This window comes from Mariprofundus ferrooxydans PV-1 (assembly GCF_000153765.1).
Lineage (GTDB): Bacteria > Pseudomonadota > Zetaproteobacteria > Mariprofundales > Mariprofundaceae > Mariprofundus > Mariprofundus ferrooxydans.
Window position 1 is genome coordinate 371,821 of sequence record NZ_DS022294.1, and the last position, 57,671, is coordinate 429,491.

General features: G+C 54.3%; 56 protein-coding genes and 1 pseudogene (2 of these 57 only partly in view). 37 read left to right on the forward strand and 20 right to left on the reverse strand.

The annotated features are described in order from the left end of the window. The 4 genes from SPV1_RS01650 to SPV1_RS01660 all read left to right on the forward strand — a co-directional run. Nucleotides 1–3 carry the final stretch of a hypothetical protein gene (locus SPV1_RS01650; protein ID WP_040881384.1) on the forward strand. Its footprint begins 963 nt before the window's first position, so 3 of the gene's 966 nt are visible here — the last part of the coding sequence; its start codon lies off the left edge, out of view; it ends in the stop codon at nucleotides 1–3. Nucleotides 4–201: 198 nt separating this feature from the next. Next, nucleotides 202–324 carry a hypothetical protein gene (locus SPV1_RS14695; RefSeq protein WP_268766536.1) on the forward strand — a complete coding sequence of 41 codons (123 nt, stop codon included), beginning with the start codon at nucleotides 202–204 and terminating at the stop codon, nucleotides 322–324. After that, on the forward strand, nucleotides 321–2,654 hold the full coding sequence (locus SPV1_RS01655; RefSeq protein ID WP_009849344.1) for a glycoside hydrolase family 15 protein: 2,334 nt from the start codon (nucleotides 321–323) through the stop codon (nucleotides 2,652–2,654). The genes SPV1_RS14695 and SPV1_RS01655 overlap by 4 nt, the downstream gene beginning before the upstream one ends. Nucleotides 2,655–2,678: 24 nt before the next feature. Further along, complete coding sequence (locus tag SPV1_RS01660; protein WP_009849345.1) at nucleotides 2,679–3,470, forward strand: SDR family oxidoreductase; 792 nt, start codon at nucleotides 2,679–2,681, stop codon at nucleotides 3,468–3,470. Between the two features lie 113 nt (nucleotides 3,471–3,583). Here SPV1_RS01660 and SPV1_RS01665 read toward each other — a convergent pair whose 3' ends face one another. Further along, entirely contained in the window at nucleotides 3,584–4,549 is a 966-nt protein-coding gene (locus SPV1_RS01665; RefSeq protein ID WP_009849346.1) for an ion transporter, read from the reverse strand. A gap of 138 nt (nucleotides 4,550–4,687) precedes the next feature. Between SPV1_RS01665 and SPV1_RS01670 the strand changes: the two genes are divergently transcribed. Further along, complete coding sequence (locus SPV1_RS01670) at nucleotides 4,688–5,392, forward strand: glycerophosphodiester phosphodiesterase family protein (protein WP_009849347.1); 705 nt, start codon at nucleotides 4,688–4,690, stop codon at nucleotides 5,390–5,392. Between the two features lie 186 nt (nucleotides 5,393–5,578). Here the strand turns inward: SPV1_RS01670 and SPV1_RS01675 are convergent, their stop codons facing one another. The 5 genes from SPV1_RS01675 to SPV1_RS01695 all read right to left on the reverse strand — a co-directional run bounded on the left by SPV1_RS01675 (nucleotide 5,579) and on the right by SPV1_RS01695 (nucleotide 9,695). Next, nucleotides 5,579–5,839, reverse strand: coding sequence for a hypothetical protein (locus tag SPV1_RS01675; RefSeq protein ID WP_009849349.1), 261 nt, complete (start codon nucleotides 5,837–5,839; stop codon nucleotides 5,579–5,581). A gap of 633 nt (nucleotides 5,840–6,472) precedes the next feature. After that, entirely contained in the window at nucleotides 6,473–7,585 is a 1,113-nt protein-coding gene (locus SPV1_RS01680) for a tetratricopeptide repeat protein (protein ID WP_009849350.1), read from the reverse strand. A 190-nt stretch (nucleotides 7,586–7,775) separates the two neighbouring features. Continuing rightward, the gene (locus tag SPV1_RS14440; RefSeq protein WP_009849351.1) at nucleotides 7,776–8,429 is read right to left on the reverse strand and encodes a hypothetical protein; all 654 of its coding nucleotides are present in this window, start codon (nucleotides 8,427–8,429) and stop codon (nucleotides 7,776–7,778) included. A 135-nt stretch (nucleotides 8,430–8,564) separates the two neighbouring features. Further along, nucleotides 8,565–9,353: a DUF2145 domain-containing protein gene (locus tag SPV1_RS01690; RefSeq protein ID WP_040881388.1), complete on the reverse strand. Its 789-nt coding sequence runs from the start codon at nucleotides 9,351–9,353 to the stop codon at nucleotides 8,565–8,567. Nucleotides 9,354–9,362: 9 nt separating this feature from the next. Next, nucleotides 9,363–9,695, reverse strand: a complete 333-nt coding sequence (locus tag SPV1_RS01695; RefSeq protein ID WP_081441953.1) for a hypothetical protein — start codon at nucleotides 9,693–9,695, stop codon at nucleotides 9,363–9,365. A gap of 146 nt (nucleotides 9,696–9,841) precedes the next feature. Here SPV1_RS01695 and SPV1_RS01700 point away from each other — a divergent pair, with 146 nt between their 5' ends. Continuing rightward, a complete protein-coding gene (locus tag SPV1_RS01700; protein ID WP_009849354.1) occupies nucleotides 9,842–10,582 on the forward strand; it encodes a helix-turn-helix domain-containing protein in 741 nt (246 codons plus the stop codon). Between the two features lie 126 nt (nucleotides 10,583–10,708). Further along, the gene (locus SPV1_RS01705) at nucleotides 10,709–12,316 is read left to right on the forward strand and encodes a YiiX/YebB-like N1pC/P60 family cysteine hydrolase (RefSeq protein WP_152909351.1); all 1,608 of its coding nucleotides are present in this window, start codon (nucleotides 10,709–10,711) and stop codon (nucleotides 12,314–12,316) included. 1 nt (nucleotide 12,317) lies between these two features. Here SPV1_RS01705 and SPV1_RS01710 read toward each other — a convergent pair whose 3' ends face one another. The 4 genes from SPV1_RS01710 to speB all read right to left on the reverse strand — a co-directional run bounded on the left by SPV1_RS01710 (nucleotide 12,318) and on the right by speB (nucleotide 18,018). Continuing rightward, nucleotides 12,318–12,551: a thioredoxin domain-containing protein gene (locus SPV1_RS01710; RefSeq protein ID WP_040881390.1), complete on the reverse strand. Its 234-nt coding sequence runs from the start codon at nucleotides 12,549–12,551 to the stop codon at nucleotides 12,318–12,320. Nucleotide 12,552: 1 nt separating this feature from the next. After that, nucleotides 12,553–13,833, reverse strand: coding sequence for a DEAD/DEAH box helicase (locus tag SPV1_RS01715; RefSeq protein ID WP_009849357.1), 1,281 nt, complete (start codon nucleotides 13,831–13,833; stop codon nucleotides 12,553–12,555). Between the two features lie 253 nt (nucleotides 13,834–14,086). After that, nucleotides 14,087–17,068 (reverse strand): PAS domain S-box protein, encoded by a 2,982-nt coding sequence (locus SPV1_RS01720; protein ID WP_009849358.1) that lies wholly within the window; start codon nucleotides 17,066–17,068, stop codon nucleotides 14,087–14,089. Nucleotides 17,069–17,181: 113 nt separating this feature from the next. Continuing rightward, nucleotides 17,182–18,018, reverse strand: coding sequence for an agmatinase (gene speB, locus SPV1_RS01725; RefSeq protein ID WP_009849359.1), 837 nt, complete (start codon nucleotides 18,016–18,018; stop codon nucleotides 17,182–17,184). Between the two features lie 132 nt (nucleotides 18,019–18,150). On the opposite strand from speB, the gene SPV1_RS01730 reads away from it, so the two are divergent. From SPV1_RS01730 to SPV1_RS01770, 9 genes and pseudogenes are all read left to right on the forward strand, one after another. Next, nucleotides 18,151–19,365, forward strand: coding sequence for a saccharopine dehydrogenase family protein (locus SPV1_RS01730; protein ID WP_009849360.1), 1,215 nt, complete (start codon nucleotides 18,151–18,153; stop codon nucleotides 19,363–19,365). Nucleotides 19,366–19,513: 148 nt separating this feature from the next. Further along, on the forward strand, nucleotides 19,514–20,647 hold the full coding sequence (nspC, locus tag SPV1_RS01735) for a carboxynorspermidine decarboxylase (RefSeq protein ID WP_009849361.1): 1,134 nt from the start codon (nucleotides 19,514–19,516) through the stop codon (nucleotides 20,645–20,647). A gap of 261 nt (nucleotides 20,648–20,908) precedes the next feature. Beyond that, nucleotides 20,909–21,835 carry a DMT family transporter gene (locus tag SPV1_RS01740; RefSeq protein ID WP_009849363.1) on the forward strand — a complete coding sequence of 309 codons (927 nt, stop codon included), beginning with the start codon at nucleotides 20,909–20,911 and terminating at the stop codon, nucleotides 21,833–21,835. 60 nt (nucleotides 21,836–21,895) lie between these two features. Beyond that, nucleotides 21,896–22,686 (forward strand): annotated as a pseudogene (locus SPV1_RS01745) (PhzF family phenazine biosynthesis protein). Nucleotides 22,687–22,839: 153 nt separating this feature from the next. Beyond that, nucleotides 22,840–23,424, forward strand: a complete 585-nt coding sequence (locus tag SPV1_RS01750; protein WP_152909350.1) for a GAF domain-containing protein — start codon at nucleotides 22,840–22,842, stop codon at nucleotides 23,422–23,424. Nucleotides 23,425–23,534: 110 nt separating this feature from the next. Further along, nucleotides 23,535–24,032, forward strand: a complete 498-nt coding sequence (locus SPV1_RS01755; RefSeq protein WP_009849366.1) for a DUF992 domain-containing protein — start codon at nucleotides 23,535–23,537, stop codon at nucleotides 24,030–24,032. Between the two features lie 56 nt (nucleotides 24,033–24,088). Beyond that, on the forward strand, nucleotides 24,089–25,006 hold the full coding sequence (locus tag SPV1_RS01760) for an ATP-binding cassette domain-containing protein (protein WP_009849367.1): 918 nt from the start codon (nucleotides 24,089–24,091) through the stop codon (nucleotides 25,004–25,006). Beyond that, nucleotides 25,003–25,779, forward strand: coding sequence for an ABC transporter permease (locus SPV1_RS01765; RefSeq protein WP_009849368.1), 777 nt, complete (start codon nucleotides 25,003–25,005; stop codon nucleotides 25,777–25,779). The genes SPV1_RS01760 and SPV1_RS01765 overlap by 4 nt, the downstream gene beginning before the upstream one ends. Nucleotides 25,780–25,891: 112 nt before the next feature. Continuing rightward, a complete protein-coding gene (locus tag SPV1_RS01770; protein ID WP_009849369.1) occupies nucleotides 25,892–26,281 on the forward strand; it encodes a hypothetical protein in 390 nt (129 codons plus the stop codon). Nucleotides 26,282–26,554: 273 nt separating this feature from the next. Here the strand turns inward: SPV1_RS01770 and SPV1_RS01775 are convergent, their stop codons facing one another. The 4 genes from SPV1_RS01775 to SPV1_RS01790 form a co-directional block, all read right to left on the reverse strand. Next, entirely contained in the window at nucleotides 26,555–27,061 is a 507-nt protein-coding gene (locus SPV1_RS01775; protein ID WP_009849371.1) for an O-acetyl-ADP-ribose deacetylase, read from the reverse strand. Between the two features lie 151 nt (nucleotides 27,062–27,212). Beyond that, the gene (locus SPV1_RS01780; protein WP_009849372.1) at nucleotides 27,213–27,392 is read right to left on the reverse strand and encodes a hypothetical protein; all 180 of its coding nucleotides are present in this window, start codon (nucleotides 27,390–27,392) and stop codon (nucleotides 27,213–27,215) included. A 221-nt stretch (nucleotides 27,393–27,613) separates the two neighbouring features. Next, a complete protein-coding gene (locus SPV1_RS01785; RefSeq protein ID WP_009849374.1) occupies nucleotides 27,614–28,198 on the reverse strand; it encodes a hypothetical protein in 585 nt (194 codons plus the stop codon). A gap of 84 nt (nucleotides 28,199–28,282) precedes the next feature. Next, nucleotides 28,283–28,945 carry a class I SAM-dependent methyltransferase gene (locus tag SPV1_RS01790; RefSeq protein ID WP_009849375.1) on the reverse strand — a complete coding sequence of 221 codons (663 nt, stop codon included), beginning with the start codon at nucleotides 28,943–28,945 and terminating at the stop codon, nucleotides 28,283–28,285. Nucleotides 28,946–29,429: 484 nt separating this feature from the next. On the opposite strand from SPV1_RS01790, the gene SPV1_RS14700 reads away from it, so the two are divergent. From SPV1_RS14700 to SPV1_RS01800, 3 genes are read left to right on the forward strand one after another with little or no spacing between them, the layout of a single operon-like run. Then, nucleotides 29,430–30,083, forward strand: coding sequence for an IS4 family transposase (locus SPV1_RS14700; RefSeq protein WP_009849376.1), 654 nt, complete (start codon nucleotides 29,430–29,432; stop codon nucleotides 30,081–30,083). Next, nucleotides 30,083–30,580, forward strand: a complete 498-nt coding sequence (locus SPV1_RS14705; RefSeq protein ID WP_009849377.1) for a transposase — start codon at nucleotides 30,083–30,085, stop codon at nucleotides 30,578–30,580. The genes SPV1_RS14700 and SPV1_RS14705 overlap by 1 nt, the downstream gene beginning before the upstream one ends. Before the next feature lie 20 nt (nucleotides 30,581–30,600). Further along, nucleotides 30,601–33,570: a CHASE domain-containing protein gene (locus SPV1_RS01800; protein ID WP_009849378.1), complete on the forward strand. Its 2,970-nt coding sequence runs from the start codon at nucleotides 30,601–30,603 to the stop codon at nucleotides 33,568–33,570. Between the two features lie 236 nt (nucleotides 33,571–33,806). On the opposite strand, the gene SPV1_RS01805 is transcribed toward SPV1_RS01800, so the two are convergent. The 4 genes from SPV1_RS01805 to SPV1_RS14455 form a co-directional block, all read right to left on the reverse strand. Then, on the reverse strand, nucleotides 33,807–33,992 hold the full coding sequence (locus SPV1_RS01805) for a hypothetical protein (RefSeq protein WP_009849379.1): 186 nt from the start codon (nucleotides 33,990–33,992) through the stop codon (nucleotides 33,807–33,809). A 126-nt stretch (nucleotides 33,993–34,118) separates the two neighbouring features. Then, nucleotides 34,119–36,014, reverse strand: a complete 1,896-nt coding sequence (gene speA / locus SPV1_RS01810; RefSeq protein WP_231288240.1) for a biosynthetic arginine decarboxylase — start codon at nucleotides 36,012–36,014, stop codon at nucleotides 34,119–34,121. 192 nt (nucleotides 36,015–36,206) lie between these two features. Continuing rightward, nucleotides 36,207–36,488, reverse strand: coding sequence for a hypothetical protein (locus SPV1_RS01815; RefSeq protein ID WP_009849381.1), 282 nt, complete (start codon nucleotides 36,486–36,488; stop codon nucleotides 36,207–36,209). A gap of 6 nt (nucleotides 36,489–36,494) precedes the next feature. Further along, entirely contained in the window at nucleotides 36,495–36,671 is a 177-nt protein-coding gene (locus tag SPV1_RS14455) for a hypothetical protein (protein ID WP_196795089.1), read from the reverse strand. Nucleotides 36,672–36,785: 114 nt separating this feature from the next. Here SPV1_RS14455 and SPV1_RS01825 point away from each other — a divergent pair, with 114 nt between their 5' ends. Then, on the forward strand, nucleotides 36,786–37,637 hold the full coding sequence (locus SPV1_RS01825; protein WP_231288241.1) for a LysR family transcriptional regulator: 852 nt from the start codon (nucleotides 36,786–36,788) through the stop codon (nucleotides 37,635–37,637). Nucleotides 37,638–37,656: 19 nt separating this feature from the next. On the opposite strand, the gene SPV1_RS01830 is transcribed toward SPV1_RS01825, so the two are convergent. Further along, the gene (locus SPV1_RS01830) at nucleotides 37,657–38,937 is read right to left on the reverse strand and encodes a citrate synthase (protein WP_009849384.1); all 1,281 of its coding nucleotides are present in this window, start codon (nucleotides 38,935–38,937) and stop codon (nucleotides 37,657–37,659) included. Nucleotides 38,938–39,145: 208 nt separating this feature from the next. Between SPV1_RS01830 and SPV1_RS13885 the strand changes: the two genes are divergently transcribed. The 7 genes from SPV1_RS13885 to SPV1_RS01860 all read left to right on the forward strand — a co-directional run bounded on the left by SPV1_RS13885 (nucleotide 39,146) and on the right by SPV1_RS01860 (nucleotide 45,940). Then, on the forward strand, nucleotides 39,146–39,340 hold the full coding sequence (locus tag SPV1_RS13885; protein WP_009849386.1) for a hypothetical protein: 195 nt from the start codon (nucleotides 39,146–39,148) through the stop codon (nucleotides 39,338–39,340). A gap of 216 nt (nucleotides 39,341–39,556) precedes the next feature. Continuing rightward, nucleotides 39,557–40,246 (forward strand): TrkA C-terminal domain-containing protein, encoded by a 690-nt coding sequence (locus SPV1_RS01835; protein ID WP_040881393.1) that lies wholly within the window; start codon nucleotides 39,557–39,559, stop codon nucleotides 40,244–40,246. A gap of 143 nt (nucleotides 40,247–40,389) precedes the next feature. Continuing rightward, nucleotides 40,390–42,102: an alpha-glucan family phosphorylase gene (gene glgP / locus SPV1_RS01840; protein WP_009849388.1), complete on the forward strand. Its 1,713-nt coding sequence runs from the start codon at nucleotides 40,390–40,392 to the stop codon at nucleotides 42,100–42,102. A gap of 121 nt (nucleotides 42,103–42,223) precedes the next feature. Further along, nucleotides 42,224–43,327, forward strand: coding sequence for a magnesium/cobalt transporter CorA (corA, locus tag SPV1_RS01845; RefSeq protein ID WP_050754700.1), 1,104 nt, complete (start codon nucleotides 42,224–42,226; stop codon nucleotides 43,325–43,327). A gap of 221 nt (nucleotides 43,328–43,548) precedes the next feature. Next, nucleotides 43,549–43,995 (forward strand): ATP-dependent zinc protease family protein, encoded by a 447-nt coding sequence (locus SPV1_RS01850; protein ID WP_196795090.1) that lies wholly within the window; start codon nucleotides 43,549–43,551, stop codon nucleotides 43,993–43,995. Beyond that, nucleotides 43,992–44,897 carry a 30S ribosomal protein S6--L-glutamate ligase gene (rimK, locus tag SPV1_RS01855; protein WP_009849391.1) on the forward strand — a complete coding sequence of 302 codons (906 nt, stop codon included), beginning with the start codon at nucleotides 43,992–43,994 and terminating at the stop codon, nucleotides 44,895–44,897. The genes SPV1_RS01850 and rimK overlap by 4 nt, the downstream gene beginning before the upstream one ends. Next, a complete protein-coding gene (locus SPV1_RS01860; RefSeq protein ID WP_009849392.1) occupies nucleotides 44,894–45,940 on the forward strand; it encodes a succinylglutamate desuccinylase/aspartoacylase family protein in 1,047 nt (348 codons plus the stop codon). The genes rimK and SPV1_RS01860 overlap by 4 nt, the downstream gene beginning before the upstream one ends. Nucleotides 45,941–45,976: 36 nt before the next feature. On the opposite strand, the gene SPV1_RS01865 is transcribed toward SPV1_RS01860, so the two are convergent. Continuing rightward, complete coding sequence (locus SPV1_RS01865) at nucleotides 45,977–46,858, reverse strand: LysR family transcriptional regulator (RefSeq protein ID WP_009849393.1); 882 nt, start codon at nucleotides 46,856–46,858, stop codon at nucleotides 45,977–45,979. A 124-nt stretch (nucleotides 46,859–46,982) separates the two neighbouring features. Between SPV1_RS01865 and SPV1_RS01870 the strand changes: the two genes are divergently transcribed. The 10 genes from SPV1_RS01870 to SPV1_RS01915 all read left to right on the forward strand — a co-directional run. After that, nucleotides 46,983–47,555, forward strand: coding sequence for a cytochrome b (locus SPV1_RS01870; RefSeq protein ID WP_040881395.1), 573 nt, complete (start codon nucleotides 46,983–46,985; stop codon nucleotides 47,553–47,555). Beyond that, entirely contained in the window at nucleotides 47,552–48,136 is a 585-nt protein-coding gene (locus SPV1_RS01875; protein ID WP_009849395.1) for a YceI family protein, read from the forward strand. The genes SPV1_RS01870 and SPV1_RS01875 overlap by 4 nt, the downstream gene beginning before the upstream one ends. Before the next feature lie 108 nt (nucleotides 48,137–48,244). Continuing rightward, nucleotides 48,245–48,481, forward strand: coding sequence for a CDGSH iron-sulfur domain-containing protein (locus SPV1_RS01880; RefSeq protein ID WP_018293909.1), 237 nt, complete (start codon nucleotides 48,245–48,247; stop codon nucleotides 48,479–48,481). Between the two features lie 30 nt (nucleotides 48,482–48,511). Beyond that, a complete protein-coding gene (locus SPV1_RS01885) occupies nucleotides 48,512–49,735 on the forward strand; it encodes a nitroreductase family protein (protein ID WP_081441954.1) in 1,224 nt (407 codons plus the stop codon). Beyond that, nucleotides 49,732–50,808: an alkene reductase gene (locus SPV1_RS01890; protein ID WP_009849398.1), complete on the forward strand. Its 1,077-nt coding sequence runs from the start codon at nucleotides 49,732–49,734 to the stop codon at nucleotides 50,806–50,808. Before SPV1_RS01885 ends, SPV1_RS01890 begins: the two co-directional genes overlap by 4 nt. Beyond that, on the forward strand, nucleotides 50,805–51,578 hold the full coding sequence (locus SPV1_RS01895) for a DODA-type extradiol aromatic ring-opening family dioxygenase (protein ID WP_009849399.1): 774 nt from the start codon (nucleotides 50,805–50,807) through the stop codon (nucleotides 51,576–51,578). Before SPV1_RS01890 ends, SPV1_RS01895 begins: the two co-directional genes overlap by 4 nt. Continuing rightward, a complete protein-coding gene (locus tag SPV1_RS01900) occupies nucleotides 51,575–53,107 on the forward strand; it encodes an efflux transporter outer membrane subunit (RefSeq protein ID WP_231288243.1) in 1,533 nt (510 codons plus the stop codon). Before SPV1_RS01895 ends, SPV1_RS01900 begins: the two co-directional genes overlap by 4 nt. 40 nt (nucleotides 53,108–53,147) lie before the next feature. Beyond that, nucleotides 53,148–54,278, forward strand: a complete 1,131-nt coding sequence (locus SPV1_RS01905; protein WP_152909349.1) for an efflux RND transporter periplasmic adaptor subunit — start codon at nucleotides 53,148–53,150, stop codon at nucleotides 54,276–54,278. Between the two features lie 15 nt (nucleotides 54,279–54,293). Beyond that, nucleotides 54,294–57,377, forward strand: coding sequence for an efflux RND transporter permease subunit (locus SPV1_RS01910; protein WP_009849402.1), 3,084 nt, complete (start codon nucleotides 54,294–54,296; stop codon nucleotides 57,375–57,377). Between the two features lie 27 nt (nucleotides 57,378–57,404). Next, on the forward strand, nucleotides 57,405–57,671 hold the start of the coding sequence (locus SPV1_RS01915; protein WP_009849403.1) for a glutathione S-transferase family protein. It continues 675 nt past the right edge of the window; 267 of the gene's 942 nt are visible here — the first part of the coding sequence; its start codon is at nucleotides 57,405–57,407; its stop codon lies off the right edge, out of view.

Consider the following 57,671-nt stretch of genomic DNA (forward strand, 5'->3'; position numbering starts at 1 on the left):
TGATATGTGTGGTAAGCCGGCACTAACGGATTAGTGCCGGCTTACACTTCGATACTGGCGCACAATCAATATTGTATGCTTTGAACATCAGTCGGGACACCCTCCACAGGATCTCTCCCTGTCATACTACTGGTTGTGCGCAAAGGGACACCTTGCTCCCTGTCAGCTTGCGAGAAATGGTTCTCTAACAAGGAGAAGTACATGAACAGCAACCACCCGACCATCAGCCTGAGATCAAAAATACCTTTACCGGTCAGTGAAGACTATACCACCGCGGGAGCAATGCCTGACCCGCTTCCACTTGCTCTGGCAGCCACGGCATGAAGGCCCCGCAGGCAGCCTCACCGCACCCTACATGGGCTTATGCCGGTAAGGATATCGTGGGCACCGGTCTCGGCTCTTCACGTCTGTGGTTTACTGTCGCACGGGGTATCGTCACGGAAGTGTACTATCCGCGCATTGATATCCCGCAAATCAGGGACCTCGGTTTCATTATTGCTGACGATCAGGGGTTCTGGGTCGAACTGAGCCGACTGGGCTGCTACGAAGTAAGCCTGCCCGCTCCGGGAGTACCCGCCGTTACAATCATTCACCGGCATCCGCGTTTTACCTTCACGCTACAAATCTGCCCTTCACAACAGCGCGATACGCTGCTGCTGCGTTACAGACTCGAAGGCGACAAAAACCTGCGACCCTACGCTCTTCTGGCTGCCCGTCTGGGCGGGGATGCGGAAAACAACCGGGCATTCGTCGGCAAACACAACGGACGCACCACCCTATGGGCTGAGCAGGGACCTTTCGGCCTGGCACTGGTGGCGGCGAATGAAACAGGCGCCTCCGACGCCTGGGGACGCTGCTCCGCAGGCTGTCTCGAAGCCAGCGACGGATGGCAGGATTTTAACAGGAACGGGCGCATGACGTGGCAGCACGACAGCGCAGGACCTGGCGCAGTCTGCCTTTTGGGCGAACTGCCGGCGCATCAGACCACCCTCGCCCTCGGTCTGGGAACCAGTAAGGAGTCGGCGGCGACGCTGGCCGTGGCAAGTCTGATGGAAGATTTTTCAACGACATGGGACAAACAATGCCGAGCATGGAAAGAGTGGATGAAAGGGTGCCAATTTCCCGATTTACCCGCCCCTCTGCGCGAGATACTGGCGCTCTCCGGCATGGTGCTCAAAACACATCAGGATCGCACCTATGCCGGCGCTACGGTGGCAAGCCTCGCTATCCCCTGGGGCGAATCCAGCCAGAGTCGTGGCGGTTATCATCTGGTGTGGTGTCGCGATCTGGTGGAGACCGCCGGCGCGATGGTGGCGATGGGGGCGCTCGAGGATGCCCGCGACGTACTGCGTTATCTGATTGCCACGCAGCAGGAGGACGGGCACTGGTTACAGAACCAGTGGCTGGGAGGCACCCCGTTCTGGCAGGGCATCCAGCTTGATGAGGCGGCATTCCCTGTGCTGCTGGCATCCGCTTTGCGTGAGCAGGGTGCACTGGACGGCATTCCGATTACCGACATGGTGCGAAGGGCGCTTACCTTCATTGCCCGCGAGGGCCCTGCCACCGGCCAGGACCGATGGGAGGAGGACCCCGGCGTCAACACCTTCACCGTCGCCATCGCTATTGCGGCGCTGGTGGAGGGCAGTACATTTCTCGATGGCGAGGCGCGGCAATTTGCACTCCTGCTTGCCGACAACTGGAATGCCAGACTCGATGACTGGACGGTAGTAACGGACACACCTCTGGCGCGACGTCTCGGGGTCTCGGGCTATTATATCCGGACAGCGCCAGCAGATGTGCTGGTACATGACGGTGCCAAGTCGGAGCATATTCTGATCAAGAACCGTGCTATTGACCCGGATTTACCCGCCAATGAACAGATTGGAACGGACTTCCTGCAACTGGTGCGCTACGGATTGAGACAACCTGACGACCCGGTCATTGTCGACAGCCTGAAAGTCGTCGATCAATTACTCAAAACAGAAACACCCAACGGCCCCGTCTGGCACCGCTACAACGGTGATGGCTACGGTGAACACAATGACGGCAGCGCTTTCGACGGCAGCGGTCGCGGTCGTGGCTGGCCGCTATTGAGCGGCGAGCGCGGTCATTATGCTCTGCTGGCAGGAGAAGACCCCCTGCCCTATCTCAAATCCATGGCAGCCATGACCGGTTCTGCAGGTTTGTTGCCGGAACAGGTATGGGACTGGGTAGCGATGCCCGAGCATCATCTGGAAACGGGCAAACCCAGCGGTTCCGCTATGCCGCTGGTTTGGGCGCACGCCGAATTTATCAAGCTGTGCTACAGTCGTGCGACGGGCTACCCTGTGGATCGGCCTGTTGCCACATGGAACCGTTATCAGGGAAGGCGGCCGGAAATTTCTCATACAATCTGGGGTCCGCGCTATCGCCCCCGCCGTATAGAGGCGGGTAGTCAATTCACCATTGCACTCAGGGCGCCAGCTCGTGTGCACTGGGGCACGAACGGCTGGCAACATATTCAGGACATTGATACACGGGATACCGGGATTGGCGTGCATGTGGTGGATCTTCCTCTCACCGAACTCGACGCCGGGGAGAGCGTTCAATTCACCTTCTACTGGCCGGACCGGAAAGAGTGGGAAGGCCGGGATTACACAATGCAGATTATCTGAAACCGGGACAAACAGGAGAGCAATGTGATTGCAATCGAACTCAATGGCCGCAAGGCACTGATAACCGGCGGGGATTCGGGGCTGGGCGCGGCGACGGCAAAATCTCTTGCCCAGGCTGGCGCCGATGTCGCCATCACCTATCGCTACCAATCCGCCGCCGCAGAAAAAGTGGCTGCTCAAGCGGAATCATTCGGCGTTAAGGCCCACACGTTTCAACTGGATAACATTGCAAGCAAGGAGGATGTAGACGCACTCTTCCGACAAGTGGATGAAAAGCTCGGCGGCCTGGATATTCTCGTCAATAATGCCGGCACGGACGGCCCGCGTGCGCTTTGCGCCGACAGCGACATTGAGGCCTGGCGTCAAGTCGTCGAGATCGACCTCTTCGGCCCCTACTACTGCGCCCGCAAGGCTGTGCAACTGATGCGTAGTAAACAGGATCGCGGGGTGATTATTAATACCAGCTCCGTCCACGAGTATATCCCCTGGGCCGGGTACAGTGCATACACCAGCGCCAAGGCCGGATTGAGCATGTTCAGCAAGACACTGGCGCAAGAAGTGGCACCTGTTGGTATCCGGGTTATTGCGATCGCCCCCGGCGCGATAAAAACCCCGATCAATGCCAACGTCTGGCAAGACCCCAAAGGGCTGGCGGACCTCGATGATAAAATACCGATGGGCCGGGTAGGCGAGCCCGACGAGATCGGTCATGCGATTGCTTTCCTGTGCAGTGATCTCGCCAGCTACATCACCGGAGTCACGATTCCGGTCGATGGCGGCATGTTACTTTATCCGGATTTCCGTCAGGGCGGCTGATTCATCATGCAGCCTATCCATGCTATGTTGCTACCGCAGCCTTTGACGCCATGCCCATGGCATCAAAGTATTTGCTCCTGCCCGCTACAGTCACCCAAAGTCCGACTAGGCTTCTAGGAGCCGGACAGCTTCTTGCCGCAATGCGGACAATGGCTGCTCTCCAGCTCACACATCAACGCAAATTCTGCACGGGTGACGGCCTGCGCATCTTCAGGGTCAAGACCAAGGCGCTTACGCATATCTTCCAGATGTTTCTGCTCCTCAGGTGTGATAAACCCGTCCTCCAGCGCTTCACGCACGCTGTTCTGGAACATGTCCCGCCGTTTTTGCAGCTCACGTGTGAAACCCGAGGCGATAATACCCGCAGGCATGGCGGCCATGCCAACACCGAGAATAGTGATGGCAACAGCAAACATTTTGCCGGCAACCGTAATCGGGATGGTATCGCCGTAGCCGACCGTGGTCAGCGTAACAGCCGCCCACCACATGGCGTGGGGAATGCTCCCGAATGCTTCCGGCTGGACATCGTGCTCAACCACGTACATGCCGCCTGCAGCCAGCACAATCAGCACCATTAAAATAAACATGGCGGAAGCCAGCACCGGGCCCTCCTGGCGAATAACCTGAATCAGCACTTCCAGCGAACGAAAGTGCCGCGTCAGCTTGAATACCCGCAGCAAGCGCAGCACGCGCAAGAAACGCGTATCCAGCGCCGTAAACATGGACAGATAAAAGGGCAGAATTGCAGCGAGATCCACAACAGCCATAAAACTGACCATGTAGCGCAGACGACCGCGCACAGGCCGATAATAGCGCGTTTCCTCGACGCACACCCACAAACGCAGCAGGTATTCCAGCGTGAACACCAATACTGAAAAGGTTTCAAATCTATCGAAAAACAGGCGGTGGGCGGCATACACAGATTCAACCGACTCCAGAACAATGGCAATGACATTACCGACAATCAGCAGAAGAATAAAACCGTTGAATATTCTCCCCGACAGCGAGTGTTCGCCCTCCACCAATGTGTAGACCTGCTGACGCAGGTTATGCAGTACAGGTGAGGTCATATGTGCCATATATCAACCCTATGTGCGTCCGTATTCATTGCAAGAGGAGCCCTGTGCAAGCATCTCATCGCCCTGCGGCCACCCTGCAGGTAAGAATACACCCTCAGCTGCTTGCCATTATTTTCAAGGCAGGCAGCTTTGTTAGCGATGGGTCATATGGCGAATAATCCTGCGACATACTTGGTTGCCCACCGCGGCGATCGGGCTGGCGGCGTGGAGAACACGCTTGCCGCTTTCGTCCATGCCGCTCGTGCCGGAGCGCGCTTTGCCGAATGTGATATTCAGTTCACCTGCGAACTGATACCTGTCGTGCTGCATGACAACACTCTCGGACGCCTGTGCGACCGGGAAGATCTGTGTGTCGGCGACACCGATCTCTCCGCATTGACGGTGGCATGCAGCCCCCGCTTTGAATTACTCACACTAAAAGCCTTGCTACAGTGGCTGCGCAAGCAGCCGCAGCTGACGCTGTTTGTCGAAGTCAAACCGGACATTCTTCACAGGCTCAGCCCCACCGTCGTGGCCGACCTGTTGGCCGAAGCCCTCCCGGCAGATCAGCTGCAGCAGCTGGTAGTGATCAGCGAATCCGGTCCCATCATTGATGCCTGCAAAACGCAGCTTGGCTGCCGCACCGGCTGGGTATCGGAAACGGCTCATCAGCCTGAGAGTGTCATCGATTACGTGTTCATGCCGTACAGCCGCACAGCCGAAATAGAGGCATGGCATGCAAGAGGCGTCAAAGTCGGCCTGTATACGATCAACAGCCCGGATCTGGCCAGCGCGCTGTTGGCACAGCACGCCGACCTGGTTGAAACCGACCATTTTACGCACATGTCGGCTTTACTTGCCTGATGAAGCACAGGCGAAGGCAAGCTCACCACTGACCGGAAAGAGGCAGAGAAGGTGCTGCAGCTGACCGGCAAAACGATACCGCCACCGCACAAGGCCGATACCAGCCGGATCGCATTAACCCCTGCCGCCAAAGCCTGATTTAATCATAAGCCGCTTGTACGACCAACCAAACCCAATCAGTCAGGTTTATTGGGTAGCGTATTGTTTGTCTCGTTTTAAATCTTCAACCCAAATAACGTCTGCTGGCCCAATCACGCCATCGTACAACCATTTCTTCTTGTGCTCTTTCATATCATAGGCATACAAAGAGCCACCATAACCAAATGAGGTGCGGTTTTTTCTCACAAACAGGACATCCGTTTCTGGAGCATAAAATACTGGGACCTCACATACCGCCCCATCCATTTTTAATATGCTCATCGTTCCACAGACTTTGATGCTTGCCATCAAGGCTAGTCAGGACATACGGGTTCTCAGACTTTCGAACAGTAAAGAAAATATAATTATTGTATTTCCCTCTCCAGCACAACAACTCTTTTCGAGAAACGAACCACATTCGCGGAATACATTCACCAATCGGAGATGGCTTATACTCAAGGGTATTCAAATCAATCTCGTAGGTTTCATTTTCATACCCTTCCGGACCTGCAGCAACGACCCTGTCTTTTGAAACCGGAACGGGAAGGAAAGTTCCATTGTGGGCTCTGACAGATCGTTCAAGCACCTTCGTTACGGATATACAGGATGCACATCCAAATTCGCGATGCATAAAAACTCACGTGAATCCTTATCTGGTTTGGAAACAAAGAGCAATTTATTTTGCCCCCTAGAGCTATAGGGTATGTTCCCTGCACAAGTCTTGTTGCTTTCCAACTTGTTATGCTTCAAAGCTTCCAGAGACGCCTTCGCAGCTAGGGGATATAATCGCTGGGGCGATGACTCAGGTTAATCAAAATATTCAGCGACTGCAGAAATGGGCATTAAAAGATCGAGAAACAATATTTTAACCGTGGCTTTACTCATTCAACAAATCACACCCTTTTTTATATAGATACTGAATGTCCGCTTTGAAGCAGTCATTCAAATCCCATACCTTCGCATATAATCTTTGGCTGATTCATAACCGTTGTTTGCAGACTTCCGAATCCACTCACTTCCGATAGCTTCATCCTTTTGGGTACCACGACCTGTTATGTAACATATCCCCAGATTAAATTGAGCCTGAGCATCACCACCCGTGGCTCCTTTTTTATACCACTCAAATGCAGTGGTATTGTTCTGGCGTACTCCTCTGCCTTTGTCATAAATCACACCCATATAGGTTTGGCCCACGGCAAATCCTTTTTCAGCAGATTTCTTGTACCATTTAATAGCCTCATCCATATTTCGGGCAACGCCAGTGCCATCTTCAAAAAGCATACCATATCTAAACATTGCTTCTGGGTTGCCACTTTCTGCAGCGCTTAAATATACGGACACATCTTTATCAAGTTTACTATTGGCTAGCCTTGCCTGCTCTTGCTTTACCATAGGCAATGCGCGTTTTGCTGCGGCATGCCCTTGAGATGCAGCTTTTTCCATCCAAATAATCGCCTCATCAATATCTATGGCAACACCATTACCCTGCCCATAGGCAATGGATAAATTATACTGAGCATTCGCGTACCCACTGTTTGCTGCACGAATTAACCAATCTGCACCTTCACTATAATTTTGGGTTACCCCTCGGCCTTCATAGTACATTACTCCCAATGTTGCTTGAGCGGATGCATTGCCATCTATTGCCATGGTTTTAATTTCATCGATTCCACTTTTGTCGCTGTCTTCCCAACGATACCCGGAAGTCAGCAGGCAATAAACAAACCGGTTAGTAACCTTTTCATCTCGCAAGGCATTAAATAGAGACTTGCCCGGTCTCAATACACCATCATCGCTCTCAGATATGTTTTTTGCCCCGGAAAGTGAGCCGCGCCAGAGAAAGCCTTTAGTGTCTCTGTCATGGAGCATTACGCCCATCAATTCTTCATTAAAGCCAGTCAAAGAACGTCTTTCCCCTGTAGCATCATTCAGGCAAATATTTTGAAAGTGCACTCGCTCTTCTTTGGATGATTTGTCAGGACCGACCAAACCCAGCGCTGAAGCGCTTCCCAAGAATGAAAAATATACTAATATCGTAAGTACGACCTTCATCATAATTCGCGCTCTCTATTTAGAAAAGAATGTGGATCAAACTGTATCAATTCCGAAGTCCGAAGGCCGCTTAGGATTGGTGTTTTCCATTCGTGTCCTCCTGCCCAAGTTGATTGTAGATGAGAATGGCAGGTTGCCAAGAAAAAGCTAAGCTCAGCCCATGAAACCAGTGACGGAGAACGCCCCCCTGTAGTCACTCGCGCAGAGAATACGGCGAGCCAAAATACCTGGTATCGAGTAATCGGTAGGTAATTTCTCGACCCTTAAGAAACTTGAACTTGGTTTTATATTGCTCTTCATGCCGGAGAAAGTTGTCTTTGCCTTCTGTGTAGTAACGCCAGGGGATAGGAGTCTGCAGGCAATCCAGAAACATATTACCAATATAGATAACTTCATTCGCAGCTACTTCAAAAGTGCCACCGGGATAACTGCCTCCATTCACAAGCTTATCACGTCCGGCACGAAAGTAGCCGACGTCACGAACGGATCTTGCAGCCTTCACCGACCACCCGGTGAAGGCATACTTACCGGGCTTCACCATGAAGCCATAGCTAAGAAATTTGTTATCTACAAACAGGCGCGATGGTGACTCAAGAAAAATTTTGGAATACTTGCCCTGCTGTTCACCAACAGGAACTTTTTCGAATTTAAGGCTTGCCAGCTGGGCATTCTCAAAACTTCCGCAGCCCCACCGACGGCCCCAATTCACATCTAGAAGAACCACTCCCATCTCGTTTGATTTCTTCAGATAATCATTTTTCTTGAGCTCAGCCGCCCCGGAACATGCGGCACTAACGCACAGTGAGCACACAACAGGAACAATGACCTTTGAAAACCGCAATCCCATGCACCACTCCCTTTAAAGTAATCGATTATTGCTAATAACTATGCACTCTCGAACAAGTAATTTGACCGAATCCAGTTACTCTTGCCGGCAACCGAAGCCGACCCCGTGTTGCCGGGGCCGGCGAACCGTTGAGAATCACTGGGTAATCACCAGCTTTTCCTGAACCAGGCCGTACTGACTCATGTAGCGCTCTATAGTTGTAAACGATGCCGTCTGAATTCCACCTTTCTGGTCCGTCGTTTTGAGGTCGGGCATTGTTAAAATACCCGCCAACAGCTTTAGCGGAGGAATCTTTACTGGCTGTGCTTTGAAGTAGGCTCTTTCATTTACCTTAATCAACCTGACATCATCGGTTTGATAGAGCGCTGCCTCGATCACATCCAGTGTATACTCGGTACAGTTCTGGTACTTGCTGTTATACGGGTTAGCCACAACAGAATAGTCGGCATTATGCAACTTGCGGTAGGTGTCGGAGGCAATAACCTGAAGCAAACGCTTCTGCAACTCCGGTTTTGGTATGATAATACCGGTCTTCAGCTCATAGACTCCGGCAAAAAAATCTACCGGATAGTCCGTCACCAAATGGCTGATGTCCGGGCGCTTATCATCCTGATAAAGGTTATAAATTGCATAGCCGGGAAGGGTACGTCCATCATTTGTCTTGATCATGGAGTACACACCAAATGCCACATGCGTGTATTCAAAACCATCCGGCATGTCTGAAGCCGGTCTGCCGGCCCGTGCCAAAATAAATACCCGCGCCCCCTTCCCAGCCATTACTTTTTCTACTTTCTTGGCAAACGACACGATCTGTCCTGACTCGAACTGCGGCTCCGCATGCGCCGTACTGCCGGCATAGGCAGGCATTGCCATACAAACACTCAGGCACAGAGTAATGATTAGTTTTTTAACTACTGATTTCATTTTCGCCTCCTATTCCTTGTGGCCGTACAGTGCTTCACTCGGCGCAGGACCTGCCGTTACCGTTTCCTCGGAAATGCTTAACGGCCTGTCGAAGTCACTATCAGCCTGCTTCAGCAGTGCAGCCCCGGACTGCGTACTGGCCGCCCCCACAGCACCCGCAGCCACCATCGGTATGGCAATTGCTGCCGAGGTTAGTTGCGCCCCGGCTACAACAGCATGGCCGGATGCCTGCACGGAGTGATTCAAAGCCTGACCGGAGTGCCGGACACTGCCTTGGGCCATCGCCTGCTGCCCACCTGCCATCACTGCCAATACCATTGAGATCATCATCATTTTTTTCATCGTCATTCTCCTTGCTCTTTTTTATCGCCTTGCGACGGCTGGAATGGTGACCAAGGGAGCATCATGATGAAATCTGTTTGTGATATGTATCACAATAGTCTATCTTTGGCATAATACTTTTATACTTATATCGTTTTGGAGAGAAAATGAACAACGCCAAGGCCGCGATTGACACACTGAAAAAAGCCCTGAAACTGGCAGGCTACACATATGCGGATGTAGCCCGCCAACTTGACCTTAGCGAAGCCAGCGTTAAAAAAATGTTTGCAAACTACCATTTCACGCTCAAGCGCATTGACCAGGTATGCGAGTTAATCGACATGGACTTCATTGACCTGGTTCGCCTGTTTGATGCACAGCGACAATGCATTTCAACCCTGAAAATAGAGCAGGAACAGGAGTTGATAAGAGATAAACGCCTGTTCCTCATCGCTCTGTGCTCCAGGAACCACTGGACCTTTGATGAGATACTGGGGTCCTTCAACTTCACCAGGGTTGAGCTATTGCAATACCTGCGCAGGCTCGAACAACTACAACTGCTGGAGTTGCACCCGAATAACCGTATTAAATTACGCGTAGCAGAAGACTTCCGCTGGATTCCGCATGGGCCGATCGAAACATTCTTCGAACAGCACCTGCTAAATGAATTTCTGCATGCTAACTTTGATCAAGCCGGTGACATCAAGCTATACCTGCATGGTGGCTTGTCGCCGACAGCCCAAGCAAGCCTTATGCAGCGCCTGAATGTACTGGCACATGAGTTCTCAGAGTTGCAAAAGGAGAGTGTCTCCTGCCCAGTATCGGAGAAACACAATGTCGGGCTATTGCTTGCATTACGTGAGTGGGAGCCGAAAATATTCGCAACTCAGCGGAAATCCGCTTCCTGACAGAGCCGGTGAACGGGGTAAGGCGACAACCGGTAAAGAATCCTCCCTTTACCCTCGCCCCTCATTTCTATTTGACTGCTATAGCCAAAGACACAGTTTACAAAAAGTTTTTGCCTGGAGATACACATGCCTCCCTATAAGCGACCAACCATGAAACACGCCTTTCTTGCAGTATTGCTTTTATTACCGTCCTGCTCCCTCATACTACCCGACACAAAAACAGGCGGGATGCCTGCTGCAAAAGTATGCTGGCAAAACACCCCATCCAGATTCGGGCACACACAAGCCTCCATGAGCCCGCTGTTAAATGACAACATTGAGGCATATAAAACACTCGTCGAAGAATCTCTTGTGCACCGTGAAACGGCTATCCGTGTCATGCTGCAGCTACGGAGAGAGGGAAAAATTGATGGAAATGTACCGTTAAGCGGCTATGACCTTGATCTGCTTAATCAGGGGATGATGGACCACCTGAGCCTGCGCCATAAACTGTATGAGGTGGCTTACGCCCAAAGCTGCTGGCCGACGCCCTCAAAAAGAGTATATCAGCAGTTGCAAATGGAGCCTCTTACGAAAGAAAACCAGTTAAAAGGTACAATGCTCTCACTCTCTGCCGCGCTTATTCTTTATGACAATTACCTGATGATGAGCTCACTATATGAAGAGAACACCAAACTGCGCCGCTTCCTGAACCACAAAGACCCTGCTTATGCCAAAGGCCGAAATGCACTTGAGCGACTGGCACTCTCATATAGCTCTGGTGTCAAACGAAGGAGGGTCAAGCGTGCCATAGCGTTTTACGAACAAGGATTGCAAAGCGCCTCCCCTCAACTCAATCAGGATGAAAATTTCTCTTATTTAAATTCACTTATCAGGCTAAGCCCATCATATAATATGATGAAAAAGAGGTCTGTCTTAAGTCGTATTGGTGATCACCTGTCTTTTTTAAGCGCGGTGACACAGGATGATCTGGCCGAATTGAAGAGCGAAGGCCTCAATATGTTCAGTGGCCTGTTTGGCAACACCATGGGGTTGATTGAGTCCAGAAAGGGCAAGCTGTACGATAGATCAAACATTCAAATGCAGCTCAGCGATCAGCTACAAGCTGGAGACATTCTGCTGGAAAAGACCCCATTTCGACTTACAGATAAACTGATTCCAGGGCACTGGGGACATGCTGCAATATGGATTGGCAGTGAATCTCAACTAAAGAAGCTGGGCATCTGGAATCACCCGGCCATCATTCCTTACCACAGCAAAATAAGAGCAGGAGCATCAGTGGTAGAAGCACTGCGCTCTGGTGTTCAGATGAATTCAATGCACCATTTTCTCAATGTAGATGACCTGGCAGTTCTGCGCAGCAATCACCTGGACAAGAAAACAAAAATCAAACACATTCTACTTGCCATTAAACAGGTCGGAAAAGATTATGATTTTAATTTTGACGTCGAAACCACCGATAAAATTGTCTGCTCCGAACTGATCTATACGGTCTATACCGATATGAACTGGCCAACTGAAAAAACGCTGGGACGCTATACGATCAGCCCTGATAATGTGGCAAAAAAAGCCGTAAGTGGTCACAGTCTGCATCTGGTGACATTTTATCATGATGGTGTAAAAATCACTTCACACCCGCTTGAGTTAATGGCGCAATTGATGGGCGAGAAGAAAACGATATCCTATGAAACACATCAAACAGGACAGTTGCAACACTTCCGCCATAAATCATAATTTAAAAGGTTGGAATAAGCCTCTTCTGCAACTGATTATCAATCCGCTCGAGTGTGGCATGCAACGTGGCGATGCCATGCACACGAACTACCGGTGCATAAGTACACAGGCTCTGGCACGGGAGCAACTCGCAGGTGATACCGCGATCTTTCAACCCTGCGGCCAACCTGCGGCCGCCATAGTCGCTGCAACGGGGGCCATGGCATACGCCAATAACCCCCGCTTCAACTGACATATCAGGCCTTGCTTGCGGCCCGTGCATTGCGGCCCGGACGGCGGCTGCGGTTACTATGCGGCTTGCGTGGAGAACTTGGATCATGACGCCGCTGTCCACGTTGACCGGGTTTCGGCTCTTTTGCAGCGGCCGCAACATCTTCCGCATCATTGGGTTCAAAGCCCGGCACTACCACCTTGGCAATGGGCTTCTTGATCAGACGCTCAATACCAACCAGCAGCTTCTTTTCATCGCCGGATACCAGCGACAGAGACTCACCGGAATTACCGGCCCGGCCCGTACGACCGATGCGATGTACATAATCTTCGGCAACATGCGGCAGCTCATAGTTAACCACATGCGGCAGGCTATCGATATCCAGGCCGCGGGCGGCGATGTCGGTGGCCACCATCACGCGCACGGAACCGGCCTTGAAACCGGCCAATGCCTTGGTGCGCGCCGTCTGGCTCTTGTTACCATGAATGGCGACAGCAGTGATGCCGTCGCTTTCCAGCTGTGTGGTCAGTTTATTGGCCCCGTGCTTGGTCTTGGTAAATACCAGCACCTGCTGCCAGTCACCCTGCCTGATCAGATGGGAAAGCAGATCCCGTTTTTTGGCCTTGCTAACCGGATGCACCACCTGTGTAACCTGATGGGCAGTCTCGTTGCGTGCGACCTCAACATAGACCGGCGCGTGCAAAAAGCCGTTCGCCAGCTTCTTGATCTCTTCAGAAAACGTTGCCGAGAAAAGCAGGTTCTGGCGCTTCTTGGGCAACATCTTCAGTACCTTGCGGATATCATGAATAAAGCCCATATCGAGCATGCGATCAGCTTCATCCAGCACAAAAAATTCGACATGACCGAGATTGGCCTTGCCCTGCCCGATCAGATCGAGCAGCCGACCCGGCGTCGCCACGAGGATATCGACACCGCGTTGCAGCTTCTGGATCTGCGGATTGATGCCCACGCCGCCAAATACGACAGTAGAGCGTAGCGGCAGGTATTTACCATAGGTGGCGATACTCTCGCCCACCTGCGCAGCCAGCTCACGCGTCGGCGTCAGCACCAGTGCCCGGATAGGATGATTCCGGCTACGTTCAGGATGGGTTTTATGCATCAGCTGCAGCATAGGCAGCGTAAAACCGGCGGTTTTACCTGTGCCGGTCTGAGCGCCGGCGAGCACATCGTGCCCTGCCAGAATCACCGGTATGGAGTTTGCCTGTACAGGCGTAGGGGTTTCATAACCCTGGTCGGCCACAGCGCGAAGTAAATCGGCTGAAAGGCCCAGTTTTTCAAATGACATGTATTAAATATTTCCGTAGCACCCGGACAATAAAAACTCACTGAGAGTGTGGGGTGCCTGTTTGATTTCCGATTCGCCGGCCATCAGTGATTGGCAGGACAGATGAGGGAAAGACAGGCTTACCCTCTGGAGGCGGCGAAGACTGCGCCATTTCGCCAAAAATACAATCATCCGATCATGAACGCTATTTAAGGAAGCGTTGATTTCTCTCTATTCCCTAAAGCAAAAACAGATAAGAGGTATCGTTACTGTCTCATACGGAAGGCAATTGTGCCCTGATCACCTGACTCAGTTTTACAACATTATATGGCTTGGAGAGAACAATCTCATCTGACGGCATTTCATCCTTCAGCGTTTCATCCTTGTCGTAACCGGTTGCAAAGATGATCTTCATATCAGGGCAGAGCGCCCTGATACGCGCTGCAGCCGGCACCCCGCCGAGCTTGGGCATTACGACATCCATAATAATCAGCGCAATATCCATCTCACTGTCCTTGGTTAGTTCGACTGCCTGTAACCCGTCAGACGCCTCCAGCACAGAGTAACCGATGCTCTCCAGCACCTCTCTGCCGGTGCTGCGGATATCAGCATTGTCATCAACAATGAGGATCAACTCACCGTGACCTGGCACCGCTTCAGAAAGAGACTCGGCAACAGCATCAATCTGCTTCTCTTCCAACAACGGTAAATAGATATGGAAGGCGCTCCCACTGCCCGGCGTACTTACCACCTCGATGACACCTCGGTGGCTTTGAATCGCCCCGTAAGCCATAGAAAGCCCCAGGCCTGTACCACGGCCAACATCTTTTGTGGTATAAAACGGGTCAAATATCTGACTCTTATCGGCATCGGTGATGCCGGTGCCATTGTCTTTCACAATCAGATGTGCGAACAACTGACCTTCAATATCGGGATGACTATTCATGAAGTCAGCATCGGCCTGGTACTCTTCAAGGATCAGAGATATCTCGGGCTCCGGAACCCCGGCCACTGCATCTCGCGCATTATTGAGCAGATTCATTACCACCTGCTGCAACTGCGTCGCATCCCCCCTGACCACCAGTTCATCAGAACATATCTCACTATGAAAGGCGATGCTTTCCGGAACCGTTGCCTCATTGAGCTTGGAGGTCTCCTTGATGAATGAAGTCAGTCCGAAAGGATTCATCTGAACATGCCCCTTGCGGGCAAATGTCAGTAGCTGCTGGATCATGTCCGCCGCCCGAAAGCCCAGCGCCTCTACGCTGCTGAGCTTGTGTACTACATCGGGAAAGGCAGCCACCTTCCTTTTCGCCAGATAAAGGTTACCGGTCATGCCCGCCAGCATATTATTAAAATCATGGGCGATACCGCCGACCAGCGTGCCGAGCGCCTCCATTTTCTGAGCCTGACGAAACTTCTCCTCCAGCATTTCATGTGTAGTCATATCCTGCTGGATGCCGACATAGTGGGAAATCTCGCCATTGGCATCCAGAATAGGAGAGATACACATCAGGGCGGGATACTGACTGCCATCCTTGCGGCGATCGACAATGGCGCTGTTCCATATCTCCCCTTTTGAGATCGTTCCCCAAAGGCGCTGGTAAAACTCAGGCGTTTGGTTGCCACTTTTAATCACGCGAGGATTCTTGCCGATCACATCTTCGGCTGTATAACCGGTCATCTTTTCAAATGCCGGATTCACATATTCAATGGTACCCAGCTTATCGGTAATGATAACCGACTCACCCGCCTGATCGACGGCTTGTGACAGCATGCCCAGCAGTACATTGCGGCGCTCTCTCTCCATAATAATGGAGACCAGCCCTGCCGCATTGCCGATATCCGCCAACTGAACACTGTCCGGCGCACACGTATGATCGCAATACATGGCAAACGTACCCAGTATAGCACCATCACTGCCGATAACCGGTTCAGACCAGCACGCATGCAGGCCATATGCCAGAGCCAGTTCCTTATACTCCGCCCACAGCGGGTCAGTCGCTATGTCCTCAACAATAACTCTTTTACCGAAAAAAGCGGCCGTTCCACAGGAGCCGACCGCAGGTCCAATCTTTACACCATCAATCGCCTGGCAATATGCATCAGGGAGGCTCGGAGCACTGCAATGAAACAGGTGACCGCCTTTCAGTCGCAGAATGGACATCCGCATGCCCGGATGAGCAGCCTCATACATTTGGCAAATGGCATCATAAATACCCTGTTCGGCCGAACCCATCGCCGCCATGGCAAAAATCTCGGAACTGCGCTTTACAACATACTCGGCACGCAGGCGTGCTGTAACATCATGTATGATCGAATAGAGCACCTTCTTCGCATGCCAGAAAATAGGCCCGCTGTGCACCTCAACATCCCTGATATCGCCATTGGCCAGCCGATGTTTGAAAATGAAGTGATCCCGTTTCTCCGCGACGGCTAGTGCGATCTCTGCCTTCACCTGCTCATCGGAAAGCGTATTGATCTCTGCAATATTCATCGCCAACAGTTGCGCATTGCTATAGCCGTAAAACTGCTCTGCAGCGCGATTTGCCCGGAGAATACGACCGTCGTCCGGATCAATGATCAGCTCAACGCTTTTATTTCCCTCAAACAGCGCCCGAAACCGTTCTTCACTTTCCGATAACGATGCAGCCGCCACCTGGCTTTGCATACGCAGCTCAAAATTCTGCCTGACATTGCGGTACGTCCTCAGGCCACTAACCAGAATCATTGTGACAAACAATAACAGCATAGCACTCATCACATGGCTAATTTCACTGCCTAAAGTAAAAAAGCGAGCGCTCAGCGGTATAGCGGAAAACAGTACAAAAGCAAAAAAAGCAACCGGCAATGCTGCCATGGAGGTAATGGAACCGACGCAGATCCCGCCGACAATAAAAGCCAGAAAGACCTGATGCATCACTGAGCCTTCTGGAAACAGAACCAGTGCTGCGCTGCCCCAGAGTATGCCCGAGACAACAGAGATTGCGATAAAAGCGCCTTGCCAGAAAGTGGTACCATCCACCTCCGGCTGACTCCTGCGATAAAAAAGGACAAGCAGCAAGCGTGTCACGACCACAGTAGTCATGCAAACCAACCAGAGCATCGCCGAACGATGATCCGTCACACCCCACTCGACAAAAACCAGGACTACCGCATTGATCAATGCCGCCAGGGCAGAGAGTGGCAATGCCTGATACAGCAGCTTAACCTGCTCAAATAGCAGCAACTGCTCCTGCTCTCTTGCAACTTTCAAATCATGACTCCATGTCGGGGAAAAGCCTGTACTCTGATTACATCAGAGCAAACACAATGCCACAGCGATTATAACGATTCAACCAACCAGACTTAACCCCTTATCCTGCAGCTCTAACCTGCGGATGTGATCAGTAGCATCTCACGCACACATTTGGCTGCCAGAACGGATGAACAACCGGATGTGTCCAGCTGCGGCGCCAGTTCAACCGCATCCAGCCCCACAATATCGCACCCCTGCATGGCCTTGATAAAGCGCTGAAAGGTCCACCATTCGATACCGCCCGGCTCCGGCGTACCAGTACCCGGGAAACAGGCGGGATCAAACACATCGAGATCCACGGTCAGGTAGACCGGGCGATCGCCGATCCAGTCGACCAGCTCAATCAGATCGTCTTCGCGGAAGGATGTTAACGTACCGAAGCCCTTCATCAACTCATATTCACGCTGTGTGCCGGAGCGAATACCCAGCTGACGTACATTCTCATCACCAACCAACTCGGAAATACGGCGCATGACACATGCATGTGACAACTCAACACCAAGATAATCATCGCGCTGATCTGCATGTGCATCCAGCTGCACAACAACCAGATCAGGGTACTTCTCAAACACCGACTCAACTGCCGGCAGCGTAATCAGGTGTTCACCGCCGAGCAGGAAGGGAATCACGTCATCGGTCAGGCACTCGTCAACCGCTTCGCGGATGATCGCCAGAACACCTTCGGTATTACCCATCGGCAGCTCCAGATCTCCGGCATCAGCATAGTGAACCGACTCAAGGTCGCTATCGAGATCGGGCGACCAGGTTTCAATACCATCTGAGGCATCACGGATGGCGGAGGGACCGAATCGGGAGCCCGGCCGAAACGATGCCGTGCCGTCAAACGGCGCACCGATAATGCGTATCTCGTGCTCTTCTTTCTGGTCTCTGTCAGTAAAGTCAAACATGGCAGCCAGAGTACGCTTTTCTACAGCATCAGAAAAGGCTGTTTGTTACTCTGGCATGATACCCTTGCGGAGATTAGCCTTCACTCTCCGATTGCAAAACAAGAGCGGAAAATTCCAAAGCAGGTGTTACCCATGAGTAGAGTCCTGATTATCGGCGCCGGTGGCGTCGGACGTGTTGTCACCCATAAGTGCGCACAGAATGCTGATTGTTTCTCCGACATCTGGCTGGCCAGCCGCACTGTTTCCAAGTGCGACCAGATTGCCTCGGAGGTGTCTGAAAAAACCGGCCGCACCATTCACACGGCCGCAGTCGATGCAGATAGTGTGGCGGAGCTGGTGTCGCTGATCAGAAAGGTAAACCCGTTCATGATCATCAATGTTGCCCTCCCCTACCAGGATCTGACCATTATGGATGCCTGCCTGGAAACCGGCGTGCACTATCTGGATACAGCCAACTACGAGCCGCTGGACGAGGCGAAGTTCGAATACAGCTGGCAGTGGGCCTACCGCGAGCGCTTCGAGAAAGCGGGCCTGATGGCACTGCTCGGCTCCGGCTTCGACCCGGGCGTAACCAATGTGTTCTGCGCCTATATGCAGAAGCACCACTTCGACACCATGGATTATGTCGACATCCTCGACTGCAATGGCGGAGACCACGGTTATGCCTTCGCCACCAACTTCAATCCCGAGATCAATATCCGCGAAGTCACCAGCAACGGTCGCTATTTCGAAAACGGTGAGTGGATCGAAACCAAGCCGATGCAGTTTAAAAAGCAGTTCGATTTCGAACAGGTCGGCCCGAAGAACATGTACCTGCTCTACCACGAGGAGATGGAATCGCTCTCGGTTAACCTCAAGGGTGTCAAACGCATGCGTTTCTGGATGACCTTCGGCGATGCCTACCTGAAACATCTGGAGGTATTCCGCAACATCGGCCTGGATTCAATTGAGCCAATCATGTTTGAAGGCCGAGAGATCGTACCAATCCAGTTTCTCAAAGCACTGCTGCCCGATCCGGCAAGTCTGGGCCCGCGCACCGTCGGCAAAACCAATATCGGCGTCATCGTCAAAGGCACTAAAGATGGCAAGCCGGTATCCCGTTATATCTACAACATCTGCGATCATCAGGAGTGCTACAGGGAGACCAATGCACAGGGCGTTTCCTACACCACCGGTGTGCCTGCCATGATCGGAGCAATGATGATGATCCAGGGCAACTGGATGAAAGCGGGCGTATACAATATGGAAGAGTTCGACCCCGATCCGTTTATGGCTGCGCTGAACAAGCAGGGCTTGCCGTGGACCGACATCGAAACAGATATCGACGTCGACGCCCTGCCAGCATAATGAATTCACCACAAAGGACTCAGAGGACACAGAGTAACAGCATTTTTCTTTATGGCGCTTTATCCCGATTAAAACAGGTGATTACGTTTCTCCTGTCATATAACGCTCGTTTTATCCCTCTGAGTCCTCTGTGGTATAAGGCTTCTATATGAGCATTGATATTTCGAGGGTGCCCTCCCCCTGCTACGTGCTGGAAGAGGATAAACTGGTCGGCAACCTGAAACTGCTCAAGCGGGTACAGGAGCAATCCGGCTGCAAGATTATCCTGGCTCTGAAAGGGTATTCGATGTGGTCCACTTTCGACCTGATCAAACAGTACCTGCCCGGCTGCACGGCCAGCTCACTCTATGAGCTGAAACTCTCCGATGAGAAATTCGGCGGTGAGAACCACATCTACTCGGCTGCATTTCGCGATGATGAGTTCGATGAGATATGCAGCATGGCAGGTCATCTGGTATTCAACTCGGTGAATCAGTGGCAACGCTTCGGCGCAAAAGCCGTCGCGGCTGGTGTCTCCTGCGGCATCCGCGTCAATCCGGGCATCGCCGAGGTGGAGACCGACCTCTACAACCCCTGCTTTTCCGGCTCGCGCCTCGGCGTGCGCCCGGAACATCTGCACGGCGCTGATCTTGCCGGCATCGAAGGGATGCATGCCCATGCGTTGTGCGAGAACCTGGCCGATTCGTCGGTCACACTGATCGATGCATTTGAAGCCAGATTTGCCGATTACATCCCGGCACTGAAGTGGGTCAACTTCGGCGGCGGGCATCTGATCACGCACAAGGATTACGATGCGGATAAACTGATTCGCCGCATCCGGGAGTTCAAGGCAAAGTGGGATGTCGAGGTATATCTGGAGCCGGGCGGCGCCATCGGCTGGCGCACCGGCCCGCTGATTGCATCCGTACTTGATATCGTGCCGACCGATGGCCTGCCTGTTGCCATCCTCGATATCTCAGCCACCGCACATATGCCGGACGTGCTGGAAATGCCCTATCGCCCGGCCGTCACCGGCTCGGGTGGAGCAAACGAAAAACCGCACACCTATCGACTCGGCGGCACATCATGTCTGGCCGGCGATGTGATCGGTGATTATTCGTTTGATGAACCATTGCAAGCCGGAACCCGGCTGGTCTTTGAAGACATGATTCACTACACTATGGTCAAGACCACGATGTTCAACGGCGTGCGTCATCCCGATATCGGCATCTGGCACAGCAACGACAGTTTTGAGTTGGTGCGCCGCTTCACCTATGAGGATTTTCGTGACCGCCTGTCGTGAACACAAGAGCCTCCCCGGCTGGACATATACGCCCGTCGTCGCATAATTCATCGCCTTATGAAAACGCAGACGATATCCAAACACACAGCCCTGTCATGGCTACTGCTGCCATCGACCGCGCTTTCTATTGTCTGATTTTTACTGACTTGTAACAGATCTTACACAGCAATCGCGGAATCTGCATCGCGTTTTGCCTGTGTTTTTTTCACTTCCATCACATGATACGTTTCCGCCGTTGCTCCCCACATACAGGAGTAATATATGAACGCGAGAATCCGTTCGTACATCAATAACAACTACAGCGATCCGTCACTGATACCTGGCCTGCTGCTCGCCGTAGGCGCAGCCCTGGGCTTTTCCATCAAGGCAATTTTCGTCAAACTTGCCTACAACTACGATGTTGATGCCATCACCCTGTTGCTGTTCCGCATGGCATTTGCACTGCCCTTTTTTGTGGTGATCGCAATACGGGAGGAGCACCTGGCAACCGAGCCCGTGGGCTTGCGCAACCTGTTGATGATCGCCCTGCTGGGACTGATCGGCTACTACCTCTCCAGCCTGCTGGATTTTACCGGTTTACAGTACATCACCGCCGGACTGGAGCGGTTGATTCTGTTCATCTACCCGACCATTGTCGTCATCATTTCAACACTCTGTTTCGGTAAGCGGATCACCAGAGAGGCGGTGATTGCGTTATTACTCAGTTATACCGGCATTGCATTTGCCATGTATCACGACCTGCAGCTATCGGGTGAGTCCACCGTGCCCGGTTCACTGCTGATCTTTGCGGCGACAGTGAGTTACTCGCTCTTCCTGGTCGGCAGTGGTGAAATGATACCCAGGGTAGGAGCCAGACGTTTTACCGCTTATGCCATGATCGTCTCATGCCTGGCCGTATTTCTGCAGTTTGCACTGCTGCGGGACGTATCCGACCTGCGGCAGCCGCTCCCGGTGTACGGTTATGGACTGGCGATGGCGCTCTTCTCCACGGTAATCCCTGCCTTTTTGCTCGCTTCAGCCATACAGCGCATCGGCGCCGGCACCACCTCGGTCATAGGGGCACTGGGGCCGGTTGCCACCATCGCCATGGCTGCGTTGGTGTTGAATGAGCCCCTGTCATGGATGCAGGTGGTTGGCGCACTGTTTGTCATTACCGGCATCATGGCTCTGGGGGTGAAGAAGTCTTGATTCCTGAAACTATGTCACGACTATAGAAGCCTGCTGTCCAGCATGCTCCAGGGAGGAAGTATGAAGCTGCCGATTTATCAAATTGATGCATTCGCATCAAGGTCGTTTGAAGGCAACCCCGCTGCAGTCTGTCCGCTCACGCAGTGGCTGCCCGACAGCTGTTGCAGTCGATCGCCATGGAGAACAACCTGTCGGAGACCGCGTTTTTTGTTCCGTCTCCGACAGGTTTTCATATCCGCTGGTTTACCCCGACCAGCGAAGTGGATCTCTGCGGCCACGCCACACTGGCAGCGGCCTTTGTTCTGTTTCACTGCCTCGCGTATGAAGAGTCTGAGATTGTCTTTGCATCGCGCTCCGGCCCGCTGAGGGTTGTACGGGAGGGGGCACTACTGGTGCTTGATTTTCCGGCACAAGCACCAGTTCCGTGCGACACCCCGGCCGGGATCATTGCAGCGTTTGGCATGGAACCTGTCACATGCCTGAAAGCGGGTGACTATATCGTAGTTCTGGAGAGCGAGGGTGCCGTTGCGTCGGCAGACCCCAATCTTGCTGCGCTCAAAAAACTGGATGGACGGGGTGTGGTGATCACGGCGCTATCGGATACGCATGATTTTGTCGCACGCTTCTTTGCCCCCAAATACGGCATCAATGAGGACCCTGTAACCGGTTCGGCGTATACACAACTGGCCCCGTACTGGTCCGGACGCCTGAACCGGACGAAACTCAGAGCCAGACAGCTCTCCGCCCGGGGCGGTGAGGTAGTTTGCGAGTTAATAGGAGATCGCGTGTATATAGCAGGCCTTGCAGTGAAATATATGCAGGGCGAGATTGAGGTGAACCCCGCCAGATGAGATCGGCGCTTGCTTCAGCCTCTATGCAGGAGTACCAATAGCCGTTATTCCTGCATCTCGACAGGGGTAACGGAGCAGCCACTCATACTGCTCCTTATCACCAATCCGCTACTCGCCCGGCATGCATAAAGCCGTGCATACAGGAGCTGAATGATGGAACACACGAATCTGGAAATAGAGCTGGTCAAACAGCATGAACAGCTGGCTCAGGCGGTGATCGCACTGGCACAAGGGGTGGCTCTCAAGCCGATTCTGCAACATGTCGGCGAACTTTCGAAGCAACTGACCGGAGCGCGCTATGCGATGCTCTCCTATATTGAAGACGGGAAAAAAATTTATATCCCACTGGGTATGTCTGAAGAGCAGCTGGCGCTGCTTGGCCCCAACGAACCCCAGGGTATTGGCCTGTTGGGGATCATGTGGGAGCAGCACGAAGTGCTACGCGTGAACGACATCCACCTGCACCCGAAAGCAGTCGGAGTGCCAGCCAACCACCCCGTTATGACAACATTCCTTGGTGCACCGATCATGTTTGCCGATGAAGTTCAGGGCGTTATCTATCTGACCGAGAAAGAGGGAGGGCGGGCTTTCACTCCTATTGATGAAACCATGATCCGGACACTCGCTTCCGCCTGTGCCGTCGCCATTTCCAATGCAATCCGGATCGAAAAGCTGCAGGCCCGCAATGCCGAACTCGAGCAGCGACTCAGTGAACGTAACATCTCAGGCGGCGATTAACCCGCTTCTAACGACAACGGATTTCACATATCTGCGATCAAACCGGGCTCCGTTTCCCGTCTGGGTTAAAACAGGCTATATTAGAAGTGTTCCCTTTAAAGGAGGCGATCATGAAACAAATCCTTACAGGTATCTGCCTGGGCATACTGTTACTTTCTGCCTGCAACAGTGCCGCTGACGAGGCCGCCGCCCCGACACACCAGATCGGCACACTGACCTGTAATATCCTGCCTCACTCCGGCTTCAACCTGCTGATCCATTCAACCAGTGAAATCCGCTGCACATTCACCCCGTTAAACGGTAACCGGGTCGAAAAATACAAGGGTGAAACAGGCATTGAGTTCGGTGTCGATATGAGTTTCAACAAACGCACAGAGATGGCCTATTCGGTTCTTTCCGATCATTTTTCGCCCGGCACAGGTCAGCTGAGCGGCAAATATTCAGGGGTCGGCGGTGGTGTCACGTTGGGCGTTTCCGTCGGCAACTCGGCTCCCATCAGAAATCATGACAAAAACATCTCCCTGCAACCGGTTCAGTCCCGGAACAGCGGCGCTGGCGTTGCAGGGGGCTTTACCTATCTCTATCTGGAGCCGGACAACTCGCAGTAAGCGGGCCATCGCGCCAGCTCATTGAAGTTGCGCGCGATTGCGCGAGAATCCCCCCCATGATCGATGCCGTCGTAAGCGCAACAGAGATCCGCAAACACTTCGGAGAGCGTGAAGTGATATGCGGCGTAAATTTCGATATTCGCCCCGGTATATGCTTCGGCATTCTCGGCCCCAATGGCGCAGGTAAAACCACGCTGATGCGCATGCTGACGGGCCTCTCCCCAATCACATCCGGCGACTACAGGTTGTTCGGCTCACCCGTTTCCGACACCTCGCTGCACCATCGCATCGGCGTTGTCCCGCAACAGGATAATCTGGATCCCGACTTTTCCGTGCGCCAGAACCTGAAGGTCTATGCCGGCTATTTCGGCATCGGCGCGGCAGAAGCAGACGCACGCATTGACGAGTTGCTGGAATTTTCCGCCCTGACCATGCGCGGCAATGACCAGGTATCCTCGCTCTCTGGCGGCATGCGCAGGCGATTGATGGTGGCCCGCGCCCTGATCAACAATCCCGACCTTATTGTGCTGGATGAGCCATCTACCGGGCTGGATCCGCAAGCTCGCCACCTGATCTGGCAGCGACTGCGTTCGCTGAAAACACAGGGGAAAACGCTGATCCTGACCACACACTATATGGAAGAGGCGGCAGAGCTGTGCGATGAACTGATTATCCTTGATCACGGCAGGATTCTGACACGCGGCGCACCGCGCGCGCTGATATCCGAACATGTCGAAGCCGAAGTCGTGGCGATCAGAGGGCTGAGTAACGAGCTGGATGCGATCGAATTGTGCGAAGGGTTGTCTGTCCGCCTCGATCATGTGGGCGATACGTGGTTTTGTTATGCCAGCGACGCGAGAGAGCTGGTCGCCCGTTGTACCGGCCGCCTTGAGCTCACCTTTATCCATCGACCCGCCTCGCTGGAGGATGTCTTCCTCAAACTCACAGGTCGGGACATGAGGGAAGAGGGATGAATCCATTCACACTCCTGCCCTCGCATATCCTGGCCGTCTGGCGCCGCAACTATCTTGTCTGGAGGAAACTCGCCGGCGTATCCATGCTCGGCAATTTCGGCGATCCTCTCCTCTACCTGCTCGGTCTCGGTTACGGCTTGGGTCACTATATCGGTGAGATGAACAGCATCCCCTACATGGCCTGGCTGGCCAGCGGCATCCTCTGCTCCAGCGCCATGAATACAGCTACCTTCGAGGGCCTCTACTCCGCCTTCACCCGCATGAATCAACAGGGCACATGGGAGAGCATTCTCGCTACACCTGTGCGCATTCAGGAGATCATTGCGGGCGAGCAGATATGGGCTGCCACTAAAAGCCTGATCAGCGGCACAGCCATCTTTATTGTCGCAGGTCTGCTCGGCGGTATTCAACAGTGGGATACCGCGCTGCTGGCGCTGCCGGTCATTTTTCTGATCGGCCTGGCATTTGCCGGCCCTGCTCTGGCGATCTGTGCCGTATCTCCCAGTTACGATTTCTTCCTCTACTATTTCACGCTGGCCGTCACGCCGATGTTTCTCTTCTGCGGCGTCTTCTATCCGATCGACACCCTGCCGGATTTTGCCCGCATGCTGGCACAGCTGCTGCCGCTGACCCATGCCGTGGCACTGGTCCGTCCGCTACTGACCGAAATGCCGTTAACACTGCCGTGGCTGCACGCAGGCGTACTTGCGCTCTACGCGCTGGCAGGCTTTACCCTTGCCGCCCGACTTGCCGCCCGCCGCCTGCTGCGCTGACACAAGAGTACACTCGCATAACATATTTCGATCCTCTTGTTTGGTGATATCGCTCACTGCCCTAAGCCCGGCGCATCGTTTGAATGGCCCTGACACCAACGGAGGTCTACCGATGAAAAAAATAGTGATTACTCTACTCTCACTTTTTGCCCTGATGAGCATTGCTTCCAATGCCATGGCCGCAGATGCCACTGCATGGGAAAAGACAAAGGCCCTCACCAGCACAGTTGTCGAATGGACCGTTGATAAATCTGTACAGGGTTGGCAGGCAACCAAAAATGGTGCCGCCAACATCACCGGCTGGGCGGCTGAAAAGTCCAAACAGGGCTGGAAAGCGACCAAGCAGGGCACCGGTCATCTCGCCCAATGGACTGCCGAAAAAGCAAAACAAGGCTGGCAGGCAACCAAGCGCGGCACAGCCAATGCCGGTAAGTGGGTAACGGAAAAAAACGAGAATGCCATGAAACACAACAAAAAACCGGCAACAGGATTAACCGCGTAGTATTGAGCGAACCGGGGAGGCGATCCAACGATCGCCTCCCCGGTCTGTTTTTACCCGACACCGCCGTTGCACGCTATACGTTAACTTGCAGAATAGCGGCACGCATGTGCATCACCTGCACCTGCTATAGCCACGTGCAGGAGTAGCCATGAAGCTGTCGACAAAAATCATACTGGGTATCGCCATCGCTGCAGTCATCTTTTTCGGACTGGAAACACTGATCGCCGGCCATTTCATGACGCAATTCTCCGGCAGCCGCTGATTCTTATACCCTCAACCGCCCAACAGTCCGTGATAAATCGCCAGTGTCACGGCATCAAAACAGACAAAGAGAATCAATTCCGGCGCATCATTGATATCCTGAAAGTCGGCGCAGGTGCGTACAGCAATGCGCGCGGCGGCTTCCTGTGGATAAGCGTAAGCGCCGGTAGAAATCGAGGGAAAGGCAACCGATGCGAGGCTGCGGCCCAAAGCCAGAGCCAGGCTGTTGCGGTAGCAGGCGGCAAGCACCTCCGCTTCACCCTCCCCGCCGCCATGCCAGATCGGACCGACCGTATGAATCACGTAACGGGCAGGCAAACGATAGGCGGCGGTCATTTTCGCCTCTCCGGCATTGCAACCGCCCAGCCTACGACACTCATCCAACAGAGCAGGACCCGCTGCGCGGTGAATCGCCCCGTCAACACCGCCACCTCCAAGCAGCGAGGTATTCGCTGCATTGACGATCGCATCAACATTCAACATGGTGATATCAGCCTGAACTGAACGCATGTCGGTCATGATACACCTCCGGAAACGGTCTGCCTGAGAGTGATTATAGATCAATCAGTACGGGCTTTCCGATTCGGATCTGTTTTTAAGCAGGTACGCTGCAACCACGCTCGGCAATCTTGCCGGCCATCCATGCTGTCAGCTGCGTTTTACGCAATGGCTATTCATCCTGATCCGGATCTTTCGATGCATACCGGAGCTTCAGAATAAAAACGACCCCTACCACCAAAAGGAAAATACATACGAAAACATCCAGCACCAGCGTCAGCGACACCTTGGTGCCCAATAGCTCCGTCAGAAATCTGAGCAGTGCATCGAACGGATCGATTGTTGGTTTCATGACTGAGTCCCCCGTCTGTGAAGCGGGAGAGCTTGCCGCCGGGCACCCCGCATGAACAGCTTGCTGTTTCATCCCCCCGCTCGCAGGTCATCAGAGCTGTCTCAAAATATCGGGGCAATCACGCCGCAGGTCGGCCAATCCGTATCTTGCAGCGACCGGGCACCCACCATGATCATCGGCTCGCGCGTGCATCGAACTTTGCATCACTGAGCTATCGCACATCACCCCGGTAATTCGCGCACTTCCACCGGCATCGCCCTGATCTTTTCGTAGATCCGTCGCATGCGACGGATCGGCCACCAGTCATAGAGATAGATCTGGATCGGTCGCCACATCGCCACCCAACCACAGATCAGCAGCCCCTCACCGAACATGTCGCGCACCAGCCCCGGGTGCGGCGTACTCAACATCTCGCGCCCAGCGAGACAAGCGAACAGGAACAACAGGCCGATGATCAGGGACGCCCTTCCCTGCAAAAGCATGAAACGCAGATTCATGTCGGCGTGATGAGCGCAATAATCGAAATAGTTGCACACAGCTGTCGGTATTGAGCGCGCCTGCTCACTGTCGCACTCACTCGCCGGTAAATAGATCACCAGTTTCAGCGGCAGGGCCAGCGGAAAATCCTGCACCGTATCGACGATATAGCTTTCGGCATCGGCATCGAGGTCTTTCTCGATAAACGGGGCGGGGTCGAGTGAGTTAAACAGACGTCGTGCTTCACTCAAATGCAGTTCGACAAGATAATCTTCGCCCTCGCGTCCATAGTGCGCGGTGATACGGCGGAGGGGCGAGAACAGGTGCATGATCTGACTCTAAAACAGGCACGCGGGAAAATCCATCGCATCGAATAAAGCAGTAACACAGCGCGACATTGCTGTTCATCAACACTATGCGCGTCGCATGTAAATGGTAAAATCATCCGGCAGGTAGTCGCTACGACAACGGCAGTCCGGGGTCAGCGTGGCACAGAACTCCAGTATGCTGCCTGGATCGTAAGCTTGCATGTCACCGAGTTGCGTCACGGAAAATTTTCTGGCATCCAGCATATTAAATGCCACACCCTGGCGACATAGTTCGAACATGCGAGTGATCACGCGACGTGCGTAACCGCCATCATCATGCAGATTCCAGTTTAGCGTTCCGGAGAGCACAACCCAGTCAAATGATCGGGGCGGCCAGGCAAAGTCGAACAGCTCCCCGCATAACAGGTTCAATCCCGGATTCATGCGCGCACCTGTTGCCAGAATCTCCGGCGACAGATCGATACCGGTATAATCCACGCTCAAATCATGACCGCGCAGCCAGCTGTGCAAATCCGCAAAGCCACAGCCCACATCCAGCAGGGAGTCCCCGGCAGACACACCGATATCAGCCAGCACTCTGAACAGCACTTTCTGCAAGCCTCGTGACTGCCAGAACAGCGCATCCGGCGCATAGCCGTGGAGATTCAGGCTATCGCGGTGGCGCTCGATCAGGCGACGGCGCTGCAACGGATTCATATCATCGGCAGATGCATGATTGATGAGCCAAAACGGCCCCCACGAGCGCATAACGTAAGCAGATGATTGAATTTGGCTGCTGCATGATAGCCCTCCACGCCATGATCCTGATAGTGGCACTATATCCACTGCAGGAGCTAAAACCATACTAGGCAACGCCGTCTTATGGCATCATACTTGCTCCGATTTGGGCAGCAGACTCTTTGCCGGAGCGCACTCTGAAAGTGTACACTCAAGGGTGATTTCTCCGTAAAACGGCTGCGACATGCGCAGAGAAACAATAATGGCTGAGAGCAATCGTTTCGCTTGCTCACCCGGCAACGGATCTGTTGATTCATAATGATGGCGCGACCTTTGTTGCCGGGGCAGAAAACCAGGAAGGTTGAATGACCACTGCTGTAGACAGAGATATACCAGACATCACGGCTGTCCGGTTAAGGAATCCGGAGGGATAAAAAAAGGTCTGAATTCCCAAGGGATATGGTAGATTTATTGTGATTGAGACAGCAAATCTACGCCCCGGAGAATTCAGACCATGAAGCATGCTAACACGGTTTTTCATCAATTGCTCAGAGTGATTCCGCGTCACCGTTTTGAGGAGGTTGTCAGGCGTTATGATGGTGACAGGCGTATCCGCAGTTTGTCCTGCTGGACGCAGTTTTGCGTCATGCTCTATGCGCAGCTTTGCTCCCGGCAGTCTCTGCGGGATGTGGTTTCGGCATGGGAAAGTCACGCCAGCAGGCACTATCACCTGGGAGCAGGCTCGGTGAGGCGTTCCACGCTTGCTGATGCCAATGTGAAGCGCTCTGCGGGCATGTATCTGGAGCTGTTTTACTGGCTTTTGCATCAGTTTCGCGGCAAGGGCATCCACCGCAAGGATGCCGTTCGGCTGATTGACTCCACGACGATTGACCTGTGCAAGCATCAGTTTGAATGGGCGAGCTTCCGCACCGGCAAATCGGGCGTGAAGGTGCATACGGTGTATGACCCTGATGCGCAGGTTCCCACCTTCTTTTCCATCACCGCAGCCAAAAAGCATGACAAGAAGGCTGCGGAGCACATGCCCCTGTTGCCCGGCGCCACTTATGTGTTCGACAGGGCCTACAACGATTACGCATGGTTCCATGACCTGACACAAAGGGATATCCGCTTCGTCAGCCGCATGAAGCGCAACGCGGAATCGAGGTAGTGGCAACGCTCCCTGTATCAGATGACGGTGTATTGGAAGACCAGCATATCCGTCTGTCATCGGCCAAAGGCAGGAAGGAATGTCCGACCATCCTGCGCCGCATCTGCTTCGTGCATGAGGAAGATGGCAAGAAGCTTGTCTTTATCACCAATGACCTGAAGCGCTCCGCCGGAGCCATCGCAGCCCTGTACAAACAGCGCTGGCAAATTGAACTGTTCTTCAGGTGGATTAAACAGAACCTGAAGATCAAACGCTTCATCGGCACATCCGAGAACGCTGTCAAAATCCAGATTATCATTGCCATGATCGCCTATCTGCTGCTGCACATGGCAAGAAGGATCCTGCCTGCAAGCCGATCCATGCAACAACTGGCGAGACTCGTTTCCGTCAACCTCATGCAGCGACGAAACTTGCTCGAATTGCTGGCTGATTCCCCACCGCCGCCAAAGCGACGATTCGCCATAAATCAGCGACAAATGTGCCTCATCAATGCTTAACCGGACAACAGTGACCAGACATGAAAAAAGCACTGCTTGCCACGCTGTTGATGAGCTTGCTTGTCGCGGGAGTTATCTTCTATTCCTGGCAACTACTGCAGGCCGGACAGCAACAATCCCTGCAGAGCAAGTTTCACGTTGATATTGCCGAAGTCAAAACAGAAATCGACGAACATATGGCGACCTACGAGCAGGTACTCAGGGGAGCTCGCAGCCTGTTTCTGGCCTCCGACAAGGTGACACGGCAGGAGTGGCATAGCTATGTCACCACGCTGGAGCTGCACAAACATTATCCCGGCATTCAGGGCGTGGGCTATGCCGTCAGCATAGCTCCGGCCAATCTCACGAAAAATGAACAGCAAATGCACAGCGAGGGCTTTCCCGACTATCATGTCTGGCCTGCAGGCAAGCGCGAAAGGTACTCCGCCATTACCTATCTGGAGCCCTTCGACTGGCGCAACCAACGCGCCTTCGGCTACGATATGTTTTCCGAACCGACGCGGCATGAAGCCATGCAGCGCGCCTGCGACACAGGCAACGCCGCCCTGAGCGGTAAAGTCCTGCTGGTCCAGGAGACGAACGAAGAGCCGCAGGCCGGTAGCCTGCTCTATTTGCCGCTCTACCGGAAACAGGCTCCACTGGATACCGTGCAGCAACGGCGTCAGGCACTGATCGGCTGGATATATAGCCCCTACCGTATGGAAAATATGATCAGGGGCATGCTGGACAATCGGGACTTCAAGGGGCTGCGTCTGCGCATTTATGACGTCGACAGCACAATTCAGAAGACACCGGACTCCGCTCACCCCGACATCGACCCCGCAGCTCTGCTCTACGATAGCGCAGGCACAAGCAGCAAGCCTGTCTCCGATGACGCAATTCTTGCTCACTATACCCTGCGCATGGAGACAGCCGGGCGCACCTGGCTACTCGATTTCGATGCGCTACCTGCTTATGCAGAAGTGATCGGTCTGAGATCGCTGCATAAGGAGATGAGCGCCATGCTGCTGATTGGCCTGCTGCTGATTCTGCTGACATGGAATCTGTTCAACACGCAGCGCAAGGCCAGTCTGTTGGCACACGATCTGACCACCTCACTGCGCCAGAGCGAGGAGCGCTGGAGCTTTGCCCTGGAAGGCAGTGGTGATGGCGTATGGGACTGGGATATTGAAGCCGGCAAAGTCTTCTTCTCTCCCCGATTCAAACAACTACTGGGACTGGCAGAGAACGAATTGGGTAACGATATCGAAGAGTGGCGGCAACGGGTACATCCGGACGATATCGCCGAAGTAAACGATGCAATCAATCGCCACTTGAACGGTGAAACCCCCGAATATTCCTGCGAACACCGCCTGCGACACAATAGCGGCGATTACATCTGGGTGCTGGGACGCGGCAAGGTCACCTCCCGCTCTGAGGACGGTCGGCCGCTACGCCTTGTCGGTACCAAGAGCGACATCAGCGAACGCAGGCAGACTGAGGAGAGTGTGCACCTGCTGTCTCAATCGGTACATCAATCCGGCGAAGCTGTCATCATGACCAATGCCGAAGGTGTCATCGAGTATGTGAACCCGGCCTTCACCACTATTACCGGTTATTCCGCGGGCGAGGCGATCGGGCAAACATCACGCCTGCTAAAAAGTGGCGTACAGAACCAAGAATTCTATGCAAACATGTGGGCTACGATCAGCAGCGGGCGCAGCTGGCGTGGCCGTATAGTGGATCAAAAAAATGATGGCACTAATTATCCTGCCATGCTGACCATTTCACCGATCACCGGGAAAAATGGCGCTATTACTCACTATGTTGGCGTTCAGCAGGATCTGCATGAGTATGAGGATATGGAGGCCCGGTTTCACCAGGCTCAGAAAATGGAGGCCATCGGTACGCTGATAGGCGGCATTGCTCACGACTTCAACAACACACTTGCCGGCATCACAGGCAGCATCTTTCTGGCCAGAAAACAAGTGCAGGAAAATCCCGAGCTACTGGAGCGTCTGGAGACAGTGGACAAGCTCTCTTTCCGCGCTGCAGCGATGATCAAGCAGTTGCTTACCTTCTCACGCAGAAACAAGGCCGAAATGGTACCTCTCGCAATCAACTCCTTTCTCAAAGAGACCATCAAGCTGCAACGCATCTCGACCCGCGAGGACATCGAACTAAAATCGGTCATCGTCGACCATGATCTTACCGTGTCCGGCGATATAAACCTGCTGCAACAGGTGCTGGTCAACCTGCTCAACAATGCCCGTGATGCCGTTCAGGATCGCCCTGATCCACGCATAGAGGTCAAACTGGAGAGATATTCGGCGGCCCCGGCAGTCCTGGCCAACCATCCGGAACTCATCGCCCGTGACTATGCCTGTATCAGCATTTCAGACAATGGTCGGGGCATCAGCCCGGAAAATATTGACCACATTTTTGACCCCTTCTTCACCACCAAGGGGGTCGGCAAGGGTACCGGCCTGGGTCTGTCGATGGCCTACGGCGCCGTCCGGCAGCACAATGGTGTGATCACCGTAGATTCGCAACCGGAGCAGGGTAGCAGTTTCCGCATCTATCTGCCGCTGATCGAAGTATCCACGGCCACAGTCGACGAGACGACTGTCGGTGTAACGATGGGCCTTGGCCAGACCGTACTGCTGGTCGATGATCATCAGGAGTTGCTGGACACCAACCGGAAGTTACTTGAAAGCCTGAACTATCTGGTACTCACCGCCAGCGACGGAGAGGAAGCCGTGGGGATTTACAGCGCCCGGCGCAACGAAATTGAGCTGGTGATTCTCGATGTAGTGATGCCAAAAATGGGTGGCACAGAGGCCTGCAAGGCTATTCGTGAAATCAATCCGCAGGCCAGGGTACTGTTTGCTACCGGTTACGATAACGCCGGCATGCAGCAGGATGAAACGGTGGCCGACATCCCCGTAATTAACAAACCCTTTAGTGCCGCCAAATTGAGTACAATCATCCACCGCCTGCTCTCCACCTGAGCATCATCAGAGGACGTCGTCCCCTGCCCTGAAGGCTTTACGCCTTCCGCCACAGATCACAGACAATCAGCCGACATTAAACCGTTGAACAGATAACAGAGCCGGCGGCAAGTGATAACCTTCAGCCGCTGGCCAGCATCATCAACTCGTTGCCGGGAACAGGCTATCGGTAAAGTCCGGAAATATTGTTAGTCAGGAGATTACGCATCGCAGTCCCTGCGCAATGATATCGCCGGTTAAAAATCGTCGTCGAAGGAGAGGCTGTCGAAGTCGTCCGACCATTCGGCATCGTCGCCCCACTCATCATCATCGTTACCGGCATGCTTTCGCCACCGCTTTTCATCTTTCTTCGAGCGCTTTGGCTCAGGGAATTCAGGAATAAATTCCGACTCTTCGCTTCTTCTGTGTTTGACATGCCCCATCAGGCACCCCCGCTGCAAAATATAACCGTACTTTTGCCCTCTAACAGAGGCTGGTAAAGCGGAAAGGTATGGACATTCTGTGCGAAGAAATTGAACAGGTCACACGGCTATGCCGCAGGCGAAATCTCAACCGGGCATCTGCTCTTCCAGATAGGTATAGCCGGCCAACCCGTCCTTGTAGAAGCGGAGGAAGCCGTTGGCTTCGGAAGCGGTCAAACGCCCCTCCGTGCGGGCCTGCGTCAGCTGCCTGCGCATACGATCCAGCAACACTTTCTCATTGAACTGCACATAGTCCAATACCTCGGCCACACTCTCACCCTCAACAATCTGCTCCAGTTCATACTTGTCACCATCCATACGCACATGCACCGCATGCGTATCACCAAACAGATTGTGCAGATCGCCCAGAATCTCCTGATAGGCACCTGTCAGAAAAACGCCGATCAGGTAATCATCGCCGTTATTCACCGCATGCAGCGGCAGCGTTGATGAGTGCCCCGATGAGAGCGGGAAGTTCTGCATCTTGCCATCGGAGTCGCAGGTGATATCCACCAGAATCCCCTGCCGCTCCGGCTCCTCATGCAGACGGTGGATCGGCACAACCGGGAACACCTGATCAATCGCCCATGCATCGGGCAACGACTGGAACAGCGAGAAGTTACAAAAATAGCGATCCGCCATCTGGGTGCGAATACCCGGAATCAGTTCGGCAACGGTCTCTTCCCCCACCTTGTCCAGCAGCAGAATCAGCATATGCCAGTAGAGCTCTTCAGCCTGCGCACGCTCGCCCAGCGTACAGTGTCCCAGTACAAACAACCGGTTTACATCTTCGCGCAGGGAGACAACATCATGCAGAATCTCACGCGGTTCGATGCAGTCAAAATCAGCCCAGGTATCCCACATCTGACGCAACTGCAGCGGCGCATTCTCATCCGGTTCATCAACCGATACCCGACTGGTTCTGCGCGTAATGCCCAGCACATCGATCACCAGTACGGCATGGTGCGCCACCAGTGCCCGACCTGATTCAGAGATGATATGCGGATGCGGCAAACCTTCTTCATTGCAGACCGCCTTCAGCGTCCAGACGATATCGTTGGCATACTCCTGCAGGGAGTAATCAACCGAGGTCTGGGTACCAGAAATGGAACCATCATAATTCACCCCCAGTCCCCCGCCGACATCCATAAACTCAATCGGAGCACCCAGCTTGCGCAGCTCCACGTAAAAGCGGGCAGCCTCCTGCATCGCCTGTTTGATATGCCGGATACGCGGCACCTGCGACCCGATATGGAAATGCAGCAAACGCAGTGCACTGAGCATATTGTTTTCGCGCAATTTGCGCACCACATCCATCAATTCGGTTGCAGCCAAACCGAACTTGGAACTGTCTCCGCCGGAGTCTTCCCATTTACCCTGACTGGTTGCCACCAGTCGGCAGCGCAACCCGATCAGCGGTTCGACACCCAATCGTCTGGACGCCTCCATAATCATATCCAGCTCGTTCGGCTTTTCGACCACAATAAACACGCGTTTGCCCATCTTGCAGCCGATCATGGCCAGTTCAATGAACTCACGATCCTTATAGCCGTTACAAACAATCAGCCCCTCAACATCTTCAAGCATGGCCAGCGTGGCGTGCAGCTCGGGTTTTGAACCGGCCTCCAGCCCCCAGTTATACTCTGTGCCGAATTCGACAATCTCTTCAACGACCTGTCGCTGCTGATTAACCTTGATCGGATAGACGCCGAAATAGCGCCCCTCATACTCCGCCTCTTCGCGGGCAATGGCGAAGCGCTGGTGAATCTGGGCCATCCGCTGTTTGATAATATCGGAAAAGCGTAACAGCAGCGGCGGGTACAGATCGCGTTCGGCCAGATCATCACATAGCCGCTTCAGATCGACCTGATGCTCACCATCAGGAATCGCCACCATATGGCCTGCTTCATTAATTCCGAAAAAACCGTTACCCCAGCCTTCGACCTGATAAAGCTCAGCCGCGCGGTCTACCGTCCAGTCCATCTTTTCCATTCTTTGTCCTCAGGTTTTCGTTCGGAGTTTACAATATTTGTGCCCAAATTACCCCACACGGGAGATCGGCTGACAAGCATTTTAATCCGGCATCTTATAGAAGATGACAGGAAAACGTTTATAACACAACGTGACAACGCAAAACGGGCCCTTTCGGGCCCGTTTCATTTCATTACAACTTCTTTATTGTACCTGAGATTCCGGATCAGACTCCTGTGGTGCCGAACCATCATCCATGTAGGAATCATCCGCCTGAGGTGCGCAGGGATTGTCTGCTTCGCCGCCTTGCGGATCACACGGATTTGCTCCGCTATCCTGGCCACTTTGCTCATCGCAAGGGTTCGAGCCCATCTCACAGGGATTGAGTCCGTCAGATTGGTCCTCGGCGCTGGCAGTGCCAGCGATTGCTCCTGCAGCAATGATCATGCATGCAGCCAATACCAGAGATTTTATGTTGTTTGTCATTAGTTATTAATCCTCGCTCCTGAACATCGGAATATCATCGTACTCATCTATATGATCGAACCAGTCATCATCACATTCTGTATCTGAACCTGTCTTGCTGCTCCGCTTTCCATCTGTTTTGCCTATGCTGCGTTTTTCATTTTCCAGGAAGTCCTCTTCTCCCGAATGACTTTGTCTGGTCATAGTTACCACCTCGAGCATATGATTGTGCTGGTGAACACGGCGCAAATATGTGGAGATGAGGCCGCATGCGTAAAGCAAAACAAATCACGCATCATGTTCGAAAGCGGAGAACACATGGATATTCATTTATTACGTACCTTTCTGGCCGTCGCCGAACATGAAGGCCTGAGAAAAGCGGCAGAATTTCTCCATCTGACCCCATCGGCCGTCAGCTCCAGAGTTCGTCAGCTGGAACGTGAAATCGGCATCCAACTGTTTGATCGCAGCAGAAATGGCGTGGGTTTAACTCCGGCGGGTTATCGCCTGAAAGAGAGAGCGGAAGGGCTGATTCAGGACTGGAGTAATATCCGTCAGGATGTATTGAGAAGGGATGAACACGATCTCTGCCTGCGCATCGGCGCAACCGATGTGATCTGGCAAATATGGCTGCAGTCGAAGCTCGGCTCATTCATGGCTGTCGCTCCCGACAGCAGATTTATACTCCGGACCGGCGGCCGCAGTGAACTGGCTCGCATGCTGATCAACGGGGCACTGGACGGCGCCGTACTGACGCAGGAGATCAAATATCCCGGCATCTCATGTCAGCGGGTTAGCGAGCTGGAACTGATACCGGTTCGTTCGACCGAAGTCTCCGATGAAGATGCTGCAGGCTTAAGCGGCTTTGTCGACATTGACTGGGGCGACAGGTTCAGAAACCGTATGATGAAAGCCACGCACCTGACCCCCGACCCGGCCGCAGATGTTAATGTTGCCTGGCTGGGAATGGAGTGGCTGTTACGCTTCGGCGGCACCGCCTGGTTACCCGGAGCCATGATTGAGGAACACCTCCGGCAGGGCAGACTGCATCAGATCGCGGGAGTCAAAAGCATCTCACTCGGCGTATATGCCGCACTAAACAAGGAAAATGATGTCGCCTACAGCATGCTACGCAACATGCTGCTTCCAGGTGACAGCACAGGCATCTAGCCCGGCTCACATCTTCCGTCTATTTGTCCAGATGGCGCAGGGTAGACCCTGTATAGAGCTGGCGGGGCCTGTCGATGCCGTGTCCGGTACGCTTAAGTTCCAGCCAGTGCGAAACCCAGCCGACGGTTCTCGCCACGGCAAAGACAGCGGTAAACATGCGATTGGGGAAACCCATGGCTCGCAACATGATACCTGAATAAAAATCGACGTTCGGATACAGTTTCTTTTCAATAAAGTATTCATCTTCCAGCGCCACGCGCTCCAGCTCCAGAGCCGTTGCCATCAGCGGGCTGTTTTCCATGCCCAGATGAGCCAGCACCTGCCGGGTTGTATCGCGAATCAACACCGCTCTCGGATCATAATTTTTATATACCCTGTGACCAAAGCCCATCAGGCGGAACGGATCTTTTTTATCCTTGGCCCGGCGCACTACTTCAGGGATGCGATCGGGAGAGCCAATCTCTTCCAGCATGTTCAGTACCGCCTCATTGGCTCCGCCATGTGCCGGCCCCCACAGCGTGGCAATACCGGAAGCAATACAGGCAAACGGATTGGCGCCCGAGGATGCCGCCATACGCACTGTCGAGGTAGAAGCATTCTGTTCATGATCCGCATGTAAAATAAAGATCAACTCGATGGCCCTGGCCAGCACCGGGTCGACATGATAAGGCTCGCTGGGTCTGCCGAACATCATCTGCAGAAAATTGGATGCATAATCCAGATTGTTATCCGGATGACGAATCGGTCTGCCGATGCTGTAGGTATAGCTGGCTGCCGCAATGGCCGGCATCTTGGCGACCAGACGGATGGCCGCCTTGTGCTGGTCTTCATCAAGGCTGTAATCCTGAGAGTCCTGATAAAAAGCGGACAGTGCACCGACCACGCCAACCATCACAGCCATCGGATGGGCATCGCGGCGGAAGCCGTGATAGAAGGAGAGCACCTGATCGTGCAGCAGGTTGTATTCATTGAGGTTACGCTGGAAAGCGGATTGCTGCTCAGGTGCAGGCAGCTCGCCATACATCAGCAGATGCGCAACCTGCGAAAAATCGCAATGTGTCGCCAACTCTTCAATCGCATAGCCGCGATAGAGCAGCTGACCGGCATCGCCGTCGATATAGGTGATCGCACTGTCGCAGGATGCCGTGGAACGAAAACCGGGATCATAGGTTAACAAATTCTGCTGCCCCAGTAGCGCGCGCACATCAATCGCATCGGGGCCGATGCTGCCCTTGAGGATCGGCAGTGCGTTCGGCGTATGGGTATCGCTGATTACGATGCTTGCATATTGCTTGGTCATGGCTTTCTCCACGGGTTACGGGACTTCGCCCTGTTGCGCGCCATTGTTATATCCGGCTTATCCCTTTGTCCAGCACAGCCTTGCCATATTCCGTTATCGCTGTTTTTTCGATATGGCCGGGCAGACGCCCTGCAATATCCATTTTTCAGCTACTGTTATATTTTTTCGTTCATATTGTTCGAAATATTGCGTTTTACATCATTTTGCCATGACTTTCGAATTGGCAGTGCAGCACAATCACAACAGATGGAGCAAGCGTATGGCTTACGATCCTGACTACGATTTGGACGACCTGCCGGATGAAGATGATGACCTGTTATGGAATCCCGACAAGAAACGGAGACAGAACCGGCATTGGGATGAAGATGAGGATGAATGGGGAGACGGCTGGGACAGTGATTGAATAAAGAGAGGCCGTTGTCCCGGAAACGGGGCGGCTTTTTTGGACACTACGCCCCCTTCTCAAACCCGCTGAACTCTGCCAGCTGATACGCAGAACATCAGCGCGCATATAGCCTGGACAGAATATCCGGCACGCTCTTGTGTCGGGTAGCGCTAGCCACTACCTTCCCTGAGTGAAATGACTCCTTGTCATCGGGAGTCAGCGGAAGGAGCTGACATGGAAGGTTTATATTTCCTTATTCCCACATTAATGGCTGTCCTGCTGTCTATGCTGTTTGTCCGCGCAGGTGCCATCGCCCTGGTGCGTACAGGCATGCACTATGAACAGGCAAAATTTCAGGCCCTGTCCGCCTTCACAGCGACCGGCTTTACCACCCATGAAGCGGAGAAGGTCGTCAACCACCCCACCCGTCGAAAAATCATCAGTATGCTGATGATAGGCGGCTACGCCGGAATTGCCGCCGTGACCGTCAGCGGCACCTCTTCATTTGTCACCAGCACGGCACAGAACCTGCCGAGAAACCTGCTCATTCTTTGTTTCGGGCTTATATGCATCTACGCCCTCGCCCGTCACATCGGACTGATGCAGCGCTGGGAAAGCATGGTTGAGCGGCTGCTATATCGCAGCTCATTATTTGAATTCGAACCGGTGGAGGAGCTGCTACACCTTATTGAGGGCTTCGGGCTGGTGAAAATAGAGGTGACCGGCGAATCACCTCTGGTGGGCAAGTCCATTATTCAAATCGGTACAGAGCACAGGGATGCCCTTATCCTGGGGGTGGAGCGAGGCCGTACATGGATGCATGCACGGCGCATGGACGAGCCGTTGCAGGAAAACGACCAGCTCATCGTTTACGGCCACCTTGAGCGACTGAAGGAAGCGTTCGGAGAGCACGACGAAGTCTAGCACCTCTGCAGACCTGCATACTCAAAAGCAGCGCTGCTTATTACATGATAACTCCTTATTTGTTCCGGAAGACAATAAACCGGCATTTCCCTAAATGACTTGTATCAACTAAAGTAAATCAAAAACATTGGGGCAGTGAACCGATGCTTAGAGAGTTTATCCGCAACGAACGTATCGCCTACTTTTCGATGGAAATTGCACTGCAGAATGAGATCCCCACCTACAGTGGCGGTCTCGGCATACTGGCAGGTGATACCCTCCGCTCAGCGGCTGATCTGGAAATGCCGATGGTGGCCGTCACGCTGGTCTCCCGACTCGGGTATTTTCGCCAGTCACTGGATGATCAGGGCAGGCAAAGCGAGAGTCCCGACGCCTGGTCGCCGGAGAAATATGCCGTCCCTCTGCCGGCCAAGATTGCCGTACCTATTGAAGATCGCAGCGTCTGGGTAAGCGCCTGGTTATATGTACTGGAAAGCTATCTTGGCGGCAGGCAGCCGGTATTGTTGCTCGACACCGATCTGGATGAAAATACCGAGGAAGACCGCAGAATCACCGATCGGCTCTACGGCGGAGATGTAGCCTACCGGCTCAAACAGGAGATTGTGCTTGGCGTTGGCGGCGCCAGACTACTGCATGCACTGGATTTCAACGTGCGTCAGTACCATTTGAACGAGGGGCATTCGGCCCTGCTCACGCTGGAGCTGTTGCGCCGCCGTGCCTATCCGGCAGATGACCTGCGACCGGGGGATACCCCTTATGATATTCCCGCAGTACGCGAGATCTGCAATTTCACCACTCACACACCGCTTGCGGCAGGGCAGGACAAGTTCCCCTATGAATTGGTCTATCACCTGCTTGATGACTTTGTCGACCGGGAAACCGTACATCATCTGGCCGGTCAGGATGAGCTCAATATGACACGGCTGGCGATGAATATGAGCGATTATGTGAATGGCGTGGCCAAGCGCCATGCCGAGGTATCGCGCAGGATGTTTCCCGGTTATCGCGTACGCGCCATCACCAACGGCGTACATCCGCACACCTGGGCATGCATCCCGTTCCGCAAACTGTATGACGCCCATCTGCCCGGCTGGTGCCATGAGCCGGAGCAGCTGCTGCGCGCCGACTGCTGTATTCCAAAAGATCAGATATGGCAGACTCATGTTGCGGCCAAGGCTGGGTTGCTTGCACTGGTCGCGGAGCGCTGCGGTATCACCCTGGATCCGGCTCTGCCCATTCTCGGCTTTGCCCGCCGCATGACGGCCTATAAACGTCCCGATCTGTTATTTCATGATATCGACCGTTTACGCGCGATTGCTGAGAACAGGCCATTCCAGATTGTGCTCGCCGGCAAGGCTCATCCGCGGGATGAAGATGGCAAGGCGTTGATCCGTCAGTTGTATCAATATATGCAACAACTGGCCGGCATCATTCCCATTGTATTCCTGCCCAACTACGACATGGAGATCGCTCTGAAGCTGGTATCCGGCTCCGATATCTGGCTGAACACACCGCTGAAGCCTTTCGAGGCGTCGGGCACCAGCGGTATGAAAGCCGCGTTTAACGGGGTACCCAACCTCTCGGTACTGGATGGCTGGTGGGTCGAGGGGTGTATCGAGGGCGTAACCGGCTGGTCGATCGGGGATAATTGCGATGACGGCGAGAATTGCGACATTGCCAACAATAACGATGCCGATGCCCTTTACCGCAAACTGGAAAATATTGTACTGCCCCTCTATCACGAGGACAGGGATGGCTGGATTTCGGTAATGCAGGGGGCCATCAGCAAGAATGCATCCATGTTCAACAGCCACCATATGATGCGACGTTATGCTACAGACGCCTATATTCGCTAGGAGTCTGTCGGATTCACAGGGTGATCGTAGCAGGAACAGCCTGCCCGGCAACACTGGACAAGTCCGACAGACTCCTGAAAACGCTGGTTTGAGAATGAATTCGAAAACGGGGTAAATGGCTATGATTCGGGCAAAAAAAAGAGCTGCAAGACAGCCATATTTCGGCAAACGCTACCATACACCGGGTACGGCACCCGGCACGCTGACCGGGGCGCTTGCCTCGGCAACCACCCCGGTACATATCCGCCTGGTGGATTACTCCCCGGAGAAACTCCTGTTGACGGAGGATGCCGAAATCACTGACTGTCTGACCTATATCGAGCGGGATACCGTCACCTGGGTGCACCTACAGGGGGATCCGCCTCCTGACATGTTGCGCACGCTGGGCGAAACATTCCATCTGCATCCGCTGGCTATGGAAGATGTGCTCAATACCGGACAGCGCCCCAAGGTCGAGCCTTTCGATCACCAGCTGTTTCTGGTCATGAGCCTGCCGGTGTTTCAGGGCGAAGAGGTTATCACCCGCCAGATCAGCCTGTTCGCCAACGCACGCTATATCGTCAGTTTTTGCGAAGGGGCAGATGATCCGTTCATGCCACTGGTCAAACGCCTGCAGACAAAGAGCTCCAACCTGCGCAAACGGGGCGCGGACTATCTGCTCTACGGTATCCTCGATCTGGTCATTGATCAGGGATTCCCTGTGCTGGAATCTTTCGGACTGCACCTGGAAGAACTGGAAGACAATATCGCCGAATCCGGCGGTGGGCGTGCATTGCTGGATCGCATTCACATACTCAAGCGGGAACTGATTCTGCTGCGGCGCATGGTATGGCCGCAACGGGAGGTGATCACCCAGTTGCTGCGCGAGAATCATGATTTTATTGGCGAAGAGACCCGCATCTTCCTGCGCGACTGCTACGACCACACCGTACAGATCATGGACCTGCTCGAAACCTATCGTGATATGGCCGGGAGCATCCTCGACATCTACCTCTCCAGCGTCAGCAACCGGCTTAATGAAACCATGCGTGTACTGGCTGTAATCTCCACCATCTTCATTCCGATGACCTTCGTCGCCGGTGTTTATGGCATGAATTTCGACCGTTCAAATCCGCTGAGCATGCCGGAGCTCGGCTGGGCCTACGGCTATCCTGTGTTCTGGCTGCTGATGATCGGCATTGCCTGCGGCATGATCATCTTTTTCAAGCGTAAGGGGTGGTTCTAACGCCCTACCCCGCACATTCGCATACCATTAGCGATGACTGGTTGGGGCAGCAATAAACCTCAATCGCAGCGCTTCTGCAAACACCGGTAACAAGGAGTGCAACTACAGCCTTGAATTACCGCCTCTCTTCCCATAGCTCCTGTTGCCTCCTAGTCTGCGACAGTAGACGGCTTAACAGACCGGCGTCGCAATAGCCCTCAACCAGACAGGAGATGGAACAGATGGATTTGATTACCGTGGGTTGGCGTGAGTGGGCCGCCCTCCCTGATCTGGGTATTCCGCGCATTAAGGCCAAGGTGGATACCGGAGCAAAAACCTCGTGCCTGCATGCATTCAGTCAGGAGCGCTTTACACAGGCCGGAGCCCCGTGGATTCGTTTCGGTATGCACCCGCTTCAGCAGCGCACCGACATCGAGATATTCACTGAAGCGGAGATCGTCGATGAACGGATGGTCAGTGATTCCGGCGGGCACCGTGAGTTGCGCCCTATTATCAAGACCACGATTGAACTGGGCAGACTTCGTTTCCCGACCGAGTTCACACTGACCAATCGGGACTCCATGCTGTTTCGGGTCCTGTTAGGACGGGAGGCAATGAAAAAACGGCTGCTTGTTGACCCGGCGCAATCATACCTGTTGCCTGCCCCCGGACATAAGGAGAAAAAGTGAAAATCGCCATCTTATCAAGAAACCCGAAGTTATATTCGACCCGCCGGCTGGTTGAAGCAGCCAAAGAACGTGGCCATGAAGTGCGCGTATTCGATCACCTGCGTTGCTATATGAATATCACCTCCATGAAACCCAGCATCAGCTATCGCGGTGAAAAACTCGAAGGCTATGATGCCGTCATTCCACGTATTGGCGCTTCCGTCACGTTTTACGGTACTGCCGTACTGCGCCAGTTTGAAATGATGGGCGTGTACCCGCTCAATGAGTCGGTGGCTATTTCGCGTTCACGCGACAAGTTGCGCTCCGTGCAGTTGCTGGCGCGTAAAGGCATCGGCCTGCCGGTGACCGGTTTTGCGCGCAGTCCGGATGATGTCGATGATTTGCTGGCCTCTGTCGGCGGTGCACCGGTGGTGATCAAACTGCTCGAAGGCACGCAGGGTATCGGCGTGGTATTGGCGGAAACGAAGAAAGCAGCTGAAAGCGTGATCGAAGCGTTTATGGGTTTGAATGCCAATATCCTGGTACAGGAGTTCATCAAGGAAGCCGACGGCGCAGATATCCGCTGCTTTGTTGTCGATGGCAAGGTCGTGGCAGCGATGAAACGTCAGGGTAAGGAAGGCGAGTTCCGCTCCAACCTGCACCGTGGTGGTAATGCCACCGTAATCCGCATTACGCCCGAAGAGCGCTCCACTGCAGTACGAGCTGCCAGCATTATGGGCCTGAATGTGGCCGGCGTGGACTTGCTTCGCTCCAACCATGGACCGGTCGTCATGGAGGTCAACTCATCACCCGGACTGGAGGGCATCGAAGGGGCAACGGGCAAGGATATCGCCGGCATGATTATCAGCTGTATTGAAAAAAATGCCGGCACCGGCAATACACGTACACGAGGCAAGGGTTGACCACTGAACTGATCATCGGCGGTCAAACCATTCGGCCCGGTGAGCGTCAGATCGTTGAGCTGACACTGCCGCCGCTTATCACACATACCAGCCTGCATATGCCGGTGCATGTAGTCCGCAGCAAGAGAAACGGCCCCCGCCTGCTGGTATGCGCCGCCCTGCACGGGGATGAGATCAATGGCGTGGAAATCATCCGCCGTCTGATGAACCACCCTGCACTCGCCCAGATTCGGGGAGACCTGGTGGCCATTCCCATCGTCAATATTTACGGATTTATCCACCAGATCCGATACCTGCCCGACCGGCGTGATCTGAACCGCTGCTTCCCGGGCTCGGAAAAAGGCTCCATGGCCGGTCGGCTGGCGCACCTGTTTCTCAATGAAATTGTCGCCAAGTGCTCCCACGGCATTGATCTGCATACGGCCGCCATCCATCGCGACAACCTGCCCCAGATACGCGCCACGCTCGATGATCCGGCAACCTGTCAGATGGCCAATGCCTTTCCTGTTTCCGTGCTGCTGGACGCAGCCCTGCGCCCAGGAACCATACGTGAAGCCGCCGGTCGGCTGGGCATTCCCTGGCTGGTTTACGAGGCCGGTGAAGCGCTGCGCTTTGATGAGGTAGCAATTCGTGCGGGTGTCCGCGGCATCATTCAGGTGATGCGCGAAATCGGCATGCTTCCCAAACGCAAAACAAAAAAACCGTATGTACCGCAGGTGGCGAAAAGTTCCTATTGGGTGCGCGCCGCGCAGAGCGGAATCTATCGCAGCCTGATACCAATGGGCGCTCAGGTGGCCAGAGGCGATGTGCTGGGCCTGATTGATGACCCATACGGAACCACGGATATACAGGTTCATGCACCTGCAGCCGGCATTATCATCGGCAGAACCAATTTACCGCTGGTTTATGAGGGCGATGCACTCTGCCATATCGCGCAGTTCAAGCGCGCCGGCGATGCCGCCAACGTCGTCGAGGCATTTCAGTCCGAGTTTGAGGTGGTGTTTGACAACAGCATTGATGATGCCGACGCGCCGATTCAGTAAAAGCCTGCTCAAATCGGCGATGCATCGTATCGTATACTATTGATACTGACACTGCTGCAGCAACTGCCATAACCTTTCACCAACCGGACCCATCGGCTCCCCCGTACGGCGAAACAGATACATATCAATCTTCACCGCATCCAGTCCTTTGCCGGAGAGCGCCAGCAGCCGTCCGTCAGCCAACTCCTCGGCCACACGATGACGCGGCATGCGCCCCCAGCCGGCACCGGAGAGTATCATGCGTTTTTTCATGTCGAAATCGTTGACCAGCCATTGCGGCGCACCCTCCAGCACGCCAGCGCTTCGTTTAGGCTGATTCCGACTGGTGTCACGCACTACCACCTGCACATACGCTTCCAGATCGGACAGGGTGATTGCCGGATAACGGGTCGCCAGCGGAAAATCGGGTGAGATCACCGGGATCATTTGCGTGGAGGTCAGACGCACCTGCTCCGCATATTCAACGGGAACAAACTGTTCGGCAATGGCAAAATCGACGTCTTTTTCCTGCAGCCGCTCCAGCGTCCCCCCCATATTCTCGACCTGCAGACTCATGCGTGTGGCAGGTGCTGACTGGGAGATCTGTTTGATCACATCCAGCACCTGCTCCACAGGAGCGATGGCACTGAGTGCTATCGAAATTTCTGGCTCTTCACCGCGGGCAAAATGGCTGGCAATACTGCTCATATCTTCGCTGCGCGACAGAATACTCCGGGCCTTGCCGTAAAGCACATGCCCTTCCGGCGTGAGGACAGGCCGATAGCCCTTGCGATCAAACAGGGAAAGCCCCAACTCCTGCTCCAGGTTTTTCACTGCAATACTGATCGCCGACTGGCTACGATACAGCGCTTCGGCCGCCGCATGAAAACCGCCCTTCTCCACCACAGCGCACAAGGCGCGCAACTGATCCAATGTCATCAACAAAAACTAGATGATTTAATATATTAATCAAGACCATCTATTATTTATGCTTTTTATGAATCATCTGAAACGTCATCATATCGCAACCCGAAGAGGGAGTGTTTACCGGAGGCTGATCGCAGTGTTACGCAATACATCGACATCCTATGGTCTGGTTGCCATCATGATTCACTGGTTGATGGCCGTTGCCATTCCCGCCATGTTTGCGCTCGGCATCTGGATGACGGGACTCACCTATTACGACCGCTGGTATCACGATGCGCCGGAAATTCACAAGTCCATCGGCATGCTGCTACTGTTTCTGCTGCTCTTTCGGGTGATCTGGCGAGTCATTAACAGACCTCCCGTACTACTGGGTCTGTGGTGGGAAAAGCGGCTTGCACTGACTGTGCATCAGCTCCACTACCTGCTGATGTTCATAGTGATGCTTAGCGGTTACCTGATACCAACAGCTGAAGGCGTCGGCATTGATGTTTTCGGCTGGTTCACCGTGCCCGCCACATTCTCATTCGACAAACAGCAGGCCGACCTGATCGGCAGTATCCACCGGATCAGCGCATGGGCTATCATGGGGTTAACCATCCTGCATGCCGCGGCCGCACTCAAGCACCACTGGATCGACAAGGACATCACGCTACTGCGTATGTTGGGTATATCCCGAAATTCACAACACACACAAGGAGAGACACCATGAAACTGAAACACCTGTTTGCCTCATTACTGATCACACTGGCCTTTGCCATGCCTGTTCAGGCTGCCGAGAATTACGCCATTGATATCAAGGGCCAGCACGCATTCATCGAGTTCAAGATCAAACATCTGGGCTATAGCTGGCTGCTCGGCTCATTCCGCACATTCGACGGCAACTTCACCTATGATGAGAAAAAACCGGAGCAGGACAAGGTTAGCGTCACGATTGAGACAGCCAGCCTGGACACCAACCATGCCGAGCGTAACAAGCACCTGCGCAGCGCTGACTTTTTCGATGTAGAGCACTTCCCGACCGCTACATTCGTCAGCACCTCCTATGAGCCGACAGGCAAGGATACCGGTATCCTGCACGGCACACTGAACCTGCACGGCGTCAGCAAGAATATCGTCATTCAGGTCAAACAGATCGGTGCCGGCCCCGACCCGTGGGGCGGCTACCGTCGCGGCTTTGAAGGTCGCACCACACTGCACCTGTCCGATTACAATATGAAAAAAGCGGCGATGCTCGGCCCTGTAGCTGAAAACGTGGAGCTATTCCTCTCCATTGAAGGTATCCGTCAGTAAACAGCGATTAACATCCCTGTGCGAATCTCGGCCGGGGGCGGAGGCAATGCTCCGCCCCCGGCTCGTGCAGGACGTTCAAATGACCAGATGAATCTACAGGAGATTAACATGTCCGAAGTCACAATAGCCTCCACAAAGCCGGCAGTGCTGGAACTGGAGCCAGGCACCTACTACTGGTGCGCCTGCGGCAAGTCGGCCAATCAGCCGTTTTGCGACGGCTCCCATGCAGGCACCAGCTTCACACCGCAGGCGTTTGAGGTGACCGAAAAGAAGAAAGTTGCCCTGTGCCAGTGTAAACATACAAAGAATCCACCTTTCTGCGACGCCTCCCATAAAAAACTATAACAACAGACACCACGGTAATAAGGAGGAGAGATGGCTCAACAACGCATGAATGTGCAGGCGCCGATTGAACGCCTGTTTGCTGATCGCTGGAGCACACGCGCTTTTGATCCGGACAAGCGTGTGCCTGCAGAGTTGCTCGCCAGTTGTCTGGAAGCAGCTCGCTGGGCGCCATCCTGTTTCGGTGCCGAGCCATGGCACTATATCGTAGCCGACCGATTTACCGCTCAGGCAGCCTGGCAACGGGTGCTGGACGCTCTTGCGCCGAAGAACCAGCTATGGGCAGAGCATGCGCCTGTTCTGATCGTCGCTGTTGCCGACCCGGTATTCTCCCATAACGGCAACCCGAACCGCTGGGCTGAATATGATACCGGTCAGGCCACGGTATGCCTCACTCTGCAAGCTGAGTCACTGGGGCTCGCCTGCCACCAGATGGGCGGCTTCGATGCTGAAACATTGAAATCCGCTCTTACCATTCCCGAGGCGCTGCAACTGATGAGCGTAACCGCGATCGGTTATGCCGGCGACATAAAAGCACTCGATACGGATTTTCAGCCGATGGAAGAGGCAGCCAGAACACGCAGATCATTGGCTGATACCGTGCATAACGGCGCATGGGGCACGGCATATCACCCACCGGCATCAGCCGGCTGGGAGGCGCGCTATCAGGAAACATCTGTTGAGCAACTACCGTGGTTTCATGCCGGACTGGATGCCGACATCAGCCGGGCGCTCGACTCACTTGAACTGGGCGATGGCGCCACAGCGCTTGATCTGGGTTGCGGTCCCGGCACGCAGGCCGTGGCTCTGGCAAAGTGCGGGTTGAGCGTGACGGCCAGCGATGTGTCGTGGACAGCAATAGCGTCCGCCGAAAGACTGGCTGCAGCAGAACATGTCCGGGTCGATTTTCATGTCGATGATGTGCTGCACAGCAAGCTGACCGGCCAGTTTGACCTGATTATAGACCGTGGCGTGTTTCATTGTTTCGCGGACGCAGACGACCAACAGACCTATGTATCCACACTCCACCAACGACTCAAGCCGGGGGCCACGCTCCTGCTCAAATGTTTTCACAAACAGGAAACCAGCGAAACAGGCCCTCCGGGACGTTATGAAGAATCGGATATCAGCCGCTTCTTCGCCGACGGTTTCAAATTAATCGAAACGCAGGAAAGCCGCTTTGCACCCACAGCGCAGGATGACGGCCCGAAAGCGCTGTTCTGCATACTTGAAAGGTTGATAGAGGAGCAACAATGACTGATCTGTTTTCACCGATTAAACTGGGCAAACTGGCACTATCCAACCGCATCACCATGGCGCCGATGACGCGTAATCGTGCGCCGGAAGGCATCCCGACGCCGCTGATGGTCGAATATTACAGTCAGCGCGCCACAGCCGGGCTGATTATCACCGAAGGGGCGCAGATTTCCGAACAGGGCGTCGGCTATCCGGCGACACCGGGTATCTATTCCGACGCACAGGTGGATGGCTGGCAAAAGGTGACCGAGGCCGTACATGCCAAAGGCGGCCATATCTTCGTCCAGCTGTGGCACTGCGGTCGTATATCGCATCCCGATTTTCATGGCGGCAACCTGCCGGTAGCGCCGAGCGCCATCCGGGCGGAAGGACAGGCTTTCACATACGAAGGGCTAAAGGATTTTGTCACACCGCGAGCGCTGGATATCGAAGAGATCCCCGCCATCGTTGAGCAATATCGTCATGCCGCGGCCTGCGCACGCAAAGCAGGCTTTGACGGTGTGGAGATCCATGCCGCCAATGGCTACCTGCTCGATCAATTTCTGCGTGACGGCAGCAACACAAGAAGCGATGCCTATGGCGGGTCAATCGAAAACCGCGCCCGTCTGTTGCTGGAGGTGACAGAAGCGGTATGCAACGAGATCGGCTCCGATCGGGTCGGCATACGCATCTCACCGGTGAATGCCTTCAATGATATGCACGATTCCGACCCGCAGGCCCTGTTCAACCATGTTGCCGACGCGCTCTCCGGGCTGAAACCGGTTTACCTGCATCTTGTTGAGGTCTCCATGACCGGTGCAGCAGATCACGCCGTCAATATGCAACAGATCCGCGAGCGCTTTGACGGCCTCTATATTGCCAACGGCGGCTACGACAAGGCGCGCGGCAATGATGTGATCGCGACGAGAGCGGCCGACCTGGTGGCCTACGGCATCCCGTTTCTTGCCAACCCGGATCTGCCTGCCCGCTTGCGCCTGAATGCGACGTTGAATGAGGCCGATCAGGCCACTTTTTACGGCGGCGACCTGCATGGCTACACCGACTACCCGGCACTGGACGACAGTCAGGAATGAAACAACCGGCATGGTTTCTCGGTCATGGGGCTCCGTTTCATACCCTGGGCGATAATCTGTTTACCCGTTTCTGGCAAACTCTGCCGGGCCGGCTGCCTGTGCAACCAAGAGCCGTGCTTTGCATTTCCGCCCACTGGCAGGAGCCGAAGCTGACAATCGCCGGGCGCACGGCAAAGCCGGCCATCCAGCATGACTTTTACGGTTTTTCCGAAGAGTTATACCGTATTAGCTGGCCTGTCCCCGACGGTAACGACGAGGGATGCTGGCTATTGGAGCAGTTGGAAGCGACAGGCATTGCCGTGAGCGAAGCTCCGGAGCGAGCCTTTGATCACGGCGTATGGACGCCATTGAGGCGAGTTTGGCCGCTGATGCCGCTGCCGCTGTTTCAACTCTCTCTCGTAACAGGCTGGCAGGGCGAAGATTACCTGTTGCTGGGGCAGAAACTCGCACGCCTGCGGGAACAGGGTATACTGATTATCGGCTCGGGTAACCTGACGCACAATCTGCAAGACCTTGACTGGCATGCAACACAAGGCACGGCTGTATCATGGGCCACCGATTTCATGGAGGCGCTGGAGCAGGCCATCGTCACACGTGACAGCGAAGCATTGGTAGCACCATTGCAACTGCCACATGGAAAGCATGCCCACCCCACTCTGGAGCACTACTGGCCGCTGCTACCGGTCATCGCCAGTGGCGACATAGAGCCGGAGGCACTCATCCGAGAGTGGACATTTGGTACACTGGCCATGCACAGTTACACACTATGAAAGTCACGAGACAACTCCGACAGATGATGGGCATGCAACAGAAACCGTTACTGATGGCCGGCATTTGCCTGTTATTTGCCGGATGTACTGTCGGGCCGGATTTCCGCCGGCCTGATGCACCCGCCGTGAGCGGCTATACCAGAGAGAAACTGGCAGAGCATACCGCAGCAGCGGATGTTGCCGGCGGTCAGGCGCAATCCTTTTTGTCCGGTGCTGATATCCCGAGCCAGTGGTGGACGCTGTTTCACTCACAGCAGCTCAACCAAATGGTGGAGGATGCGCTGAACAACAACCCGGATCTGGCCGCGGCGAAAGCAGCACTGGTTCAGGCCCAGGAGAACACCTATGCCGCCCAGGGCGTCTATTATCCCAGCCTTGATGCCAACGCTTCGGCAAGCCGGAAAAAAACCACCGGCTCCCAGTATGGCAACCCCGGCGGCCGCGGTACGCAGTTCAATCTGTTCAATGCGTCGGTAGATGTCGCCTATGTGTTCGACCTCTTCGGCGGTGAGCGCAGAAATGTCGAAGCACTGGCAGCGGTGGCGGAATCCGAGGGTTACCAGTTGGAAGCCGCCCGGTTGACACTCACATCCAATGTCGTCACGGCCGCCATTGAGGAGGCATCACTGCGTGGCCAGATTGCCGCAACAGAAGAGATTATCGAATCCGAGCAACAGCAGCTGGAGATGCTACAGAAGCAGTTCGAGCTGGGCGGAATATCCAAAAGTGATGTACTGGCAGGAAAAACGCGTCTGGCGCAGACACGCGCCACCCTGCCGGCATTGCACAAAAAGCTGGCACTGATACGTAATCAACTGACTGCACTGGCCGGTCGCTTTCCCGAACAGGAGAGTGGAAGTGCTTTCACATTATCAGCTCTGCAGCTGCCACAACAGCTGCCGCTCAGCCTGCCTTCCGAACTGGTACGGCAGCGACCGGATATCCGCGCGGCCGAAGCGCAACTGCATACGGCCAGCGCACAGGTAGGCGTCGCTACCGCAAAATTTTTTCCGCAGATCAGCATTAGCGGCAGCTTCGGCTCGGTTGCGACAACGACAGCCAACCTGTTTTCTCCCGGCACCGGCGTGTGGAGCATCGGCACCAATCTGCTACAACCAATCCTGCATGGGGGCAGCTCTATTCATAACCGGCGCGCCGCGGTTGCAGCCTATAACAAGGCGGCGGCGCAATATCAGAGCACCGTCCTCGCAGCCTTTCAGAATGTAGCCGATGTACTGCGCTCACTGCAGTCCGATGCCGAAGGGCTGCAGGCGCAAACTCATGCCGTGCAGGCCGCCTCCGAACAGCTGGATATGGCACGTGCACAGTTTAGTGCCGGCGCCATCAATAACCTGTTACTGCTCGACGCACAGCGCTCATATGAACAGGCCCGCATCAGCCTTGTACAGGCCCAGGCCAGTCGTTATGCGGACACGGCCGCGCTGTTTCAGGCGCTGGGCGGCGGCTGGTGGCATCATGCTGATACGACCGCCATGACATCGGCAGCACAAACAGATGTAAAACCATGATGCTCGCCAGACCACACCACGCCCAATGGAGAAAAGCCCCATGACAAAGCGGATAATCATTATGCTGGTTGCCGTCGCCATCGTATTCGGCGGCATCTTCGGTTATAAAGCCTACAAGGGTAAGATGATGGGAAAAATGATGGCTTCCCGCGGAGCCCCGGTACAGACGGTATCCACCGTCACTGCCGCCTATCAGCAGTGGCAACCAAGGCTTTCGGCCGTCGGCAATATCACAGCTATGCGCGGAACCGACCTCAGCTCCGAGGTTGCAGGCATTGTCTCGGCAATCCACTTCAAACAGGGCGCGGATATCGAGAAGGGCAAGCTGCTTGTGGAGCTGGACGCAGACAGCGATATCGCCAGATTGCAGTCGCTCAAGGCCAGCGCCGAGCTTGCCAAAACAACCTTGCAACGTGACAAGGCCCAGTTTCAGATCAAGGCAATCAGCCGACAGGTGCTGGATACGGACGAGGCCAGCCTTAAACAGGCGCAGGCCAATGTTGCCGAGCAACAGGCCATCGTGGATAAAAAAATGATCCGGGCCCCCTTTTCCGGCCGCCTCGGTATCCGCGCGGTCGATGTCGGACAATACCTGAGCGCAGGTACGGTCATGGTGACACTGCAGGCACTGGATCCGATCTATCTGGATTTCTACCTGCCGCAGCAAGCGCTCTCGAGCATTCAGGTCGGCCAGACAGTAACTGCAACAACGGATGCCTGGCCCGGCATGACTTTCACCGGCAAAATCGAAGTGATCGAACCGCGGGTGGATGCGAGCACACGCAATGTAAAAGTGAGAGCAAGAGTCGACAATGCCGATCACAAACTGCTGCCCGGCATGTATGCACAGGTTGAGGTCACCTCTGGCCAGCCACTGCGTCAGATCACGCTGCCACAAACAGCGATCACCTATAACCCCTACGGCAGCCTGGTCTTCCTGGTCGAAAACAAGGGGACAGGTCCGCAGGGTAAACCGCTGCTGATCGCCAAAGAGACATTCGTTACGACTGGCAGCACACGTGGTGATCAGGTTGCAATTCTGCAGGGCATCAAGGAGGGCGATACCGTTGTCAGTGCCGGGCAGATCAAGCTGCGCAACGGATCACACGTCATGATCAACAACGCTATTCAACCGACAAACAATCCGAATCCGAAACCCTCGGATGAGTAGAGCACTGCACTCGATATGAAATTTACCGATTTTTTTATACGCCGGCCTGTCATGGCCACTGTGGTCAGCCTCTTGCTGCTGTTGCTTGGCCTGCGCTCGCTCGGAGCGCTGCCTGTACTGGAGTTTCCGCGCACCGAAAATGCCAATATCACGGTCAGCACCGCCTATTATGGCGCCGATCCGGATCTGGTCGCCGGTTTTATTACCACACCGCTGGAAAATGCCATCGCTCAGGCTAACGGCATTGACTATATGAGCTCCACCAGCTCAACCAGCAGCAGCGTCATCACAGCCAATCTGAAATTAAATTACGATTCAAACAAGGCACTGACCGAGATCAGCGCCAAAGTCAGCTCCGTGCTGAATCAGCTGCCGCCCGAGTCGCAACGCCCGGTGATCAATGTGCAGATCGGCCAGACCATTGCCGCCATGTACATCGGTTTTTCCAGCTCGCAGCTCTCCTCCAATAATATCACCGATTACCTGATCCGCGTGGTGCAGCCGAAGCTGCAGGCGGTGGACGGTGTACAGACAGCCGAGCTGCTGGGCGGCAAACAGTTCGCCCTGCGTGCCTGGCTGGATTCGAAAAAACTGGCCGCCTACGGGCTGACTGCAGCCGATATCCGCACAGCTCTGGCCCAGAACGATTACCTGTCAGGGCTCGGCAACAGCAAGGGGCAGATGGTGCAGGTTAACCTCACCGCCTCCACCAGCCTGCATTCGGTTGAAGAGTTCCGCCATATGGTGATCAAGCAGAACAATGGTGCCATCGTCCGTCTGGAAGATGTCGCCAAGGTCACGCTCGGTTCGGAGGACTATGACTCTCAGGTCGCCTTTGATGGTAACAAGGCGGTCTATATCGGTATCAAGGTGGCTCCGACCGCCAATCTGCTGGATGTCATCAAGGGTGTTCGGAAAGTGTTTCCGGATATTCAATCGCAACTGCCGCAGGGTATTCATGGCAAGATCGTTTACGACTCTACCAAATTCGTAAACAGCTCGATCTCTGAGGTCGAACATACGCTGATCGAGGCATTAATCGTCATCACCCTCGTGGTCTTTGTCTTCCTCGGCTCGCCCCGGTCGGTGCTGATCCCGATCATCGCCATTCCGCTGTCGCTGATCGGAACATTCTCGATGATGCTTATCTTCGGCTTCTCGGTGAATCTGCTGACATTGCTGGCACTGGTGCTCGCCATCGGTCTGGTCGTGGATGATGCCATTATCGTGGTGGAGAATGTCAACCGCCACCTCGAAGAGGGCTTACAACCGATGCAGGCCAGCATACAGGCCGCGCGCGAACTGGCAGGCCCGATCATCGCCATGACCATCGTACTGATTTCGGTCTATGTGCCGATCGGCTTTCAGGGTGGACTGACCGGTGCGTTGTTCACCGAGTTCGCCTTTACACTGGTCGGCGCCGTCACCATGTCCGCCGTTATTGCGCTGACACTCTCTCCGATGATGTGCTCCCGACTGTTCAAGGCTCACACAAAGGATAGAAGCGGCCTGGAAGCCAGGCTGGTGGATACGATCGACAGGCGACTGGAAACAGTGCGTCAGATCTACGCACGCAGCCTGCACAGCACACTGAGCTATCTGCCGGTCACCGTCATATTCGCCCTGCTGATACTCGTCAGCATCTATTTTCTCTACACCACGTCCAAACAGGAGCTGGCCCCGCAGGAGGATCAGGGCGTAATCATATCCTCATCAACCGCCGCCCCGAATGCCACCCTGCAGCAACGCGATCTCTATCTGAACGCTATCTACAAAACCTTTGCCGCCCATTCCGAAACCGATCACGTGTTTCAGCTGGATATGCCCGGACGCATCATCTCGGGTATGGTATTCAAGCCTTGGGATGCACGCGAAAAAACACCGGGCGACCTGCAACCTCTGGTGCAACAGGAACTGGGGCACATTGCCGGCCTGCGCAGTGTCGCCTTCCAGCGACCATCGCTGCCCGGCAGTTTCGGTCTGCCGATCCAGTTCGTCATTGGCAGCACCGATCCGTTCGGTCGGCTGCATGAGGTAACGCAAAACTTCATGCAGTCCGCACTGAAAAGCGGCATGTTCGCATTTCTGGACGACAACCTGAAAATCGACCAGCAACAGGCCACGGTCGAGATTGATCGGGACAAGGCCGCTCAGCTGGGCCTCTCCATGAAAGATGTCGGCGATGCTCTCTCATCGATGCTGGGCGGCGGCTACGTCAACTATTTCAGTATGGCCGGTCGCTCCTATAAGGTGATTCCGCAGGTGCAGCAGCGCGATCGTCTGAATACCGACCAGCTGATGAATTATTATCTGCGCACGGCAAGCGGCGCGTCGGTGCCGCTCTCTACCATTGCCCATATTACCACCGAGACCGTGCCGGAAGCGCTGAATCATTTCCAACAGCTCAACGCCACCACCGTGCAGGGCGTGATGCTGCCCGGTGTGACCACGGGCGATGCGCTCGCATTTCTGAAGCACCTTGCCGACACCACGCTGCCGCAGGGCTACTCGATCGATTATGCCGGCCAGTCCCGCCAGTTCATGCAGGAGTCCAGCGGTTTCATGGTCACCTTCGCATTTGCGCTGATTATCATATTCCTGGCGCTGGCAGCCCAGTTCGAGAGCTTCCGCGATCCGTTGATTATTCTGGTGTCCGTACCGATGTCGATTGCCGGCGCACTTGTTTTCATCAGCCTCGGCGTCGGCGGTGCCACCATCAATATCTATACCCAGGTCGGACTGGTGACGCTGATGGGCTTGATCAGCAAGCATGGCATTTTGATCGTTGAGTTTGCCAACAGCCAGCAGCGACTCGGCAAATCCAAGCGGGAAGCGATCGAACTGGCCGCCGCCATACGTCTGCGGCCGATCCTGATGACCACCGCGGCAATGGTACTGGGCGTGGTGCCGCTACTCGTCGCCAGTGGTGCCGGTGCAGCCTCCCGCTTCAATCTGGGACTGGTGATCTCCAGCGGTATTGCCATCGGTACGATTTTCACCCTGCTGGTGGTACCGGCTGTATATATGCTGATCGCTGCCGACCACAGCAAGAACAAGGAGCCCGGAGATGAGCATGAACAGGTGTTGCCGGCAGTATAACAGTCGCCTGCCGGGCGGTGGTTTTGCATGGGTTTACTGATTGATGGCAAGTGGAGCGACCAGTGGTACGACACCAGCTCCACCGGCGGGCGGTTTGTACGATCCGAATCACAATTCCACTGCCAGAGCGACCATGCACATTTCTCCGCCGAAGCGGACCGCTATCGCCTCTATGTATCACTGGCCTGCCCATGGGCACATCGCACGCTGATCATGCGCAGAATCAAGGGGCTGGAATCGATCATCCCGGTCACTGTCGTCCACCCGCACATGCTTGAGCAGGGCTGGCAGTTC

Excerpts from the sequence above, each read along its gene's own strand:
- SPV1_RS14695 (WP_268766536.1), top strand. The coding sequence starts at position 202 with ATGAACAGCAACCACCCGACCATCAGCCTGAGATCAAAAATACCTTTA.
- SPV1_RS01655 (WP_009849344.1), top strand. The coding sequence starts at position 321 with ATGAAGGCCCCGCAGGCAGCCTCACCGCACCCTACATGGGCTTATGCC.
- SPV1_RS01665 (WP_009849346.1), bottom strand. The coding sequence starts at position 4,549 with ATGGCACATATGACCTCACCTGTACTGCATAACCTGCGTCAGCAGGTC.
- SPV1_RS01670 (WP_009849347.1), top strand. The coding sequence starts at position 4,688 with ATGGGTCATATGGCGAATAATCCTGCGACATACTTGGTTGCCCACCGC.
- SPV1_RS01675 (WP_009849349.1), bottom strand. The coding sequence starts at position 5,839 with ATGGCAAGCATCAAAGTCTGTGGAACGATGAGCATATTAAAAATGGAT.
- SPV1_RS01680 (WP_009849350.1), bottom strand. The coding sequence starts at position 7,585 with ATGATGAAGGTCGTACTTACGATATTAGTATATTTTTCATTCTTGGGA.
- SPV1_RS14440 (WP_009849351.1), bottom strand. The coding sequence starts at position 8,429 with ATGGGATTGCGGTTTTCAAAGGTCATTGTTCCTGTTGTGTGCTCACTG.
- SPV1_RS01690 (WP_040881388.1), bottom strand. The coding sequence starts at position 9,353 with ATGAAATCAGTAGTTAAAAAACTAATCATTACTCTGTGCCTGAGTGTT.
- SPV1_RS01695 (WP_081441953.1), bottom strand. The coding sequence starts at position 9,695 with ATGAAAAAAATGATGATGATCTCAATGGTATTGGCAGTGATGGCAGGT.
- SPV1_RS01700 (WP_009849354.1), top strand. The coding sequence starts at position 9,842 with ATGAACAACGCCAAGGCCGCGATTGACACACTGAAAAAAGCCCTGAAA.
- SPV1_RS01705 (WP_152909351.1), top strand. The coding sequence starts at position 10,709 with ATGCCTCCCTATAAGCGACCAACCATGAAACACGCCTTTCTTGCAGTA.
- SPV1_RS01710 (WP_040881390.1), bottom strand. The coding sequence starts at position 12,551 with ATGTCAGTTGAAGCGGGGGTTATTGGCGTATGCCATGGCCCCCGTTGC.
- SPV1_RS01715 (WP_009849357.1), bottom strand. The coding sequence starts at position 13,833 with ATGTCATTTGAAAAACTGGGCCTTTCAGCCGATTTACTTCGCGCTGTG.
- speB (WP_009849359.1), bottom strand. The coding sequence starts at position 18,018 with ATGTTTGACTTTACTGACAGAGACCAGAAAGAAGAGCACGAGATACGC.
- SPV1_RS01730 (WP_009849360.1), top strand. The coding sequence starts at position 18,151 with ATGAGTAGAGTCCTGATTATCGGCGCCGGTGGCGTCGGACGTGTTGTC.
- nspC (WP_009849361.1), top strand. The coding sequence starts at position 19,514 with ATGAGCATTGATATTTCGAGGGTGCCCTCCCCCTGCTACGTGCTGGAA.
- SPV1_RS01740 (WP_009849363.1), top strand. The coding sequence starts at position 20,909 with ATGAACGCGAGAATCCGTTCGTACATCAATAACAACTACAGCGATCCG.
- SPV1_RS01750 (WP_152909350.1), top strand. The coding sequence starts at position 22,840 with ATGGAACACACGAATCTGGAAATAGAGCTGGTCAAACAGCATGAACAG.
- SPV1_RS01755 (WP_009849366.1), top strand. The coding sequence starts at position 23,535 with ATGAAACAAATCCTTACAGGTATCTGCCTGGGCATACTGTTACTTTCT.
- SPV1_RS01760 (WP_009849367.1), top strand. The coding sequence starts at position 24,089 with ATGATCGATGCCGTCGTAAGCGCAACAGAGATCCGCAAACACTTCGGA.
- SPV1_RS01765 (WP_009849368.1), top strand. The coding sequence starts at position 25,003 with ATGAATCCATTCACACTCCTGCCCTCGCATATCCTGGCCGTCTGGCGC.
- SPV1_RS01770 (WP_009849369.1), top strand. The coding sequence starts at position 25,892 with ATGAAAAAAATAGTGATTACTCTACTCTCACTTTTTGCCCTGATGAGC.
- SPV1_RS01775 (WP_009849371.1), bottom strand. The coding sequence starts at position 27,061 with ATGACCGACATGCGTTCAGTTCAGGCTGATATCACCATGTTGAATGTT.
- SPV1_RS01780 (WP_009849372.1), bottom strand. The coding sequence starts at position 27,392 with ATGAAACCAACAATCGATCCGTTCGATGCACTGCTCAGATTTCTGACG.
- SPV1_RS01785 (WP_009849374.1), bottom strand. The coding sequence starts at position 28,198 with ATGCACCTGTTCTCGCCCCTCCGCCGTATCACCGCGCACTATGGACGC.
- SPV1_RS01790 (WP_009849375.1), bottom strand. The coding sequence starts at position 28,945 with ATGCGCTCGTGGGGGCCGTTTTGGCTCATCAATCATGCATCTGCCGAT.
- SPV1_RS14700 (WP_009849376.1), top strand. The coding sequence starts at position 29,430 with ATGAAGCATGCTAACACGGTTTTTCATCAATTGCTCAGAGTGATTCCG.
- SPV1_RS01800 (WP_009849378.1), top strand. The coding sequence starts at position 30,601 with ATGAAAAAAGCACTGCTTGCCACGCTGTTGATGAGCTTGCTTGTCGCG.
- SPV1_RS01805 (WP_009849379.1), bottom strand. The coding sequence starts at position 33,992 with ATGGGGCATGTCAAACACAGAAGAAGCGAAGAGTCGGAATTTATTCCT.
- speA (WP_231288240.1), bottom strand. The coding sequence starts at position 36,014 with ATGGACTGGACGGTAGACCGCGCGGCTGAGCTTTATCAGGTCGAAGGC.
- SPV1_RS01815 (WP_009849381.1), bottom strand. The coding sequence starts at position 36,488 with ATGACAAACAACATAAAATCTCTGGTATTGGCTGCATGCATGATCATT.
- SPV1_RS14455 (WP_196795089.1), bottom strand. The coding sequence starts at position 36,671 with ATGACCAGACAAAGTCATTCGGGAGAAGAGGACTTCCTGGAAAATGAA.
- SPV1_RS01825 (WP_231288241.1), top strand. The coding sequence starts at position 36,786 with ATGGATATTCATTTATTACGTACCTTTCTGGCCGTCGCCGAACATGAA.
- SPV1_RS01830 (WP_009849384.1), bottom strand. The coding sequence starts at position 38,937 with ATGACCAAGCAATATGCAAGCATCGTAATCAGCGATACCCATACGCCG.
- SPV1_RS13885 (WP_009849386.1), top strand. The coding sequence starts at position 39,146 with ATGACTTTCGAATTGGCAGTGCAGCACAATCACAACAGATGGAGCAAG.
- SPV1_RS01835 (WP_040881393.1), top strand. The coding sequence starts at position 39,557 with ATGGAAGGTTTATATTTCCTTATTCCCACATTAATGGCTGTCCTGCTG.
- glgP (WP_009849388.1), top strand. The coding sequence starts at position 40,390 with ATGCTTAGAGAGTTTATCCGCAACGAACGTATCGCCTACTTTTCGATG.
- corA (WP_050754700.1), top strand. The coding sequence starts at position 42,224 with ATGATTCGGGCAAAAAAAAGAGCTGCAAGACAGCCATATTTCGGCAAA.
- SPV1_RS01850 (WP_196795090.1), top strand. The coding sequence starts at position 43,549 with ATGGATTTGATTACCGTGGGTTGGCGTGAGTGGGCCGCCCTCCCTGAT.
- SPV1_RS01865 (WP_009849393.1), bottom strand. The coding sequence starts at position 46,858 with ATGACATTGGATCAGTTGCGCGCCTTGTGCGCTGTGGTGGAGAAGGGC.
- SPV1_RS01875 (WP_009849395.1), top strand. The coding sequence starts at position 47,552 with ATGAAACTGAAACACCTGTTTGCCTCATTACTGATCACACTGGCCTTT.
- SPV1_RS01880 (WP_018293909.1), top strand. The coding sequence starts at position 48,245 with ATGTCCGAAGTCACAATAGCCTCCACAAAGCCGGCAGTGCTGGAACTG.
- SPV1_RS01885 (WP_081441954.1), top strand. The coding sequence starts at position 48,512 with ATGGCTCAACAACGCATGAATGTGCAGGCGCCGATTGAACGCCTGTTT.
- SPV1_RS01890 (WP_009849398.1), top strand. The coding sequence starts at position 49,732 with ATGACTGATCTGTTTTCACCGATTAAACTGGGCAAACTGGCACTATCC.
- SPV1_RS01895 (WP_009849399.1), top strand. The coding sequence starts at position 50,805 with ATGAAACAACCGGCATGGTTTCTCGGTCATGGGGCTCCGTTTCATACC.
- SPV1_RS01900 (WP_231288243.1), top strand. The coding sequence starts at position 51,575 with ATGAAAGTCACGAGACAACTCCGACAGATGATGGGCATGCAACAGAAA.
- SPV1_RS01905 (WP_152909349.1), top strand. The coding sequence starts at position 53,148 with ATGACAAAGCGGATAATCATTATGCTGGTTGCCGTCGCCATCGTATTC.
- SPV1_RS01910 (WP_009849402.1), top strand. The coding sequence starts at position 54,294 with ATGAAATTTACCGATTTTTTTATACGCCGGCCTGTCATGGCCACTGTG.